Below are 57,551 nucleotides of genomic sequence, written 5' to 3' on the forward strand. Positions count from 1 at the left end.
TCACGCCCACCCGGGGCGTCGGCGTGATCCCGGAGACCGTGCGCACCTGGCCGGGCGCCCTGCGCAGCGCCCACCCGCAGACGTCCTTCGCCGCGCTCGGCCCCGGCGCGGCGGCCGTGACGGACGGGCACGCGCCCGACTGCCGGCTGGGTGAGCGCAGCCCGCTGGCCCGACTGGAGGAACGCGGCGCGCGAGTGCTGCTCCTGGGCGCCGGGTACGACACGTGCACGGCCTTCCACCTGGCCGAGTACCGCATCCCGCACCGCCTGGAGGACGCGGGCCGGCCCGGTCCCGCGGGCTGGGAGCACGTCACGGAGGTGACCATCTCCGCCGACCGCTTCGACGAACTCGGCGCCGCCTTCGAACAGGACACCCCGGTCGTCCGTGGCCGGGTCGGCGCCGCAGAAGCCCGGCTGTTCCCCCTGCCCGGCGCGGTGGCCTACGCCCAGAAGTGGCTGCCGGCCAACCGACGACCGGTCTAGGGACTGTCACCGGCCCCGAAGTCCGCCCAGAGGCCCGCCCCAGAGGTCCCAGATCGGGCCGCTGGGCACCCGGATCGAGTTGAGCAGAACCCACGGCGTCCATCGGCTGCAGCCCGGGCGCCGTCGAGCGGTCGGTGCGGCACATCCGTCGGTACCGCACATCCGTCGGTGACGCGCACCCGTCGGTGTCGCCGAGCCGTCGGTGGGCGCGGTGCCGTCGGTGGACGCGGTGCCATCGGTGGGCGCGGTGCCATCGGTGTGGCCGAGCCGTCGGTGTGGCCGAGCCGTCGGTGGACGCGGTGTCATCGGCGGGCGCGGTGCCGTCGGTGTCGCCGAGCCGTCGGTGGACGCGGTGCCATCGGTGGACGCGGTGCCGTCGGTGACGCCGCGCCGTCGGTGGACGCGGTGCCATCGGTGGACGCGGTGCCGTCGGTGACGCCGCGCCGTCGGTGGACGCGGTGCCATCGGTGTGGCCGAGCCGTCAGTGGGCGCGGTGTCATCCGCGGGCGCGGTGCCGTCGGTGGACGCAGCGCCCGTCTGCCGGGCGGGGCATTCAGTTCGAGCGGGAGGCAGCGTCACGGGGCATCGAGACACCGGGACACCGCAGCACCGAGACACCGCAGCACCGGGACATCCCGCCCGCTGGCCGCAAAGCACCTCGACCCCCGACCGAGGGGGTCCGCCCCGCCCTCCGGCGCGGCCCCGCACGTCCTTAGACTTGCCCACCATGGAAAGCGAGCCCGTCCTCCACCTCACCGGTCTGGTGAAGCGGTACGGAAACAAGACCGCGGTCGACGGTCTCGACCTCACTGCAGCCCCCGGCATCACGGCCGTCCTCGGCCCCAACGGCGCGGGCAAGACCACCACCATCGAGACCTGCGAGGGCTACCGCAGGCCGGACGCCGGCACCGTCCGCGTCCTCGGCCTCGACCCGGTGAAGCAGGCCTCCGCACTGCGCCCCCGCATCGGCGTGATGCTGCAGTCCGGCGGCGTCTACTCCGGCGCCCGCGCCGACGAGATGCTCCGCCACATCTCCAAGCTCCACGCCCACCCGCTCGACGTGAACGCCCTCATCGAGCGCCTGGGCCTCGGCAGTTGCGGCCGCACCACCTACCGGCGGCTGTCCGGCGGCCAGCAGCAGCGCCTCGCCCTCGCGATGGCCGTGGTCGGCCGCCCCGAACTGGTCTTCCTGGACGAGCCGACCGCGGGCCTCGACCCGCAGGCCCGCCGCGCCACCTGGGACCTGGTCCGCGATCTGCGGTCGGACGGCGTCTCGGTCATCCTCACCACGCACCACATGGACGAGGCCGAGCAGCTCTCCGACGACGTGGCGATCGTGGACGCGGGCAAGGTCATCGCGCAGGGCTCCCCCGAGCAGCTGTGCCGCGGCGGCGCCGAGAACACGCTCCGCTTCACGGGCCGCCCCGGCCTCGACGTCGCCTCCCTCCTCAAGGCCCTGCCCGCCGACTCCGCGGCCGCCGAACTCACCCCCGGCTCCTACCGCGTCGCCGGCAAGATCGACCCCCAGCTCCTGGCCACGGTCACCTCCTGGTGCGCCCAGCACGGGGTGATGCCGGACAAGATCTCCGTCGAACGGCACACGCTCGAAGACGTCTTCCTGGAACTGACCGGACGGGAGCTGCGCGGATGAGCGCCGGCACGTACACGCCGAACCCGGGAGCCGCACCGCTCCCCCGCATGATCGCCACGCAGGCGGCGCTCGAGACGAAGATGCTGCTGCGCAACGGCGAACAGCTGCTGCTCACGGTCGTCATCCCCACCCTTCTGCTCGTCCTGTTCTCGTCGGTCGACATCGTCGACACGGGCTCCGGCAAGGCCGTGGACTTCCTGACGCCGGGCATCCTCGCGCTCGCGGTGATGTCCACGGCGTTCACCGGGCAGGCCATCGCGACCGGCTTCGAGCGCCGCTACGGCGTCCTCAAGCGGCTCGGCGCCTCCCCGCTGCCGCGCTGGGGCCTGATGGCGGCCAAGACGCTGTCGGTCCTGGTCACCGAGATCCTCCAGATCGTCCTCCTGACGGTCATCGCGTTCGCACTGGGCTGGTCCCCGCACGGGAACCCCTTCGCCGTCCTCCTTCTCCTGATCCTCGGCACGGCCGCCTTCTCCGGGCTCGGCCTGCTGATGGCCGGCACGCTCAAGGCGGAGGCCACGCTCGCCGCGGCCAACCTGGTCTTCCTGCTGCTGCTCGTCGGCGGCGGGGTCATCGTGCCGCTCGACAAGTTCCCCGACGCCGCCCAGTCGGTGCTCGGTCTGCTGCCCATCTCGGCCCTCTCCGACGGTCTTCGCGACGTGCTCCAGCACGGGGCGTCGATGCCGTGGGGCGACCTCGGGATCCTCGCCGTGTGGGCGGTCGTGGGACTCGGCGCGGCAGGGCGCTTCTTCCGCTGGGAGTGAGGCGAGCGGCGGGCGTGACGCACGTGGTAAGTCCAACGCCCGTCCCGCGAAAGTCCATGGTCGTGACCCGGCGCGTCCCCGTAGAACTGCGCTCCAGGACGGCGGACGGCGGCTCCTCGTGAGCCGCCCGGGACGGCTGGGGAGCGCACATGAAGCGGCGTACGGTTCTGGGCATGGCGGCGACCGCGACCGCGGGGGCCGCCCTGCCCCTGTCCGCGGGCCCGGCGAGCGCCGCGAGCGGTCCGGCGCAGGCGCATTCCGGCGGTGACCTCCGAGCAGCCCGCGAGACGCTCCGCCGACTGCTCCCCCGGCACGCCGACCAGTTCACACTCACCCTCTCCCCGGCTTCCCCTTCCTCCGTCTCCCCCTCCTCCGCTTCCTCCGCTTCTCTCGACGGCACCGCTTCCCCTGACGGCGCCACTTCCCCCGGCGGCGCCGACCGCTTCCGGGTCACCGGGCACCGGGCAGGCGCGATCACCGTCGAGGGCAGCACTCCGGCCACCGTGCTGACCGGCGTCAACTGGTATCTGAAGTACGTCGCCGGAGTCGACGTCTCGCTGCCCGGTGACAGCCTCGCGCGGCTGCCCGGACGCCTGCCGGCACCCGCGAAGCCCTTGGAACAGCGGGCCATGCCGTACCGCTTCGCGCTCAACGACACCCACGAGGGCTACACGGGCCCGTACCGCTCCTGGCAGCGGTGGGAGCGGGAGCTGGACCGGCTCGCCCTGCACGGCGTGAACCAGGTCTTCCTGTCCACCGGCGCCGAGTCGGTCTACTTCCGCGCGCTCCAGGACTTCGGCTACACCGCCGAGGAACTCCTCGCCTGGATCCCCGGCGCCGCCCACCAGCCGTGGTGGCTGCTGCAGAACATGTCCGGCTACGGCGGCCCCCTCTCCCCCCGGCTCCTGGACGAGCGCGCCGAGCTGGCCCGCCGCGTCATCCGCCGCATGCGCGACCTGGGGATGTCGCCGGTACTCCCCGGCTTCTTCGGCACGGTCCCGCAGGGCTTCTCCGCGCGCAACGGCGGTGTGAAGACGGTGCCGCAGGGCGACTGGTGCGGGTTCCAGCGGCCCGACTGGCTCGACCCGCGCACCGAGGTGTTCGCCGGCCTCGCCGCCGCGTTCTACCGGGAGCAGAAGGCGCTGTTCGGAGACGACGCGGCACGGCACTTCAAGATGGACCTGCTGCACGAGGGCGGGAGCGCGGGTGACGTCCCCGTCGGCGACGCCGCCACCGGAGTCATGGACGCGCTCCAGACCTCCCACCCGGGCGCGACCTGGGTCCTGCTCGGCTGGCAGAACAACCCACCGGTCAAGGTCCTCCAGGCCGTCGACCGGACCAAGCTGTTCATCGTCGACGGCATCGCCGACCGGCTCGACGGCCTCGAGCGCGAGACACAGTGGCTCGGCACCTCCTACGCCTTCGGCACCATCTACAACTTCGGCGGCAACACCACCCTCGGCGCCAACACCGGCGTCTGGACCGAGCGCTTCCCCGCCTGGCGCGACAAGCCGGACAGCGCGCTGCGCGGCACCGCCCTGCTCCCAGAGGGCATCGGCTCCGACCCGGCCGCCTTCGAGCTGATGGGGGAACTCGCCTGGCGGGACGGCACCGTCGACCAGTCCGCCTGGTTCGCCTCCTGGGCCGACCGTCGATACGGCGGCCCCGACGCGCACGCCCGCGCCGCCTGGGACATCCTGCGCCGCACCGCCTACTCCGGCCCGACCGGCGGCCGGGCCAGCGCCCACGACGGCCTCTTCTGCGCCCGCCCGTCGCTGACGGCGACGAGCGCCGGGGTATGGGCGCCGACCGCGCCCCGCTACGACCTCGCCGTCTTCGAACCCGCTCTCGGCGAACTCCTCCGGGTCGCCCCGGCGGGCCGCGCCACCGACGCCTACGGCTTCGACCTCGTCGACACCGCCCGCCAGGCCCTCGTCAACCGCGCCCGCGTCCTCCTCCCCCGGATCAAGTCGGCGTACGACACGAAGGACCGCGTCCTCTTCGGCACCCTGACCGGCCAGTGGCTCGACTGGATGCTGCTGCTCGACGACCTCCTCGCCACCGACCGGCGCTTCCTCCTCGGCCCCTGGCTCGCCGAGGCCCGCCGCGCCGCTCCCACGGACGCGGAGGCCGACCGTCTGGAGGGCGAAGCCCGCACCATCCTCACCACGTGGGGACCCCGGGCCGCCGCCGACGCGGGGACCCTGCACGACTACGCCAACCGCGAGTGGAGCGGCCTGGTCCGCGACTTCTACCTGCCGCGCTGGAAGCGGTACTTCGCGGTCCTCGACGACGCGCTGGCCACGGGCACCACGCCCAAGGCGGTCGACTGGTACCCGGACGAGGAGGCGTGGTGCGCGGACCGCACCCCCTACCCGCAGCGCCCCACGGGCGACCCGCACCGCATCGCGACCCGGGTCTGGGAACGCCTGACGGCAGACCACTGATGACGGCGACGGCCACGGCGGCAGCGACGGCGACGGCGACGGCGGCAGCGACGGCGACGGCGACGGCGACGGGCCGAACGTAAGACACCTCACGGCCCGATTCGCACCCCTCGTGAACGGATGCACAAAGCCTCCGCCTACGATGGCCCCGTGCCAAACGTGACCCGTGCCGACGCCGTCCAGGCGGTGCGCAACCCGCTCGCCTTCATCGCCGAACGCTGGACCCCCGCTCAGCGGACCGTCCAGCGCGCGGCCCTGTCCGCCGTCCTCATGACGGTGGTCATTGTCGTCACCGGCGGCGCGGTGCGCCTGACGGGCTCGGGCCTCGGCTGCCCGACCTGGCCCAAGTGCACCGACCAGTCGCTGACCGCCACGAGCGAGATGGGCTTCCACGGCGCCATCGAGTTCGGCAACCGCATGCTCACCTACGTGCTGTGCGCCGCGGTCGGCTGGGCCATCATCGCCGCCCGCTCGCAGAAGCCGTGGCGCCGGTCGCTGACCCGGCTGGGCTGGACCCAGTTCTGGATCGTCATGGGGAACGCGGTCCTCGGCGGCATCGTCGTCCTGGTCGGCCTCAACCCGTACACGGTCGCGGCCCACTTCATCCTGACCACCGCGCTGCTCACGGTCGCCGTGCTGATGTGGCAGCGCACCCGCGAGGGCGACGCGGAGCCGCGGCCCCTGGTCGGCAAGTCGGTCAAGCAGCTGGTCTGGTTCATGGTCGTGGCGTCGGGCCTGCTCATCGCCATCGGCACGGTCGTGACCGGTGCGGGTCCGCACGCAGGTGACTCCAGTGACGTCAAGCGCATGCCGCTCGACTGGGAGACGGTCACGAAGCTGCACTCGGTCCTGGCCTGGATCGTGGTGACGCTGACCTTCGCCCTCTGGTTCGTCCTCAAGGCGGTCGACGCGCCCAAGGGTCCGCTGCACAGCACCCGCGATCTGTTCCTGATCCTGCTCGCTCAGGGCGTCATCGGCTACGTCCAGTACTTCACCGACCTCCCCGAGGTTCTGGTCGGCCTGCACATGCTGGGCTCGGCACTGGTGTGGATCGGCGTCTTGCGGGTCGTGCTCTCGCTGCGGGAGCGCCCCCAGTCCACCGTGGACGTACCGGCCCAGGCGGACCCGGCGCTCTCGTCGGTCTGACGGCCGGGGCGCCGCCCGCCCGTCACCCGATGCCGGCTCCTCCCCCGGAACGGCCTCTTCACCCAGTACGGCCTCTTCGCTCAGCACGGCCTCTTCATCCGTCACCGCCCCTTGGCCCGCCGGCAAGCGCTCATCCGCGGATGAGCGCTCACTCTTCACGGAGCACCTCCTCCAGCCGGGCCGCGTAGGCACGCGGATGCGTCGTGTTCCCGTTGTGCCCGCCGGGGAACTCCTGCGCCTGCACCCCTCGTATCCGCGCAAGTTCGAGAGAGCACTGCCGGTCGAAGACGCCGGTGGCCGTGGCACGGCCGACCGCGGGCACGATCCGGACGGCGGACCGGGCGACGGCGTCGACGTCCAGCTCCGCCTGGATCACCGCCGTGAACTCCCGCTCGATGAAGAACGCGAAGTTCGCCACGCGCTGCGCCGTGAGCGGCATCGGGGTGAGGTCCGGCTCGGTCTGCTGCTTCACCGGGTCGATCCCGAGCACCCGCGCCATCTCCGGGAAAGCCGCCTGGAGGCCCCCGTCCCGGTGGACCTGCTGGAGCGCGAGCAGCTCACGCACGTGGTGGGGCCTGCGATCGGCGGGCAGGAACGCGGGTGACACCGGTTCATGGGCGACGAGGGTCGCCAGCTGCTCCGGGTGCCGCACCGCGAGATGCAGCCCGATCGACGCGCCCATGCTGCACCCGAGCATCAGTGCCGGCTCGTCCGTCAGCTCGGCCAGCAGCCGGTGCACGTCATCGGCGTGCTGCGCCATCCTCACCCCGCGCTCCGGGTCGGCGAGCTCGCTGCGGGACAGTCCGCGCCGGTCGTACGTCACCACCGTGTACCGGGCGACGAGCCGGTCGACCAGGTCGACGCTGCGATCCGCGTCCCCTTCTCCGCTCTGCGCGACGAGCAACAGCGGACCGCTCCCCCGGACCTCGTAGTACAGCTTGGCTCCGTCGACGGTGAGAAACATCGAAACCCCCAGGTCAAGTACTCCGAAAGGCATCCGTCGCCCTTCGAACACCTTCACCGTACTCCATCTATTTCGATGCATCAAGATAGATTCATCTTCTCAGATGCATCTACATCGATGTAATATCGCGCCATGGCCCCCGCACCCCACCCTTCACCCGAACCGTCGCCCGAGCCCTCGTCCGAGCCCTGGTCCGCCCCCCGGCGCGACAACACCGCGCCCTCCCTCACCCCCGTCGAGCTGTTCCTCCTCGGCCGGACGCTGATGAAGATCGGCGAGGAGGCGCTGCCGGAGCCCGTCGTCGGGTCAGGCCCGTTCCGTGGCGGCACCCGCGCCGTGCTGGTCGTCCTCAGCGACGTCTACGCGCACGAGAACACCTCGGTCGGCGCGATCGCCGCCCGCACCGGCCTCCCCCAGAGCCAGGTGTCCGGCGCCGTGGCACGGCTGAAGGAGACCGGCTCCGTCGAGACCGCGCCCGACCCGTCCGACGGCAGGCGGCAGTTGATCCGGCAGGCCGCCGCGGTGTCCGAGCGGGTCGCCGAGGTCCGCGGGGCCGGCATCGAAGAGGCGTTGACCGCGGCGCTCGGCGGCGCCGACGCCGACCGGCTGCGGGAGGTCACGGACGCCCTCGCCGTGCTCGCCCGGCACCTCACGCCCGAGGCGGTCAGCCGCCTTCGCCCGTGACGTCGAGTCCGTACACCCGCCGGGCCGTCCCCGCCGCGATCATCCCCGCCACCCGCTGCGCGTCCGCCAGCGACCACGCACCCTCGGCCACCCAACCGCCGAGCACCCGGCCCAGCGCTTCCCGGAACAGCCGCGCCCCCACCACGTGCAGCTCGGGCAGTCCGCGCGCCCCGCTGGAGAAGAGCAGCTTGCCGAACGGGGCCAGTTCGAGGATCTCCGCGAGGACCGCGGCGGCCCGGGCTCCGGTGCGGGCGAGCGCCGGGCCCAGATCGGCGTAGACGTGCGGGAAGACCCCGGCCAGGTGGGCGGCGTGCCGGTGGTAGGGGTAGCCGTGCAGCAGGACGAGGTCGGTGCCGAGCCCGGCCGTGGCGCGCGCGAAGTCCGCGAGGAGCACGGGGTCGGCGCGGTCGATGCCGCCCCGGGCGGCGCTCGACTCCGTCCGCGCCGAGGGGATCCCGTTCCCCGGTTCGCCGAGTCCCGCGTGCAGTTGCAGCGGCCGGCCCGAGGCGACCGCGATCCACAGCACGTGCCGGAGCAGGACGGGGTCGGTCAGCGGACCGCCCACCGGCCGCCCCGCCAGCCACCGCCCCGCCGCTCCCCGCACCTCGCCGGGCCCCGGCGGCTGCGGTGCGAGCGCGAGGCCGTGGCGTACGCCCGCGACCGAGGTGAAGGCGACCGCGCCGACGGCCGCGGCGTGCACCGACTCCGCGAGGTTCGCGAGGAAGGACTCGACGGTCCCCGACGTGTCGGCGACCTGTTCGGCGAGCAGTTCGAGGCGGACGATCTCGTGCGCCTCCGCCTCCGCCGCCGTGGCCATCTCGGCGGGCGAGGTCAGGTCGTCGGGCAGGCCCGTGTCCACGAGGTACGTGGTGATGCCGCTGCCGCGCAGCAGACGGCGGCCCGCTTCCAGTACGCCGAGTTCGCGGCGACGGGCCAGATAGCGGGCGGGCGGGCAGTGCGGTTCCAGGCCGAGCAGCGGCGGGCACCAGCGGCGTACCGCGAATCCGGTCTGGGTGTCGAAGAAGGTGGTGCCGGGGGCGGGCGGTCCCTCGGCCCGGCCGAGGTGGGCCTCGAACGTGCCGAGGCCCAGTTCCGTACGCAGCACCCCATGGCAGTTCTGATCCACCAGGGACGGCGTTTCGATCATCCGGGGCTCCCCGTATATGGACCGTGCTCCTACAGTCCTAACGGGTGAACGGGCGCCTGGTGTTGCTCGACCGACAGTCGTACACCTGCGCCCATCGCCGTGCGCCGGGCAGCCCCGAACGAGCGTGGATCAGCCGCCGAGCTGGATGCCCGCCATCCGCTTCCACTCGTAGGGTCCGGTCTCGACCTTGGCCGCGAAGTCGCCGTCGAAGTCCTCGTGGACGGTGATCCCGGCCTTGTCGACGGCCTTCTGCGCGACCTCGTAGGTGGTGGCCACCAGGTCGCCCCAGCCGCCGTCCTCGCCGACGAGCACGATGCGGGTGCCGCGCTCGCCGATGTACGCGAGCTGTCCCTCGGCGCCGCCGTGCGCCTTGGCGAACGCGCCGATCTGCTTGGCCAGCTTGGCCGCCCGGCGCTCGTCCTTCGCCGCCCGACCGGGCGCCTCAACCACTTGAGTCTCTGCCATGGACAGGATGCTACCGACGAGTAGCCAAACAAGCGATGGGTGGGGCGCGTGGTCTGGGCCACGCGCCCCACCCATCGGGACGATCAGCGAGCGATCAGCGCAGGAACGGGTCCACGGCGACCGCCACGAACAGCAGCGACACATAGGTGATGGACCAGTGGAACAGTCGCATCTCCTTCAGCTTCCCGCCCGTGACCTCGGCCTTGGCGCGGTTCTGCAGACCGTGCGCCTCCCACAGCCAGAAGCCGCCCGCGAGGATCGCGACCACCGTGTAGAACCAGCCGGTGTAGCCCAGCGGCGTCAGCAGCAGCGAGACCACGACCATGACCCAGCTGTAGACGACGATCTGCTTCGCCACCACCTTGTTGGAGGCGATGACCGGAAGCATCGGCACGCCCACGCGCGCGTAGTCGTCCTTCACCTTCATGGACAGCGGCCAGTAGTGCGGCGGCGTCCAGAAGAACATCACGAGGAAGAGGATGACCGGCGCCCAGGACATCGAGTTCGTGACCGACGACCAGCCGATGAGGACCGGCAGACAGCCGGCGATGCCACCCCACACGATGTTCTGCGACGTGCGGCGCTTCAGGATCATCGTGTAGACGACCACATAGAAGAGCAGTGCGCCCAGGGACAACCATGCGGAGAGCCAGTTGACCGCGAAGCCGAACAGCAGCGTGGAGATCACCGCGAGGGAGATGCCGAAGACCAGGCACTCCTTCGGGCTCACCATGCCGGTGACCAGCGGACGCTGCGACGTGCGCTCCATCAGGGCGTCGATGTCGCGGTCGTACCACATGTTCAGCGCGTTGGCGCCGCCCGCGGAGAGGTAGCCGCCGAGGCAGGTGATCAACACCAGCTTCAGGTCCGGCACACCCTGCTCGGCGAGGAACATCACCGGAACCGTGGTGATGAGCAGCAGCTCGATGATTCGCGGCTTGGTCAGCGCCACGAACGCCTTGACTCGGGCCCCGAACGGCCGCTGGCCGCGGCTGCTGCTCGTGCTGCTCGTCCCGAGCGCTCCCGGAGGACGGGATTCGACGGCCGTCACGCACACCCCTGACAGAGACTCCAGCGAGCCCCCGATGCAGACCACTTGATGTGAAGTCCCGGTAAAGGCTCGCGCGTACCACGCCACTGTAGACGTTGCCTATACCTCGCCCTTCGTGGGGGTGGGGTCGTGTTGGGCGGCATGCCGCGAAGGAGGCAACGGGCGCGTTCGCCGGGTCGGCGCGCGCTCCTCCAGATGAGCTTTTGCGTCCCCGGATGAGCCCCCAGATGAGCGGCTCCGTATTCAGGTGACGAACGGCGTCGATCCCTGTCAGGAGGCGGATTCGGCGGAGTCCCGGCAGTCTGGAATGACTCGAAAAAATGCACGTTCTAGCAAGGGTAGGCTCGACAACGGCCGGTGAGACCGACGTCACCGGTATCAACCATGTGGAGAGGAGCCCTGACTCAGGGTGAGCACCAAGCCGACCACCACAGACCTCGAGTGGACCGATGTGGACCAGCGGGCCGTTGACACCGCTCGCGTCCTGGCCGCCGACGCCGTACAGAAGGTCGGTAACGGCCATCCCGGTACGGCCATGAGCCTGGCCCCTGCCGCGTACACCCTCTTCCAGAAGGTGATGCGGCACGACCCGGCGGACGCCGACTGGGTCGGGCGGGACCGTTTCGTCCTGTCCGCCGGTCACTCGTCCCTGACCCTCTACATCCAGCTCTACCTGGCCGGCTTCGGCCTGGAGCTGGACGACCTGAAGGCGTTCCGGACGTGGGGCTCCAAGACCCCCGGGCACCCGGAGTACGGCCACACCACCGGTGTCGAGACCACCACGGGCCCGCTGGGCCAGGGCGTCGCCAACGCCGTGGGCATGGCGATGGCAGCCCGCTACGAGCGCGGTCTGTTCGACCCGGAGGCCCCGCAGGGCACCTCCCCGTTCGACCACTTCGTGTACGCGATCGCCGGTGACGGCTGCCTCCAGGAGGGCATCTCCGCCGAGGCGTCCTCGATGGCCGGGCACCAGCAGCTCGGCAACCTGGTCCTGCTGTGGGACGACAACCACATCTCGATCGAGGGCGACACCGAGACCGCGGTCTCCGAGGACACCTGCAAGCGCTACGAGGCGTACGGCTGGCACGTCCAGCGCGTCGCCCCGAAGCCGGACGGCGACCTCGACCACGAGGCGATCTACAACGCCATCGAGGCGGCCAAGAAGGTCACGGACAAGCCGTCCTTCATCGCGATGCGCTCGATCATCGCCTGGCCCGCCCCGAACGCGCAGAACACCGAGGCCGCGCACGGCTCGGCGCTCGGCGCCGACGAGGTGGCCGCCACCAAGCGCGTGCTCGGCTTCGACCCGGAGCAGTCCTTCGAGGTCTCCGACGAGGTCATCAACCACACCCGCAAGGCTCTCGACCGCGGCGCCCAGGCCAAGGCCGAGTGGGAGAAGTCGTTCCAGGAGTGGCGCACCGCCAACCCGGAGCGCGCCGCCGAGTTCGACCGGATCAACGCGGGCGAGCTGCCGGCCGGCTGGGAGGAGAAGCTCCCCGCCTTCGAGACCGGCAAGGGTGTCGCGACGCGTGCCGCGTCCGGCAAGGTCCTGCAGGCCCTCGGCGCCGTGATCCCCGAGCTGTGGGGCGGCTCCGCCGACCTCGCGGGCTCGAACAACACGACGATCGACAAGACGTCGTCCTTCCTCCCGAAGGGCAACCCGCTGCCGGAGGCCGACCCGTACGGCCGCACGATCCACTTCGGCATCCGCGAGCACTCCATGGCCGCGGAGATGAACGGCATCGCGCTGCACGGCCACACGCGTATCTACGGAGGCACCTTCCTGGTGTTCTCCGACTACATGCGCAACGCCGTGCGCCTGTCGGCCCTGATGCACCTTCCGGTGACGTACGTGTGGACGCACGACTCCGTGGGACTCGGTGAGGACGGCCCGACGCACCAGCCGGTCGAGCACCTGGCGTCGCTGCGCGCGATCCCCGGCCTGAACGTCGTGCGTCCGGCCGACGCCAACGAGACGGCCATCGCCTGGCGCGAGATCCTCAAGCGCGGCAAGAAGGACTACGGCAAGAGCGCCCCGCACGGTCTGGTGCTGACCCGCCAGGGCGTGCCGACGTACGAGGCGAACGAGGACACCGTCAAGGGCGGTTACGTGCTCGTCGAGGCCTCGAAGGCCACGCCGGACCTGATCCTGATCGCCACCGGTTCCGAGGTGCAGCTCGCCGTCGAGGCGCGCGAGACCCTGGAGGCGGAGGGCGTCGCCACGCGCGTGGTGTCCATGCCGTCGGTCGAGTGGTTCGAGGAGCAGGACCAGGGGTACCGGGACAGCATCCTGCCGCCGTCGGTCAAGGCCCGGGTCGCGGTCGAGGCCGGGATCGGTCTGACGTGGCACAAGTACGTCGGGGACGCCGGTCGCATCGTTTCCCTGGAGCACTTCGGTGCTTCGGCGGACGGCAAGGTCCTCTTCCGCGAGTTCGGCTTCACTGCCGAGAACGTGGTGGCCAAGGCCCGGGAATCCCTCGCCGCGGCTCAGCGCTGACGCCCGTACACGACACGTAGGAGATGCAATTTCCATGACAGACGCACTGAAGCGCCTCTCCGAGGAAGGCGTCGCGATCTGGCTGGACGACCTGTCGCGCAAGCGGATCACGTCCGGCAACCTGGCCGAACTGATCGACCAGCAGCACGTCGTGGGCGTCACCACCAACCCGTCGATCTTCCAGAAGGCGATCTCCAGCGGTGACGGTTACGAGCAGCAGCTCACCGACCTCGCCGCCCGCAAGGTCACCGTCGAAGAGGCCATCCGCATGATCACGACGGCGGACGTCCGCGACGCCGCCGACATCCTGCGCCCGGTCTTCGACGCGACCGGCGGCCAGGACGGCCGGGTGTCGATCGAGGTCGACCCGCGGCTCGCCCACAACACGCAGGCCACGGTCGCCGAGGCCAAGCAGCTGGCGTGGCTGGTGGACCGGCCGAACACGCTCATCAAGATCCCGGCGACCAAGGCGGGCCTGCCCGCGATCACCGAGACCATCGGCAAGGGCATCAGCGTGAACGTGACGCTGATCTTCTCGCTCGCGCGCTACCGCGAGGTCATGGACGCGTACCTGGCCGGTCTGGAGAAGGCGAAGGCCGCCGGCCTGGACCTCTCCAAGATCCACTCGGTCGCGTCCTTCTTCGTGTCCCGCGTGGACACCGAGATCGACAAGCGGATCGACGCCCTCGGCACGGACGAGGCCAAGGCCGCGCGCGGCAAGGCCGGTCTGGCCAACGCGCGCCTCGCGTACGAGGCGTTCGAGGAGGTGTTCAGCGGTGACCGCTGGGCCGCCCTCGACAAGGCGCAGGCCAACAAGCAGCGTCCGCTGTGGGCCTCGACCGGCGTGAAGGACAAGGCGTACAAGGACACCCTGTACGTCGACGACCTGGTCGCCCCTGGCACGGTGAACACCATGCCGGAGGCCACGCTGGAGGCGACGGCCGACCACGGCCAGATCACCGGCAACACGATCGCGGGCACGTACGACCAGTCCCGCGCCGAGCTGGAGGCCGTCGAGAAGCTGGGGATCTCGTACGACGAGGTCGTGCAGCTGCTCGAGGACGAGGGCGTCGAGAAGTTCGAGGCGGCCTGGAACGACCTGCTCAAGTCGACCGAGGCGGAGCTCAAGCGCCTCGCCCCCTCGGAGGGCTGATCCCTTGACCGCACACGGAGCGAACCGCAATCCGCTCCGTGACGCCGCAGACCGACGGCTCCCGCGCATCGCGGGGCCGTCGGGTCTGGTGATCTTCGGTGTCACGGGCGATTTGTCGCGTAAAAAGCTGATGCCTGCCGTGTACGACCTCGCCAACCGGGGCCTGCTGCCCCCGGGCTTCTCGCTGATCGGGTTCGCCCGCCGCGAGTGGCAGGACGAGGACTTCGCGCAGGAAGTGCACGACGCGGTCAAGCAGCACGCGCGGACGCCGTTCCGCGAGGAGGTCTGGCAGCAGCTCATCCAGGGCATGCGCTTCGTCCAGGGCAACTTCGACGACGACGACGCGTTCGAGACCCTGAAGTCGACGATCGAGGACCTCGACAAGTCGCAGGGCACGGGCGGGAACTTCGCGTTCTACCTCTCCGTACCCCCCAAGTTCTTCCCGCAGGTCGTGCAGCAGCTCAAGAAGCACGGCCTGGCGGACGCGCCGCAGGGCTCGTGGCGGCGCGCCGTCATCGAGAAGCCCTTCGGTCACGACCTCGCGTCGGCCAAGGACCTGAACGCGATCGTGCACGAGGTGTTCGACCCGGACCAGGTGTTCCGGATCGACCACTACCTGGGCAAGGAGACGGTCCAGAACATCCTGGCGCTGCGCTTCGCGAACCAGATGTTCGAGCCGATCTGGAACCGGTCGTACGTCGACCACGTGCAGATCACGATGGCCGAGGACATCGGCATCGGCGGCCGCGCCGGCTACTACGACGGCATCGGCGCCGCCCGCGACGTCATCCAGAACCACCTCCTCCAGCTGATGGCGCTCACGGCCATGGAGGAGCCCGCCTCCTTCGACGCGGACGCGCTCGTCGCCGAGAAGGCCAAGGTGCTCGGCGCGATCAAGCTGCCGAAGGACCTCGGCAAGGACACGGTGCGCGGCCAGTACGCGGCCGGGTGGCAGGGCGGCGAGAAGGCCGTCGGCTACCTCCAGGAAGACGGGATCGACCCGCAGTCGAAGACCGACACGTACGCGGCCGTCAAGCTGGAGGTGGACAACCGCCGGTGGGCGGGCGTGCCCTTCTACCTGCGGACCGGCAAGCGCCTGGGCCGTCGCGTCACCGAGATCGCCGTCGTCTTCCAGCGCGCCCCGCACTCCCCCTTCGACCACACGGCGACGGAGGAGCTGGGCCAGAACGCGATCGTGATCCGCGTCCAGCCGGACGAGGGCATCACGGTCCGGTTCGGTTCGAAGGTGCCGGGCACGTCGATGGAGATCCGGGACGTCTCGATGGACTTCGCCTACGGCGAGTCCTTCACCGAGTCCAGCCCGGAGGCCTACGAACGGCTCATCCTGGACGTCCTGTTGGGCGACTCGAACCTCTTCCCGCGCACGGAGGAGGTCGAGCTGTCCTGGAAGATCCTCGACCCGATCGAGAACCACTGGGACACGCACGGGAAGCCGGCGCAGTACCCGTCCGGCACGTGGGGGCCCGCCGAGGCGGACGAAATGCTCGCACGAGACGGACGGAGCTGGCGGCGCCCATGAAGATCGACCTTACGGACACCACCTCCAGCAAGATCAACAAGGCGCTGGTCAAGGCCCGCCGCGCCATCGGCACCCCTGCCGTCGGCATGGTGCTCACCCTCGTCATCGTCACCGACGAGGAGAACGCCTACGACGCCCTGAAGGCGGCCAACGAGGCCTCGCGCGAGCACCCCTCGCGCAAGCTCGTCGTCATCAAGCGCGTCTCCCGCTCCCCGCGCGACCGCACGAAGTCGCGGCTCGACGCCGAGGTGCGGGTCGGCGTGGAGGCCGGCACCGGCGAGACCGTGGTGCTGCGCCTGTACGGCGAGGTCATCAACCACGCCCAGTCGGTCGTCCTGCCGCTCCTGCTGCCGGACGCCCCGACGGTGGTCTGGTGGCCCGTGGACGCCCCTCTCGACCCCGCGCAGGACCCGCTGGGCGCCCTGGCCCAGCGCCGCGTCACGGACACGTACGCGGCCGTTCAGCCGGTCCACGAGCTGGAGGCCCGCGCGGCGTCCTACTCGCCCGGCGACACGGACCTGTCCTGGACCCGGATCACGCCATGGCGCTCAATGCTGGCCGCGGCGCTCGACCAGGTCACCTGTGACGTCACCTCCGTCGAGGTCGAGGGCGAGGAGTTCAACCCGAGCTGCGAGCTGCTCGCCATGTGGCTCGCGGACCGCCTCGACGTCCCGGTGAAGCGCTCGCTGTCGTCGGGCCCCGGCCTGACCGGCGTACGCCTGGAGTCCACCTGCGGCCCGATCGTGCTCGACCGGGCCGACGGCACCCTGGCCACGCTCTCCATCCAGGGCCAGCCGGACCGCGCGGTCGCGCTCAAGCGCCGCGAGACGTCCGAGCTGATCGCGGAGGAGCTGCGCCGGCTCGACCCGGACGACACGTACGCCGCCGCGCTGCGGTTCGGCGTGGACCGGCTGGGTGAGTCGGAGGCACAGATGACGGCGCCCGAGCCGGTGGAGTCGGCCGCTCCGACGGCGGCACCCGCCCGGAAGGCGGCCGCGAAGAAGGCGCCGGCCAAGAAGGCCCCCGCGAAGAAGGCTCCGGCCAAGAAGGCGACCACGAAGTGAGCGCAGAACAGTGAGTGCAGACCAGTGAGCGCAGCACCCCAACTCGTCGTCCACCGCGACAAGGAGCTGATGGCGCAGGCGGCCGCGGCCCGACTGATCACCAAGATCGTCGACGCCCAGGCCGCCCGCGGCTACGCCTCCGTGGTCCTCACCGGCGGCCGCAACGGCAACGGCCTGCTGGCGGCCCTGAACGCGGCCCCCGCGCGGGACGCGATCGACTGGGGCCGCCTCGACCTGTGGTGGGGCGACGAGCGGTTCCTGCCGGACGGCGACCCCGAGCGCAACTACACCCAGGCCAGGGAGGCGCTGCTCGACGCGGTGCCGCTCGACCCCGCGCGCGTGCACCCCATGCCCGCGTCGGACGGCCCGTACGAGGCGGACGCCGCGGCCGAGGCGTACGCCGCCGAACTCGCCGCTGCCGCGGGCCCCGAGGACCACGGCCCGGTGCCGACCTTCGACGTCCTGATGCTCGGCGTCGGCCCGGACACGCACGTCGCGTCGCTCTTCCCCGAGCTCCCGGCGGTCCGTGAGACGGAGCGGACGGTCGTCGGCGTGCGTGGCGCGCCCAAGCCCCCGCCCACCCGCGTCACGCTCACGCTCCCGGCGATCCGTGCCGCGCGTGAGGTGTGGCTCCTCGCGGCCGGCGAGGACAAGGCGAAGGCCGCCGCGATCGCCCTGTCGGGCGCGGGCGAGATCCAGGCCCCGGCCGCGGGCGCCTACGGCCGCTCGCGCACGCTGTGGCTGCTCGACTCCGCGGCGGCGTCGCAGCTGCCGCCGGAGCTGTATCCGCCCGCTGTCGCGTGACGCGCATCGCCACCACGCGCGCGTAGGGCCCCGTTCTCCTCAGGGAGGCGGGGCCCTTCCTCATGGATCGTGTGCCGGGCGGCGGTCCTACGCGGGCTGCGGAAGCCGGTAGTCGGACCCGTCCCGCTCCCGTACGAGGATCCCCTCGCTGACGCAGTAGCGGCGCAGGGCGGCGGTGTCGTCGTGGACGGTGTGCAGGGCCTCGTTGATCTCGCGCTCGCTGTAGGTGCGGTCCGTGTCGAAGAGGGTGTCCGTGAGGTGGACGAGGAGTTCGTGCCGCACGGCGGGGCGCACCGGGATCGCCGTCAGCCGGCCGCCGGCGAAGAATCCGGTGAGATGGCGCGGAACTCCCGTGGTGGGCTCGGGAGTCCGGGCCCGGCGGAACACCTCGGGCCCGGCCCGCAGCGACCCGTCCTCGCGCCGCTCGACGAGCCCCGAGGCGATCAGCTTGCCCAGGTGCTTGCGGGCGACCGGGGAGTCGGCCTCGCGCGGTGGCAGGTCGTCCAGCACGATGCGGGCGTACAGCCTGAGTCGTTCGGGGTCGGCGAGTGCCGACATGAGGTGGTCCACGAGGTGCCTCCCGGCGGGGTGACGGACGGACGGGCAGTCTCACCCGCCGGAAGACCCTCGCGCATCCGATTAACGGGCGCGCAGCTCGCGGTACTTGGCGACGAGTGCCTTGGTCGACTCGTCCAGGCCCGGGACGTCGGCGCCTTCGGTGAGGGCGGGTTCGACGCGCTTGGCGAGGACCTTGCCGAGCTCGACGCCCCACTGGTCGAAGGAGTCGATGTTCCAGACCGCGCCCTGGACGAACACCTTGTGTTCGTAGAGCGCGACGAGCTGGCCGAGGACCGACGGGGTCAGTTCCTTCGCCAGGATCGTCGTGGTCGGGTGGTTGCCCTTGAACGTCTTGTGCGGCACCAGCTCCTCGGCGACGCCCTCGGCGCGCACCTCGTCCGGCGTCTTGCCGAACGCGAGCGCCTGGGTCTGCGCGAAGAAGTTGGCCATCAGCAGGTCGTGCTGGGCGACGAGCCCGGGCTGCAGATCGGCGACCGGCTCGGCGAAGCCGATGAAGTCCGCCGGGATCAACTTCGTTCCCTGGTGGATGAGTTGGTAGTAGGCGTGCTGGCCGTTCGTGCCCGGCGTGCCCCACACCACGGGGCCGGTCTGCCAGCCGACCTCCTCGCCGTTGCGCTGCACGTACTTGCCGTTCGACTCCATGTCGAGCTGCTGCAAGTAGGCGGTGAACTTCGACAAGTAGTGGCTGTACGGCAGCACGGCGTGCGACTGGGCGTCGTGGAAGTTGCCGTACCAGATGCCCAGCAGGCCCATCAGGAGCGGCACGTTGGACTCGGCGGGCGCGGTGCGGAAGTGCTCGTCGACGCGGTGGAAGCCGTCGAGCATCTCGCGGAACGCCGCGGGACCGATGGCGATCATCAGGGAGAGGCCGATCGCGGAGTCATACGAATAACGTCCGCCGACCCAGTCCCAGAACTCGAACATGTTGGCCGTGTCGATGCCGAAGTCCGACACCTTCTCGGAGTTCGTCGACAGGGCCACGAAGTGCTTGGCGACGGCTTCCTGACCGGCCCTCAGCTCGGTGAGGAGCCAGTTGCGCGCGGAAGTCGCGTTCGTGATGGTCTCGATGGTGGTGAAGGTCTTGGAGGCGATGACGAACAGCGTCTCGGCGGGGTCCAGGTCCCGTACGGCCTCGTGGAGGTCGGCCCCGTCGACGTTCGACACGAAGCGGACCGTGAGATCGCGGTCGGTGAAGGAACGCAGCACCTCGTAGGCCATCGCCGGACCGAGGTCGGAGCCGCCGATGCCGATGTTGACGACGTTCTTGATGCGCTTGCCGGTGTGACCGGTCCACTCGCCCGAGCGCACCTTGTCGGCGAAGGCCGCCATCTTGTCGAGCACGGCGTGCACACCCGGCACCACGTTCTCGCCGTCGACCTCGATCACGGCGTCGCGCGGGGCGCGCAGCGCCGTGTGCAGCACGGCCCGGCCCTCGGTGGTGTTGATCTTGTCGCCGCGGAACATGGCGTCGCGCAGACCGAAGACGTCGGTCGCGGCGGCCAGCTCGCGCAGCAGCCGGAGCGTCTCGTCCGTGACCAGGTGCTTGGAGTAGTCGAGGTAAAGATCGCCGACCTGCAGCGCATAGCCGGAGCCGCGCGCCGGATCGGCCGCGAACAGCTCCCGGAGGCCCACGCCACCCAGCTGTTCCCGGTGCTTGACGAGCGCCTGCCACTCGGGCGTCTGGGTCAGTGCTACCTGCTTGTCGGACGCGTTCATCTCGACCTTCAGCCTTCTCTCGCACGCGCGTACGGGCCTTGCCCCACTTCCGCCACCCAACCTAGTTGATCAGGGTGAATCGGGCCTTTCGACGCAGCGAATCCCGGGCACGCGAACGGGCCGGGCACTGTCCCAAGTGCCCGGCCCGGCCGGTATGTCAGATCTCGCCCCGCAGTTTCGCGAGCGCCTCGGCGAGGATGGCCTCGCCGTCCGCGTCGCTGCGCCGCTCCCGCACGTACGCGAGGTGCGTCTTGTACGGCTCGGTACGCGGCGGGTCCGGCGGATTGTCCCGGTCCTGCCCGGCCGGGAATCCGCAGCGCGGACAGTCCCAGGTCTCCGGCACCTGCGCGTCGGAGGCGAAGCTCGGCTGCGTCTCGTGCCCGTTCGAGCACCAGAAGGAGATGCGCAGGCGCGGCGCGGACTCGCCACGCTCGGCCTCGCCCATCGGCCCCGCCCCGACCCGACTTCCTCGGATCGCGTTGCCACTTGCCACGGTCGTAACTCCCTGCGTGATGGTGCCGCGAAGCGTGTCGGCGTCTCGCTTCGCCGCGGAGCGCCTCAGTCTACGTAAGGCCCAACGCGCGTCCAGTGATTGGAGTTACATCCCCTCCCCTAGACGCAAGCCCCATGATAGGCCGCGCTGTTGAGCGCGTACCGTACATGGGGCTTTACGTGAGCTATGTGCAGTTGTAACGGGTCGTACCGAAGGCGCGGCGCCCGAAGGTCAGTTGTTGATCTTCATCAGGATGCCGAGCACGACGATGCACGCGAACCAGAGCAGACCGATCACGATCGTGATCCGGTCGAGGTTCCGCTCGGCGACCGAGGAGCCGCCGACGGAGGACTGCATGCCGCCACCGAACATGTCGGAGAGGCCGCCACCCTTTCCCTTGTGCATGAGCACCAGGAGCATCAGCAGCAGGCTGAAGACGATCAGGGCGATCGAGAACCCCATAACCACGGCTGGACCAACTTCCTCGGACTTGTTCGGACGGGGCCGAAGCTCTGGATGGAGCCTCGGCCCCGCAAGGGTACGACGTATCGCCGCTAGCGCATACTCACTGGCCGCGTCACTGCTCGTGGAAGCGGACGATCTTGACGAACTCGTCGGTGTCCAGCGAGGCACCGCCGATGAGGGCGCCGTCGATGTCGGGCTTGGCCATGATCTCCGCGACGTTGCCCGACTTCACCGAGCCGCCGTACTGGATGCGGATCTTGTCGGCGACGTCCTGCGAGTACAGCTCGGCGAGCTTGCCACGGATCGCCGCGCAGACCTCCTGCGCGTCGTCCGAGCCGCACACCTTGCCGGTGCCGATGGCCCACACCGGCTCGTAGGCGATGACGATGGTCTCGGCCTGCTCGGCGGGCAGGTCCTTGAGGCCGCCCTCGACCTGCTCGAGCGTGTGGGAGACGTGGTTGCCCGCCTCGCGGACGTCCAGCTCCTCGCCGACGCAGAGGATCGGGGTCAGGCCGTGCTTGTAGGCGGCCTTCACCTTGGCGTTGACGATCTCGTCGGTCTCGTTGTGGTACTGCCGGCGCTCGGAGTGGCCGATCGCGACGTACGTGCACTTGAGCTTCGAGAGCATCGGGCCCGAGATCTCACCGGTGTACGCACCGGAGTCGTGCGCCGAGATGTCCTGGGCGCCGTACTTGATCTTGAGCTTGTCGCCGTCGACCAGCGTCTGCACCGAGCGCAGGTCGGTGAACGGCGGCAGGACGGCGACCTCGACGGCCTCGTAGTCCTTGTCCGCGAGGGCGAAGGCGAGCTTCTGGACGTGCGCGATGGCCTCGAGGTGGTTGAGGTTCATCTTCCAGTTGCCCGCCATCAGCGGCGTGCGGCCCTGTACAGGAGCGGTCATGCGGGGTCAGTCCTCCAGTGCGGCGAGACCGGGCAGCGTCTTGCCCTCGAGGTACTCGAGGGAGGCGCCGCCGCCGGTCGAGATGTGGCCGAATGCCTTCTCGTCGAAGCCCAGCGTACGGACCGCCGCGGCGGAGTCTCCGCCACCCACCACGGTGAACGCCGAAGAGTCGATGAGGGCCTGGGCGACCGCCTTGGTGCCCTCGGCGTAGTCGGGGTGCTCGAAGACGCCCATGGGGCCGTTCCAGAAGACGGTGGCGGCGTCGGCGAGCTTCGAGGCGTACAGCTTGCGGGTCTCCGGACCGATGTCCAGACCTTCCTGGTCGGCCGGGATGGCGTCCGCGGCGACGGTGGAGGGATTGGCCGGGGCCTTCGTCTTCAGGTCGGGGAACTCCGTGGAGACCAGGACGTCGACCGGCAGCACGATCTCCACGCCGTTCTTCTCGGCGCGCTCCATGTACTCGGTGACGGCCGGCAGCTGGTCCTCCTGGAGCAGCGAGATGCCGACCTCGTAGCCCTTGGCCTTGAGGAACGTGTACGCCATGCCGCCACCGATGAGGAGGCGGTCGGCCTTGCCGAGCAGCTGGTCGATGACGGCCAGCTTGTCGGAGACCTTGGCGCCGCCGAGCGCGACCACGTAGGGGCGCTTGACGTCCTCCGTGAGCTTCTTCAGGACGCCGACCTCGGTGGCGATGAGGAAGCCGGCGTAGTGCGGCAGCCGGGCCGGAAGGTCGTACACGGAAGCGTGCTTGCGGTGCACCGCGCCGAAACCGTCGCCTACGTAGACGTCGGCCAGGGCGGCGAGCTGGTCGGCGAACTCGCCGCGCTCGGTGTCGTCCTTGCTCGTCTCCCCCGCGTTGAAGCGCAGGTTCTCGATGACGGCGACCTGGCCGGGCTCCAGACCGTCCACGGCGTCGTGGGCGGCGGGGCCGACCGTGTCCTGGGCGAACGCGACCGGCTTGCCGAGGAGCTCGGCGAGGCGCTCGGCGGCGGGCAGGAGCGAGAACGCCGGGTCCGGGGCGCCCTTGGGGCGGCCCAGGTGGGAGGCGACGACCACCTTGGCGCCCGCGTCGGCGAGGGCCTTGACGGTGGGCAGGACGGCGCGGATGCGGCCGTCGTCGGTGATCAGGCCATCGGCCAACGGCACGTTGAGGTCGGCGCGGACGAACACCCGCTTGCCGTCGACCCCTTCGGCGAGAAGTTCCTCGATGGTCTTCATGAACTGGACTCCTTGAGAGGGCTTTGAGGCTGACGCGCGAAGGGCCCGGACGGCGCGCGGCGTCGCGCGGGTCCGGACCCTTCGCTCACATCTAAGTGCCTTGCTGCTCTAAGAACCTTAGAGCTGACCACCGACGAAGACCGTCAGGTCCACGAGGCGGTTGGAGTAGCCCCACTCGTTGTCGTACCAGCCGAGGATCTTCACCGTCTTGCCTTCCTGAACCATCGTCAGGGAGGAGTCGAAGGTGCAGGAGGCCGGGTCGCTCACGATGTCCGAGGACACGATCGGGTCCTCGGTGTAGAAGAGGATGCCCTTCAGGTCGCCGTCGTCGGCGGCCTTCTTGAACGCGGCGTTGACCTCGTCCTTGGTGACCTCGCGCTGCAGGTCGACGACCAGGTCGGTGGCCGAACCGGTCGGGACCGGGACGCGCATCGCGATGCCGTCGAGCTTGCCCTTGAGCTGCGGCAGGACCAGGGCGGTGGCCTTGGCGGCACCCGTCGTGGTCGGGATGATGTTCTCCGCGGCGGCGCGGGCGCGACGCAGGTCCTTGTGCGGGAAGTCCAGGATGCGCTGGTCGTTCGTGTACGCGTGGACCGTCGTCATGAGGCCCTTGACGATGCCGAAGTTCTCGTCGAGAACCTTGGCCATCGGCGCCACACAGTTGGTGGTGCAGGACGCGTTCGAGATGACGTGGTGGTTCGCCGGCTCGTACTTGTCCTGGTTGACGCCCATCACGATGGTGATGTCCTCGTCGGAGGCCGGAGCCGAGATGAGGACCTTCTTGGCGCCGCCCGCGATGTGCTTCTCGGCGTCGGCCTTCTTGGTGAAGATGCCGGTCGACTCGATGACGATGTCGACGCCCAGCTCGCCCCACGGAATGTCGGCGGGGTTGCGCTCGGACAGCACCTTGATGGTGTGGCCGTCGACGGTGATGGTGTCCTCGGTGTGCGACACCTCGGCCTTGAGGCGGCCCAGGATGGTGTCGTACTTCAGGAGGTGTGCGGTGGTCGCGGTGTCACCAAGGTCGTTGACAGCCACGATCTCGATGTCTGCACCCTGCTCCAGCAGCGCGCGGAAGTAGTTACGACCGATGCGGCCAAAGCCGTTGATGCCTACGCGGATCGTCACGAACCGATCTCCTCGTTGGTACGCCGGGTTTCGACGCCGGCGAGATTTATTGGGATGTCCCCGACCGCCTCCGACCCTACCTCCCATAAGGGCTTGGGGTGACATCGAGCGGCTCTATGCAGGGCACAGCGGCCCGTACTCGCCAGTAACGTACGGGCCGCCGCATATTTCTCCGGTATTTCAGACCTGATTAGTCGCTAATTGAGCGCAGGGCCTTTCGGATGAGCGCATTTCGGTCCGCGGTTCCGGTGACGTGTTCCAGACCGAATCCGAGGAGAACGGTGTCCGGAGTGCTGACCGCGCCGTAGGTCGTGAACAGGTCCTGGGCGCGCGCCCAGTCCTTGACGGCGGGCGGGCTCCCCGCTGGCGGTCCGGGGACCGTCCAGACGCCCAGGGACGTCTCGAAGCCCTCGGTCTCGGTCGCCTGTCCCCCGATGACCACGGAGGCGTTGTCGGCGCGCACGCCCTCGCCGCCGGTGCCGGGGTCGGAGACGTAGGCGAGGGACACCTCGACGGACCTGCCCGCGTAGGCGCTCAGGTCGTACGTCACCGTCTTCCAGTCGTCCGAGGAGCCGGTGAGGCTGTTCCAGGCCCCGGAGGTCCCGGTGTTCCCGCAGGCGGCGCCGTCCGGCGTCAGATAGCGGGTGAGCGCCGGGTGGTCCTGGACGAAGAAGCCGGCCTCGCACTCGGTGGGCACCTTGTTCGACGTCAGGCCGTCCCGGTCCGGCAGGGTCGTCCAGTCCTCCGCGCCGGCCGTGTGGGCTTCGAGGATGACGTGGTCGTAGCCCTGCTCGGTGTCCCAGAGGAGCTGCATCCGCAAGGACGGCTGCTGCGCCGCGGTGACGCCGGTGAGGTCGATGGTGCGGGTCAGACGCTTGTAGGCGTCGTCCGTGTGGACGGCGGCGGCCATGCCCGCGCCTTCGTACTGGCCCGCTCCCGCGCTCTTGAACTGCGGCAGGGTGGCCGAGGTGGCCTCGTACAGACCGGCGCCGTTCAGCGGGTTGCCGGGGGCGTCGCCGAGCGCGGCCGCGATGCCGTCGAGGGCGCCGGAGCCGTCGAAGCGGGTCGCCACCGGGGCGGCCGTGCGGGAGTAGGCGCCCAGGTAGTACTGACTGAAGTCGTTCGTCGTGGTGTCGCCGATGGCGACGGAGCCACCCGCCTTCTCACCGGCCTCGACGAGCTTGCCGCCCTCGTTCAGGTTGTCGCGCAGGGCCAGCTGCGTGGCCAGGCCGGGGCGGTCGGCGCTCGTGTAGTGGACGACCGCCTTGAAGTGGTCCAGGACGCCCAGGGCGTCGGGTGCGCCCTGCTGGGCGACGTTCCAGACGGAGGCGCTGCGCCCGGCTGCCTTGAGCGCGTCTACGTAGGCGGCCGTTTGCGTCCCTGCGGCGTCGTTTTCCGCGACGACAAGAGTGTCGCCCTTCGGGCGGGCCGCGACGGTGTACGTGAAGTGCTCACTACTGGTGCGCTTTCCGGATTTCGTGCGTCCGGTGAACCACACGTCCACCTTGTCGCCCACATCGGCGTCCTCGACCTTCGCCCTATAGGCGTCGAAGTGGAGATTGTCGTCGCCTCCGTAGGTCTCGCCGCCCTTCCAGGCCCGCAATTCCTCGTCGTGCGAACGGCCGCCATTGATGCGGTAGTTCAGCTCCTTGTCGCGTACCGACTTACGTACGACGACGGATACTTCCTGGTCACCACCGCGCGCGTACGAAGTGCTGAACTTCGCCGGGGTGAAGTCGGGGGCCTCCAGGCCGACCGAGGACGAGGGCTGGTCGGGGTGGGACGCGGTCTCCGCGACGGAGAGGGCGAAGGGGACGTTCTTCGCGAACTCGGCCTGGATGAGCTTCTCGTCGTCCGGGAACGTGAAGATCGACGCGCAGTCCTGGGGCCGCCACGCATCGTTCGGGTCGACGTTCGAGGCGGTCTGGCAGGTGCTCATCTCGGGGGTGAACATCGAGACGCCGTTCACGTTGCCGGCGTGCCCGTCGGCCTCGCCGTTCGTCGTGTACAGCTCCGAGGAGACCTGCGGGTGGTAGCCGGGGATCGCGGAGTTCTCCGGGGTGCCGGCGAGCGCCTCGTAGAGGACGTCGTCCGGGGTCGGAGTGGCGACCTGCCAGCCCACTCCGTAGAGGAGGAGTTCGGCCGCGGAGTGGTAGTTGATGGCGTAGTCGAAGCCGACGCGCTTCTCGAAGGCGTCGACGGCCCTGGTCTCCGGCTCGGAGTTCGGGCTCGCGCCGCGGTAGGTCTGATTGGCGGGGCTCGGGGACGAGCCCTCGTCGTCGTAGCCCCACTTGTAGGCGAAGTTGCGGTTGAGGTCGACGCCGTCGGCGTTGGTGTACTTGCCGTCGCCGTTGTTGTCGCGCATGTTCTTGCGCCACTGGCGGTTGGCCTCGTCCTTGAACGTCCAGTCGTAGCCGTCGGGGTTGGCGGAGAGGACGAACCACAGCTCCGTGGAGTCGACGAGCTTCTTGATGCGTGCGTCCTTGGCGTAGTTGTCCACGTAGTGGCGCATCAGGCGGCGGGTCATCTCCGGGGTGATCCACTCGCGCGCGTGCTGGTTCGACATGTAGAGCACGGAGGGCTTCGCGCCGTCCTTGACCTTCTTGGCGCCCTTGCTCACCTTGATCGCGAGGATGTCCTGGCCCTGGAGCGTCTTGCCGATGGAGACGACCTTGGTGAGGTCGGGGTGCTCCTGCCCGGTGCGGAGCACCTCCTCCTGGAGGTTGCCCTTTCCGCTGTAGGGGCGGAAGACCCCGTCCCCCGCGGCTTCCACGCGGGCCTCGGCCTTGGCGGTCAGCCGGTGCTCGGTGAGCTTCACGCCCTCCTTGCGCAGTGCGGCGGCCTGTCGGTCGGTGAGGTAGACCTCGACCTCCGCGGTGCCCTTCTCGGGTGCCTGCTCGCTGAGTTCATGGGCGTCCTGGCCCGCCTGGAGGAGCAGGGGCACCTGCTCCTTCGTCACGTCGGCGCGGAACACCTTGACGGCGTCCGCGCCGGGGTCGTCGCTCGCCGAGCTCCTCTTGGTGGACCCTCCGCCGTCCGCCTGGGCGACGGGCGCGATGACCGCCCCTCCCAGCCCCAGGACAAGTGCTCCGACAGCGAGGACCGATCTCGCTCTTCGTCTCATGAGCCCCCCTTGCGGTTGTCTGTCGCGGTTGTGGCGTGATGCCGCAGTAGCGAACTGGCGCCAGACTCGTGACAGTTCATGGTCAAGTCAAGGGGGCCTCAAGTCTCCTTCGCGGATACGGAAAAGCCGGTGGCGGCGCCCCGTACGGGCGCCGCCACCGGCGTGTCGGCCTGTCGGCGGTGTCAGCCCGCCAGGTTGTCCGCCATCTCCTCGGCCAGGTCCTCCGTGAGGTTCGACTCCGTGCCCGGGATGCCGAGGTCCTGCGCCCGCTTGTCCGCCATGGCGAGCAGCCGGCGGATACGGCCCGCGACGGCGTCCTTGGTCAGCGGCGGGTCGGCGAGCGCGCCCAGCTCCTCCAGGGAGGCCTGCTTGTGCTCCATGCGCAGCCGGCCGGCCGCGGCGAGGTGCTCGGGCACCTCGTCGGCGAGGATCTCCAGGGCGCGCTGCACGCGGGCGCCGGCGGCGACGGCCGCGCGGGCCGAACGGCGCAGGTTCGCGTCGTCGAAGTTGGCGAGACGGTTGGCGGTGGCGCGGACCTCGCGGCGCATCCGCCGCTCCTCCCAGGCCAGCACCGATTCGTGTGCGCCCATCCGGGTGAGCAGGGCGCCGATCGCGTCGCCGTCCCGGACGACCACGCGGTCCACACCGCGCACCTCACGGGCCTTCGCGGCGATCGAGAGCCGTCGTGCGGCGCCGACCAGGGCGAGCGCGGCCTCCGGGCCCGGGCAGGTCACCTCCAGGGAGCTGGAGCGGCCCGGCTCGGTGAGCGAGCCGTGCGCCAGGAACGCGCCGCGCCAGGCCGCCTCGGCGTCGCAGGTGGCCCCCGAGACCACCTGCGGCGGAAGACCCCGGATCGGGCGGCCCCGGCCGTCCACCAGGCCCGTCTGCCGGGCCAGCTGGTCGCCGCCCGCGACGACCCGTACGACGAAACGCGAGCCGCGGCGCAGTCCGCCGGGCGCCATCACGATCAGCTCCGAGCTGTGCCCGAAGATCTCGAGGATGTCCCGCTTGAGCCGCCGGGCGGCCATCGCGGTGTCCAGCTCCGCCTCGATCACGATGCGGCCGCTCACCAGGTGAAGGCCGCCCGCAAACCGCAGAATGGCCGAGACCTCGGCCTTTCTGCAGCAGGTCCGGGTGACGGGGAGCCGGGAGATTTCGTCCTTCACCGCTGCCGTCATCGCCATGGGCCGATCCTTCCATGCATCCGAAAAATACGGTCGTACGCGGCGGCCAACAGCTCCGGATCGTGCCTCGGAGTTCCGTCGGGCCTGGCCACCGGCGCCAGCTCGACCGCGGCACCGAAACGCTCCTTGGCAGCGTCGGTGAGCTCTTCGCGGTCGGGCACGGCGGCCTCGTCGGCCAGCACCACGTCCAGGGCGAGTTTAGGGGCGTGTCGTCCCAAAACCTCCAAATGACGCTGCGGTGAGAACCCTTCGGTTTCTCCGGGTTGCGGAGCGAGGTTGAGCGAGAGGACCCGGCGGGCCTTCGTCTCGACGAGCGCGTCGAGCAGTTCGGGGACCAGCAGGTGCGGGATCACGGACGAGAACCAGGAGCCCGGGCCGAGCACCACCCAGTCCGCGTCGAGCACCGCGGCGACCGCCTCGGGGACGGCCGGCGGGTCGTGCGGCACCAGGTGCACGGACTGCACCTCGCCGGGGGTGAGGGCCACGGTGGCCTGGCCCCGCACCGTGTCGATGTCGTTCGGCCGGTCCGGGTCGTGGCCCTTGACCAGGGCCTGCAGCTCCAGCGGGACCGCGGACATGGGCAGCACGCGCCCGTGCGCGCCGAGCAGCTTGCCGACCAGGTCCAGGGCCTGCACGTGATCGCCGAGCTGCTCCCACAGGGCGACGATCAGGAGGTTGCCGACCGCGTGCCCGTTCATCTCGCCCGGGGACTGGAACCGGTGCTGGATGACGCGGGACCAGGTCTGGCCCCAGTCGTCGTCGCCGCACAGCGCCGCGAGGGCCTTGCGGAGGTCGCCGGGCGGCAGCACGCCCAGCTCGTCCCGGAGCCGCCCGCTGGAGCCGCCGTCGTCGGCGACCGTGACGACGGCCGTGAGGTCGCCCGTGATGCGGCGCAGCGCGGCCAGGGACGCCGACAGGCCCATGCCGCCGCCGAGGGCGACGACCTTCGGGGTGGTGCCCTTGCGGAGCCTGGGCGGTGAGCTCCTGCGGCCAATCCTGCTGGTGAGCCGCAGCGTACGTCCCGTCATTCGCGACCCATGTCCCGGTGCACGACCACGGTCTCCACGCCCTGGGCGGCCAGCCGGGCGGCGAGCTTCTCCGACGTGGCCACGGAGCGGTGCTTGCCGCCGGTGCAGCCGACGGCGATGGTCACGTACCGCTTGCCCTCGCGGCGGTAGCCGGCCGCGATGAGCTGGAGCAGCTCGGTGTAGCGGTCGAGGAACTCCTTGGCGCCGGGCTGCGAGAAGACGTAGTTCGACACCTCCTCGTTGAGACCGGTGAAGGGGCGCAGCTCGGGGACCCAGTGCGGGTTCGGCAGGAAACGCATGTCGACGACGAGGTCGGCGTCGACCGGCAGGCCGTACTTGAAGCCGAACGACATGACGGTGGCCCGCAGCTCGGGCTCCTCCTCGCCCGCGAACTGGGCGTCCATCTTGGCGCGCAGCTCGTGCACGTTCAGGCTGGAGGTGTCGATGACCAGGTCCGCGTCGCCGCGCAGCTCACGCAGGAGCTCACGCTCCGCTGCGATGCCGTCGACGATGCGGCCGTCGCCCTGGAGGGGGTGCGGGCGGCGCACCGACTCGAAGCGGCGCACCAGGGCCTCGTCGGAGGACTCCAGGAAGACGATGCGCCGGGTGACGTGCTTGGACTCCAGGTCCGCGAGGGACTCCCGGAGGTTGTCGAAGAAGCGGCGGCCTCGGACGTCGACGACGACCGCGATCCGCGCCACGTTGCCCTGTGAGCGGGCGCCGAGCTCCACCATGGTGGGGATCAGGGCGGGCGGCAGGTTGTCGACGACGAACCAGCCGAGGTCCTCCAGACACTTCGCTGCCGTGGACCGGCCGGCGCCCGACATCCCGGAGATGATCACCAACTCGGGGATGGCGGCGTCCGGGACGACCGCGGTCTCGACGTTCGCCCCTGGGGCTGCGCCCGTGCTCACCTGTTCTCCGTGCTCTGGTTGCGGCTGTTCCTGCGGTGCGGGGTCCTGTGCCGTGCCGCTGGTGGGTTCGTCGTGCTCGCTCATGGCTCCTGCCCCCGTCGTTCTTCCGAGGCGCCCGCGGTGACGGACTCCTCGCCGGACGGCGCGTCCGTCGCGCCGTCCGCAGTGTCCTCTTCGTCTTCCATGATCTCTCCGGTGGCCGTGTTCACGGCGGGCGCCACCGGTGCCGCCTGCGCGAAGGCCGCCAGGATCGTCTCTGCCGTCTTGCGTCCTATGCCGGGAACCTCGCAGATCTGGTCGATTGTGGCGGACCGTAGCCGCTTCACCGAACCGAAGTGCTTGATCAGGGCCTGCTTGCGCGCGTCGCCCAGCCCTTGTACGTCGTCCAGAGGGCCCGCCCTGAAGCGCTTGGCCCGCTTGGCCCGCTGGTAGGTGATGGCGAAGCGGTGAGCCTCGTCACGGACGCGCTGGAGGAGGTAGAGCCCCTCGCTGGTGCGCGGCAGGATCACCGGGTCGTCCTCGTCCGGCACCCAGACCTCTTCGAGGCGCTTGGCCAGTCCGCAGACCGCGATGTCCTCGATGCCCAGCTCATCGAGGGCCCGCTTGGCTGCCGCGACCTGCGGCTGCCCGCCGTCCACCACGACGAGCTGCGGCGGGTACGCGAACCTCTTGGGGCGCCCGTCGTCCTCGGTGAGGCGGGACTCCACGGGGTTCTCGTCGTCGTCCAGCTCCGCGTCGGACCACTCGCCGGACTTCTCCTGCGCCGCCAGGTACCGCTTGAAGCGGCGGGTGATCACCTCGTGCATGGACCGGACGTCGTCCTGGCCCTCGAAGCCCTTGATCTGGAAGCGGCGGTACTCGCTCTTGCGGGCGAGCCCGTCCTCGAAGACCACCATGGAGGCCACGACGTCGTCGCCCTGGAGGTGCGAGATGTCGTAGCACTCGATGCGCAGCGGTGCGCTGTCCAGGTCGAGGGCCTCGGCGATCTCCTCCAGCGCGCGGGAGCGGGTGGTGAGGTCGGAGGCGCGCTTCGTCTTGTGGAGGGCCAGTGCCTGCAGTGCGTTCCGGTGGACGGTCTCCATGAGGGCCTTCTTGTCGCCCCGCTGCGGGATGCGCAACGACACGTTCGCACCGCGGCGCTCGGTCAGCCAGGCCTGGATCGGCTCCACCGGATCGGGCAGCGCGGGGACGAGGACCTCCTTGGGGACGGCGTCGCCCCGCTCCTCGCCGTAGAGCTGCTGGAGGGCGTGCTCGACGAGGTCACCGCTGGTGACGGCCTCGACCTTGTCGGTGACCCAGCCGCGCTGGCCCCTGACGCGTCCGCCGCGCACGTGGAAGATCTGGACCGCGGCCTCCAGCTCGTCCTCGGCGAGGGCGATGAGGTCGGCGTCCGTGGCGTCCGCGAGGACGACGGCGCTCTTCTCCATCGCCTTCCTCAAGGCCTCGATGTCGTCCCGCAGGCGGGCGGCGCGCTCGTACTCCATCTCCTCCGCGGCCGCCGTCATGTCCTTCTCCAGGCGGCGGAGGTACGTGCCCGTGCGGCCGGCCATGAAGTCGCAGAACTCCTCGGCCAGTTCGTGGTGCTCCTCCGGGGTGACCCGGCCCACGCAGGGGGCCGAGCACTTGCCGATGTAGCCGAGCAGGCACGGGCGTCCGGTGCGCGCCGCGTTCTTGAAGACCCCCGCCGAGCAGGTGCGTACGGGGAACACCCGCAGGAGCAGGTCCACCGTGTCGCGGATCGCCCACGCGTGCCCGTAGGGACCGAAGTAGCGGACGCCCTTCTTCTTCTGGCCGCGCATCACCTGGACGCGGGGAAACTCCTCGTTCATGGTCACCGCGAGGTACGGGTAGCTCTTGTCGTCGCGGTATTTGACGTTGAACCGGGGGTCGTACTCCTTGATCCAGGAGTACTCCAGCTGCAGCGCCTCGACCTCCGTGGACACCACCGTCCACTCCACGGACGCGGCCGTGGTCACCATCGTGCGGGTGCGGGGGTGCAGGTTCGCCAGGTCCTGGAAGTAGTTCGCCAGGCGCTGGCGCAGGCTTTTCGCCTTCCCGACGTAGATCACCCGGCGGTGCTCGTCGCGGAACCTGTACACCCCCGGGGTGTCGGGAATCTGTCCCGGCTTGGGGCGGTAGCTGGAGGGGTCGGCCATGTCAGACACCCTACTTGCGGGGTGTGACAGTTCGGGGTGCCCGGCGGGGGCGGGCCCGGCACCCCGAACGGCCGGGCCGCTCAGTCCGTGCGGCGCGACCGGGCGCGGCGCACGGCGATCCCGCTCAGGCCAAGGGCCACCAGCGCGCCGGCTCCCGCCACGGCGGACGCGACCGTCATCGGCGTCCGCGCCTCGTCGGGAACCGTTCCGTACCCGCCGGCCTCGCCCTTCTGTGCGTAGGTGGAGCCCGGCAGCTTGTCCCCGTAGGCGCGGGCGACGCGGGCCCGGTACGCCGACAGCGGGACCCCTCCCTCGCCCACGGCCTTGACCGCGTCCGCGTCGAGCGGCACCACGCGCGCGTGCCCGGCCACGTACCAGGCGTTGATCTGCGGCTCCTGGAAGACGGTGCCGCCGGGCATCCTGGCCTGCCCCAGGCGGGCGTACCTGATCTCGTCGTCCCCGGAGGCGATGTTGACCACCTTCCAGGAACCCTGCCGCTCGACGGTCCACAGGGACGCCTGCTGCCCGTCGGACGCCACCGCCTTGGAGGCGAGGAATTCCAAGTCGGCTATGTCCGCGCCCTTCTTGCCTGCCACGAAGTCGCGCGACAGGTAGTAGACGGGTACGGCTTGTGTGCCCTCCACGCGGGGTGCCGCGGCCGATGCGGCGAGCGCGCCGTCCCGGGCGAAGAAGCGGGCGAGGGTGTCCAGCGTCCGCGGCGACTCCGCCGCGTCGTGCGCCGCCACGCGCGCGTGGTCCGGTACGGGGGTGGGCGCCGCGCTCGCGTGCGGGGCCGCGAGTCCGAGCAGGAGGGCCGCGCCGGTTCCGGCGAGCAGCGGGGCAGCGATCCGTCGTCGCATCGTGTTCACGCCCCGATCCGGTAGAGCGAGTGGGTCCAGGAGAACGAGTTGTTGCTGATGTACCAGTCGTGGGAGGCCCAGTTGTACCGGCTGTCGGACGGCCAGGGGTCGCCCCAGTAGACCCAGCTGTTCGCGTCGTCGTAGCCGTACAGGACGTGCATGTGGCCGCCGCCGCTCGACCACTGGATGCGGGTCTCGACGGGACGGTTCGCGTCGATCTCGGTCTGCACGGTGGAGTAGCGCAGCCAGCCGGTCACGTACGAGCCGGGGGCGATACCCGCCCAGTACAGCCCGTCCTGCACATTGCCCAGTGTGGCTTGGTAGTTGGGGCAGTCGGAGCCCTGGGCGCGGCCGAAGGCGGCGTTGCAGAACTGGTTCTGGGAGTAGTTCCGGCCGAACCAGGTCGCGATGGTGTTGCCGCTCGCGGCCCAGCACCAGTTCGTCTTCTGCTGCGCCTGCATGGTGATGTTCAGGCGTTTGGCGGCGAGAGCCGAGGAGTCCGCCGTGGCTGGGGCGGCCGTGGCGGCGGTGGCTGTGGGCAGGGCGAGGGACGCGGCCACCGCGGCCGTGAGGGCGGTCAGACGCAGGCGTCTGCGGCGCGTGGCGCCTGTTCGGGATCGGATGGTCGATGTGCGCATCGCGGTCCTCCCTGATCGGGTGTGGGGTGGAGGAGCGCGTCCGGACGCTTTGGCGAGCATCGAGTCTTGTCGAGTGCAGGTCAACACGCTTCAATGCCGGGTGACTTGGTGCGGTGAATGACGTCGTACGGATGTGAACAACTCACGTCCACCAACCAGCCGCACCACTCCGACCGGCGCGAACGGCCCGGCACGGCACTGTGAATGTTCACAGCGGCGGCCCGTCGGCCCGGCGCGCAGAAGCGGGAGACCCGGATGCGGCTCGGCGAACGGCAGATGGAAGCGGAACGGACACCGACCCTGGAGACGGCCCTGCGAACCGGCCCCTTCCACGTCGCGCTGCGGGCCGCGATCGCCGCACGGAGACTTCCGCTGCACCGGGTGCAGCACCATCTGTCGCGCCAGGGCATCAAAGTCGGCGTGACGAGCCTGAGTTACTGGCAGCAGGGCGCACGACGGCCACAGCGCAACGAGTCGATGCGGGCCGTGCGCGCCCTGGAGGACATCCTCGAACTGCCCGAGGAATCACTGATCCGACTGCTCGGTCACCACGAGGCCCCGAGCTCCTCCCAGCGACCGGCAGCGCGCTCGTACCGCTCCCTCGTCGAGGCGTCCGGCGTACTGGAACAGCTGCTCACGGAGCTGAAGTCACCGCTGGACGGCGGACTCCACACCGTCGGGCACGTCGAACGGGTACGGATCGGGATGCACAGAGAACTGCTCGGCAGAGATTCGCAGCACATAGTGCGAGCCCATCGCGATGGTGTGGACCGCTATGTGGCCATCTACCACGGTGACCCGGGATGCTCGCCGAAAGACGTGGCGGTTCATGCCATGGAGAACTGCCGTACAGGAAGGATCCGTTGGGACGTCGGCACGGGCGTCCTGGTGGCGGAGCTGCTCTTCGACGCACGGTTGCGGGCCGGCGACACCCATCTGTTCCGCTACGGCTTCGAGGACGGCACGGCCGGGGCCTCGACCGAGTACGTCCGCGGGTTCAGCTTCGCGGGCGGCCAGTACACGCTCCAGGTCCGGTTCGCGGACGACGCGCTGCCCGTACGCTGCCACCGCTTCACCCAGCAGTCGACGGCGGCCCCGCGCCGCGGACGCCAGGAGCTGACGCTGAGCGGTCACCACCGGTCGGTGCACGTGGTGGAGCCGCAGGTGCGGGCGGGGCTGCTGGGGATCGGGTGGGACTGGGACTAGGCCGGCGCCGCCGTTGGCGGGTAACAATCGCTGGCCGCCGCCAGGCCATCGGTCACTAGGCCACCTGTCACCAGGGGACGGCCACCGGAGCGTCAGGGCGGGGCGCCGGGGCTAACCCTTCGGGCCTGCGACGATCTTGCCGCCCTCGACCTTCACGGACAGTTCCTCCAGCGGCACGGTCGCCGGCTCGTGCAGCACCTTGCCGGTCGTGGCGTCGAACTTGCTGCCGTGGCAGTTGCAGGTCAGTTCGGTGCCCTTGAGCATGCCGATCGGGCAGCCCGCGTGCGTGCAGATGGTGCTGAAGGCCCGGTAGTCGCCGCCCTTCGTGCGGCTGACCACGACGTGCTCGTCCTTGTAGAGCTTCGCGCCGCCTTCAGGCACCTCGTCGGCCTTGCCCAGATCGACCGGTGCCGTGGGTGCCGCGGCCGCCCCGCCGTCGGAGCCGGTGGAGCAGGCGGTCAGGCCGATACCGGCCGTCCCCGCGACGGCGACGCCGCGCAGGGCGGTGCGGCGGGAGATGCGGGAAGGGGGCGTGCCGGACATCTGGACTCCACAGGTGCGCTGAGCGGCGGAAACTTGGAACAGCGGAACAGGGTTCGACCGGGCCGAGCCGGTTGAACCCGTCGACCCCGTCGAACCGGTTGAACCAGTTGAACCCGGTTGGACTGGGTGACAGATCAGACGATACCGGCGGGGAATCGGGCACTTCGTGGGGCCCCTGGGGATCGGCGGGGCGCGGCAGGGCCAGCACCCTGGCAACCGGTGGGGCGTCGCGGGGCCACGATTCCAGGAACCGGTGGGGCTCGCGGCAGAAGTGGGACCCTGGGGACGCCTACCCGCATCCCGACCCGAGGAGAGCCGCGTGAACCGCCCCACCGCCCGTGACGTGGCCGAACTCGCCGGGGTGTCGCGCGCCGCCGTGTCGTTCGTCTTCAGCGGCCGGGCCCAGGGAAACCTCTCCGCCGCGACGAAGGAGAAGATCCGCTCCGCCGCCGACCGGCTCGGCTACCGGCCCGACGAGGTCGCCCGTTCCCTGCGCAGGCAGCGCAGCGCTGTCGTCGGGATGCTCAGCGACGAGATCGCCACGAGCCCGTTCGCCGGCCGCATGGTCCTCGGCGCGATGGAGGCGGCACGCGCGCGTGGCCATCAGGTGCTTCTCATCGAGTCCCGCAAGGATCCAGCCGTGGAGGCCGAGGCCGTCGCCGAACTGCGCGCCCGCCGGGTCGACGGCATCGTCTACGCCGCCATGTCGATGCGCCGCACCGCCGTGCCCGCGACGATCGCACCGGAGCGCTGCGTGCTCGCCAACTGCCTGCCACGGGAACCGGGTTCGTACGCGTCCGTGGTCGCCGCCGAACGGGCGGGTGGCCGTGCCGCGGTGGACGTCCTGATCAGCGCGGGCCACCGCGACATCGCGCTGCTCGGCGGCGAGGTGGACGACGTCGCCGCGACGGACCGTGCCCATGGCTTCGGCGAGGGTCTGCGCGCGGCCGGTCTGACCGCACGGCCCGAGTGGACGTTGCGGGTGGGCTGGCAGATCGACGAAGGTTTCGCCGCGGCCCTGGAGTTGCTCAAGGGGCCGGACCGGCCGACCGGCATCGTGTGCGCCAACGACCGAGTGGCGACCGGGGTGCTGCTGGCCGTGGCCCGCCTCGGCATCGTGGTTCCCGAGCAGCTCTCGATCGTCGGCTACGACGACCAGGACCAGATGGCCGACCGCCTCGTCCCGGCCCTCACCACGGTCGCGCTGCCGCACCACGCGATGGGTGCGGCAGCGGTGAACCTGTTGCTGGACGCGGTGGACGCCGGTGCTGACGTGGACCGTACGGCGTGCGAGGAACTGCCGTGCCCGGTGGTCCTGCGGAAGTCGGTGACGGGGCCGGACGGCGACCGGGGGCGCTGACCCTGCGGGTGGAGACGGTGACCTGCGGTCGGAGGCGGTGACCCACGAGGGGGGTAGTGACCCGTGTCGTGACCCGTGGCCGGGCCGGACTGGGCCGGACTGGGTCGGACTTGGCTGGACTTGGCTGGGCCGGACTGGGTCGGACTGGACTGGGCTGGACTGGACTGGGCCGGACTGGGTCGGCTTGGGCCGCCATACCCTTCCGGACCCTGCCGAGAATGTCGAACTTCCGTCAGAAGATCGGGAACCCGAACGGCTCGACCGGTGTATCAACAGTGTCAGCTTCACCGCAGGTCGCCCGAGCTCCCGGGGCCCCGGCCCCTGGCCCGTCCGAACACATCGGCCGGCCAGCCGGGCGACCGGCGCGGACGTCGCCGACAGAGCCGACAGACCCGTGCGGACCGGCGTGAGAGATCACCGGTCCCGCACCGGACCGTGCATCGCCGACCGTTCCGCCCCACGGCGTCGACGCACGGACCGGTGCGGACCGTCAGCTCTCCCCCGCTTCCCATACGGACACCGATACGTCCCCGACCCCTTGCACGACCTCGACCGAAAGGACACCGACCGGTGCGGGATACACCTTCTCCGTCACGACCACCCGCTCGTCCCAGAACGCCTCGATCAAGGGCCCGTCGACACATACCCGGAGCCGTCCGCCCGGCCCGCCGGACGTAGCTGCCGTCACCGTGGGTGTACGTCGGTAGGGATGCACGGCCGACGCCGGCGCGGCCGTGCGGTCCAGCGTCAGCAGTCCCCGCGTGGGATTGACCCGCAGCTCGACCGTGGGCCCGAGACGCACGGCGACCTCGGTGTCCGGCTGAGCCACGGAGACATCGACCTGGACCTCGTACGCCGGGGGAAGCTCGTCCCCGGCCGGGACGGCGCGCCCCCGCAGCGCGTACAGCTCCCGCGCGGGCGCCACCCGCAGGGAACCGTCCGCATGCACCCCGACCTCCCGGGGGTACGTGAGGCATCCCGCCCAGCCGGCCGTCGCGGACTCCGCCTCGGTGCGTGACTCCCAACTCCAGCCCCAGACGAGGTTCCTGTCGTCCTCGACGAGCGCGGTCGCCGCATAGCAGTCGCGACCGTGGTCGAAGACGCCTCCCGCCGTCGGGACGAAGCGAAGCGACCCACCGTCCGCCGCCCGCAGTTCGCCGGTCAGGTAAGCCGTCGTGTACGTCACGCCGTCGATCCACAGGGACAGCAGCAGCATCTGTCTGCCGTCCCCCGTGGGCAGCAGCGCCGGGCACTCCCAGGCAGTCGCAGGCATCGCGTGCCGTGCGGCGACGGGGTCGGTGCCGTCGAGGAGGGAGCCGACGTAGGTCCATTGCGTCAGGGCGTCGACACGGTAGAGGAGCACGTCCGGGCGGCCGTCGCGGTGACCGGCGCCGATGACGGCCCAGCGGCGTCCGTCGTGGGTGAAGAGGTACGGGTCCCGGAAGGCGATCAGGTCTAGGCCGGGCGGTGGGCCGGGCACGGCTGGGTGCGGTTCGGCCTTGAAGGTGCGGATGTCCGGGTCGACGGAGCGGGCCAGCATGACCGAGCCGATTCCGTCGTCGCGGTCCATACCGGTGTACACGGCGGTCGGGACTCCGTCCTCGACGACCGCGCACCCGGACCAGGCGCCGAGCGCATCGGGGCTGCCCGGAGTGGGCGCGAGGGCGACACCGTGGTCGGTCCAGCGCACGAGGTCGGGGCTGGAGGCATGGGCCCAGTGGATGTCGCCCCAGACCGCCGCGTGCGGGTTGTGCTGGAGGAAGAGGTGGTAGCGGCCGTTGTGGAAGAGCGGGCCGTTCGGGTCGTTGCACCACTGGCCGGCGGCGGGCCGTACATGGAGGCGCGGGACGTCCCGGTCGACGGGTGGGTGCGGGTGTGCGGTCCGGTCGGCCATGGCGGCAGCTCCTCGAACTTCTCCGGGCGGAAACCTTGATTCGGCGAACCTAACACGTGATAGTTGCACCGTCCTAGCACGTGACAGGAATAGCGCTCGGGGCATCGGGTTCGGGCTCGTTCATCGGCCGTGACAGGCCGGAATCGCAGCGCGCGCGTCGGCTGCGGCGGTCACCGCGGCACGGCGGTGCAGCGGTGCAGCGGCACGGCGGTGCAGCGGGCCGCCGAACCTCATCGATCGATGTGCGAGCTCCGAGTGGGGCTCGGACGTCCGGCATCATGGCCGGGCGCCAGAGGCGCAAGGGAGCGCAGCAGATGACCGACCAGTTCACGGGTCCCGGACCTGGGCCCGCCCGCACGACGGGCACCGCCGTCCCCGGGGCGGGCCGACGACGGCTGAACTTCAGCCTCGTCAGCGCGGCGCTCTTCATGTTCTTCGTGACCTGGTCGCTGTCCTGGTCCCTCTTCTCCATCTGGCTGACGCAGGACATCGGTCTCTCGGCTGGCCGCAGTTCCCTGGTGATCAGCGCCAACGCCATCGGCTGCCTGATCACGATGCCGCTCTACGGCTACGTCCAGGACCGGCTCGGTCTGCGTAAGAACCTTCTGTACTGGATAGCGGGGCTCATGCTGGTCGTGGGCCCGATGTACATCTATGTGTACGGGCCGCTGCTCCGGGCGCAGTTCGCGCTGGGGCTTGTCGTGGGCGCGGCCTATCTCGCGATGGCGTTCGCGGTCGCCGTGGCCACGCTGGAGAGTTATGCGGAGCGGCTCGGCCGGTTCCACGGCTTCGAGTTCGGGCGGGCCCGGATGTTCGGTTCGCTGGGCTGGGCAGCGGCGACGTTCTTCGCAGGGCGTCTGTTCAACGTCGACCCGCGTCTCAACTTCTGGGCCGCCTCCGTCTCCGCGGCCGTCTTCCTCGCGCTGATCGTCTCGATCCGGGTGACGGGCGGGAGCCGCTCCGCCGCCGTGGACGAGGCAGCCGCCACGGTCTCCCTCACCGACGTGAAGGCGCTGCTGCGCCTCCCGGCCTTCTGGGGGCTGCTGCTCTTCGTGGTCGCGGTGACGGCGACGTACAACACCTACGACCAGATGTTCCCCTCCTACTTCGCCTCGCTCTTCGCGACGGCGGGCGAGGGAAACCGGATGTACAGCGACCTGAACTCCGTCCAGGTCTTCCTCGAAGCGGGCGGCATGGCCCTCGCCCCGTTCCTGGTGAACCGGCTCGGTCCGAAGCGGTCGTTGCTCCTGTCCGGCTGCATCATGGCCGCGCGCATCGGCCTGTCCGGTCTGGTCACGGACCCGGTCGCGATCTCCGCGGTGAAGCTGATGCATGCCGCCGAGCTGCCGATCATGCTGATCGCCATCTTCAAGTACATCAACCTGCACTTCGAGTCGCGGCTGTCCTCCTCGATCTATCTGGTGGGTTTCCAGCTCGCGGCGCAGCTCGGTGCGGCGATCATCTCGCCGCTGGCGGGCATCGGCTACGACTCGGTCGGCTTCGCTCCCACGTATCTGCTGATGGCGGGGACGGTGGCCGTGTTCACGGCGATATCGGTGCTGACTCTGCGGCCTGACGCAAAGGCATTGCCGTCCGCTGCGTTGCCCGATACCGCTCCCGACATGCCCGTTTCGGTGCCGGACGTGCCCGCGTCGGGGAGGCGTGGTGCCGCGCAGCCCGTGAAGCTCTAGCCTGCCCGCGGGTGACCGGCCCGCGCGTCGTCGCCGCCCGCTCCTGAACGTCCCGCATCGCCCGTTCGCCGTCCGAGAGGAACCACCGTGATAGTCGTCGCCGGAGAGGCCCTGATCGACCTCGTCCCGCAGGGCGCGAGCCCCGACGGCGGTCCGGCCCCCGAGGCCCCCGCGGCCCCCGAGCTGCCCGCCCTTGCGCCTCGGCGTGGCGGTGGCCCGTACAACACCGCTGTCGCGCTCGGCCGGCTCGGCTCCCGCGTGGGGTTCTGCTCGCGCGTGTCACGGGACGCCTTCGGCGCGGCGCTGCTCGACGGACTGCGTTCGGCCGGGGTCGACGTGTCCTCGGTGCAGCGCGGCGACGAGCCGACCACGCTGGCCGTCGCGTCCATCGGTTCCGACGGCTCGGCGGGCTACTCCTTCTACGTGGAGGGGACCGCCGACCGGCTGTTCGCCGTACCGGACGGGCTTCCGGCGGGCACTCGGGCGGTGTCGTTCGGCACCTGCTCGCTGGTCCTGGAGCCGGGAGCGACCGCGTACGAGGAGGTGATGCGGTCGGCCGCCGCCCAAGGGGTGTTCACTGCGCTCGACCCGAACATCCGGGCCGGCCTGATCCCGGACCCGGACGCCTATCGGGCCCGCTTCAAGAACTGGCTGCCGTCCACCGCGCTGCTGAAGCTCTCCGAGGAGGACGCGCAGTGGCTCGGCGGGACTCCGCAGGAGTGGCTGGCGGCCGGGCCGGCCGCGGTGGTGATGACGCGCGGCGGGGACGGTCTCGCCGTCTTCACCCGGGACGGCGGCGAGTACTCCGTGCCCGGCGAGCGAGTCGACGTCGTGGACACGATCGGCGCCGGTGACACCGTCAACGCGGCGCTCCTGCACGGCCTTTCGCTGCAGGACGCCCTCTCCCCCGCGGCTGTCGCCGCGCTGGACGGTGACGGCTGGGCGCGGCTGCTGCGGTTCGCGGCCCGTGCCGCGGCGATCACCTGCTCGCGTGCGGGTGCCGAGCCGCCGTACGCGTCCGAGGTCGGCTCCCTGTGAGCCCACCCACGCCCGGGCGCCGGGGTGCGGGTGGGCCGTCGGCCCCGCTCACCCGCTGACCGCGCGAAGGGCTCCTGGCGTACGGCCGTTGAGCCGGTCCAGGGCCGTCGTCGTGGCGTCGTCGGCCGGCAGGTGGACCAGGATCGTCTGGGCATCGACGTCCGGCAGGGACAGCGTCTCGTGCAGCAGGCGCAACGTGCCGACCTCGGGGTGGGTCACCAGGTCGTGTCCGGTGCGCCGGGGTGGCGCGGGCGGCGCGGCCATCCGGTCGACGAAGGGTGCGCCCGCGGTCACGGTCAACTCGTCGATGAGCGCGGCGACATGGGTGTCCTGGAGCGGTGCTCCCTGCCTGAACCGGGCCACCTGGTCGTCGGCCACGCGGTCCCAGTCGGGATAGGCGGTGCGGGCCCGCGCGTCGGTGAAGACGTAGCGCACCATGTTCGGCCGGTCGCCGTCCAGGATGCCGAGGGGCCCGGCGAAGCGGGTGTAGCCCTCCGTGTGGGCGAGGATGTCGCCGACCCAGTTGATCAGGACGGCGGGGGTCGGTTCGAGACGGTCGAGCAGTGCACGGACGGCGGGCCGCACCGCGTGCGACGGCGCCGAGGCGCCCGAGCAGAACACGGCGTCGTCCCCGCTCGCCTTGGCCAGGCGGCGGAGCAGCATCCGCTCGTCCATGGGGAGGTGCAGGGCGTCGGCGAGGGCGCCGAGGACCGAGGGCGAGGGATGGCGGTCACGGCCCTGCTCGAGGCGGGTCAGGTACTCGACGCTGATGCCGGCCAGGGTGGCCAGTTCGGAGCGGCGCAGACCGGGGGTGCGCCGCCGCGGGCCCGCGGGCAGCCCCACGTCGGCGGGCGTGACCGCTTCCCGGCAGGTGCGCAGATACGTCCCCAACTCGTTGTCCGTCACGTCTCGAACGTACCAAGGCGGCGTCGGCGGATCGTGGCCCTGCCACTACCAGTCTCGGCTCGGCCTTCCTCGCCCGTCACCGGCGGCACAGGCTGGAGTCATGGCTGACAACAACTCCTCCCTCACCGACTCCCCCACCGCAACGGCGACGTCGACCGCCGCGCTGCCGATCGCCCCCGGCGACTGGGCGCTCGACCCGCTGCACTCCGCGGTGAACTTCACGATCAGGCACCTCGGTATCGCGAAGGTGCGTGGCCGCTTCTCGGAGGTGGACGCCGCGCTGTACGTCGGTGAGACGCCGGCCGACGTGCGGGTGACGGCCACGATCTCGCTCGCGTCGATCGACACGGGCAACGCGGACCGGGACGCGCACACCCGCTCCGCCGATCTCCTGGACGTGGAGCGGCGTCCGACCATGGTGTTCCGCTCGACGGGGGTGAGCGGTTCGGACGAGGACTGGTCCCTGGTGGGCGAGTTGACGATCGGTGACGTGACGCGTCCGGTGACGCTCGACGTGGAGTTCGGCGGCGTCGTCGACGTGCCGATGGACGGCAGTCGGCATGCCGGTTTCGAGGCGACGGGTGAGATCCGGCGCAGCGACTTCGGGCTCGACTTCGGCGGCGGGATGCTCGGTGACGTCGTGAAGATCCAGCTGGACATGGAGTTCGTGGAGCCGCGTGAACCGCAGGGCCAGGCCGGCTGACCGTTGAACGCGCGGCGCCCCGCGGGAAGTTCCCGCGGGGCGCCGCTTCCGTGTCTGACAGGTCAGGCCTTGCGGGCCCGGCTCGTCGTCTTCTTGGCCGCCGTGGTCGACTTGGCCGTCTTGGCCGCCGACTTGGCGGGCGCCTTGGCCTGCGTCGTCTTCGCCGCCGAAGTGGCCTTCTTCGCGGCCGGCTTGACCGCGGGCTTGGCCTTCGCCGTGGCGGTCTTCTTGGCCGGGGCCTTGGTCGCCGCCACCGTCTTCTTCGCCGCCGACTTCCGCGTCCGCGCCGCGGGCACCGCCGCGTCGCTGACCCGGTCGGCGCCGAGGACGTCCCGGAGGAACTTGCCGGTGTGGCTGGCCGGAACGGCCGCGACCTCTTCCGGGGTGCCTTCGGCGACGACGATGCCACCGCCGCTGCCGCCCTCGGGGCCCATGTCGACGATCCAGTCGGCGGTCTTGATGACGTCGAGGTTGTGCTCGATGACGATCACCGAGTTGCCCTTGTCGACGAGGCCCGACAGCACGGTGATGAGCTTGCTGATGTCCTCGAAGTGCAGGCCCGTGGTCGGCTCGTCGAGCACGTAGACCGTGCGGCCCGTGGAGCGCTTCTGCAGCTCGCTGGCGAGCTTCACGCGCTGCGCCTCGCCGCCGGACAGGGTCGGTGCGGACTGTCCGAGACGGACGTAGCCGAGACCCACGTCGTTCAGCGTCCTGAGGTGACGGGCGATCGCGGGGACGGCCTCGAAGAAGTCGAGGGCCTCCTCGATGGGCATGTCCAGGACCTCGGCGATGGACTTGCCCTTGTAGTGGACCTCCAGGGTCTCCCGGTTGTAGCGCGCGCCGTGGCAGACCTCGCACGGGACGTACACGTCCGGCAGGAAGTTCATCTCGATCTTGATCGTGCCGTCACCGGAGCAGTTCTCGCAGCGGCCGCCCTTGACGTTGAAGGAGAAGCGCCCCGGCAGATAGCCGCGGACCTTCGCCTCGGTCGTCTCGGCGAACAGCTTGCGGACGTGATCGAAGACACCGGTGTACGTCGCCGGGTTCGACCGGGGCGTCCGGCCGATGGGCGACTGGTCGACGTGCACGACCTTGTCGACGAGGTCGTCGCCGTCCACGCGCGTGTGCCGGCCGGGGACGGAACGCGCCCCGTTCAGCTCGCGGGCCAGGTGCGTGTAGAGGATGTCGTTGACCAGCGTGGACTTGCCGGAGCCGGAGACGCCGGTGACGGCCGTGAGGACGCCCAGCGGGAACGAGACGTCGATGTCCCGGAGGTTGTTCTCCTTCGCGCCGTGCACGGTGAGGCGGCGCGAGGGGTCGACGGGGCGCCGGATGTCCGGGAGCGGGATCGACTTCTTGCCCGACAGGTACTGGCCGGTCATCGACTCGGCGTTCTTCAGCAGCTCCTTCAAGGGACCGCTGTGCACGACCTTGCCGCCGTGCTCGCCCGCGCCGGGGCCGATGTCCACGACCCAGTCGGCGACCTTGATGGTGTCCTCGTCGTGCTCGACCACGATGAGCGTGTTGCCCATGTCGCGCAGGCGCACGAGGGTCTCGATCAGGCGGTGGTTGTCGCGCTGGTGGAGACCGATCGACGGCTCGTCCAGGACGTACAGGACGCCGACGAGGCCGGAGCCGATCTGGGTGGCGAGCCGGATGCGCTGGGCCTCGCCGCCGGACAGGGTGCCGGCCGCGCGGTTCAGCGACAGGTAGTCGAGGCCCACGTCGACCAGGAAGCGCAGTCGCTCGTTGACCTCCTTCAGGACGCGCTCGGCGATCTTCTTGTCGCGCGCGTTCAGCGTGAGCTCGCTCAGGAAGTCGGCGCAGTCGCTGATGGACATGGCCGAGACCTCGGCGATGGACTTCCCCATGACCGTGACGGCCAGGACGATCGGCTTGAGGCGCGTGCCCTCACAGGTGGGGCAGGGCACCTCGCGCATGTAGCCCTCGAAGCGCTCGCGGCTCGCGTCGGACTCGGCCTCGCTGTGGCGGCGCTTGACGAACGGGACGGCGCCCTCGAAGGGCGTCGTGTAGACCCGCTCGCGTCCGTACCGGTTGCGGTAGCGGACCTCGATCTGGGTCTTGTGGCCGTAGATGAGCGCCTTCTTGGCGCGCTGCGGCAGGCCCGCGAACGGAATGTCCGTCCGGAAGCCGAGGGCGTCCGCCAGGGCTCCGATGAGGCGCCCGAAGTAGTCCTTGGTGTGGCCGTGCGACCACGGGTGGATGGCGCCCTCGTCCAGCGACTTGTCCTCGTCGGGAACGATCAGCTCCGGGTCGACCTCCATGCGCGTGCCGATGCCCGTGCAGTCGGGGCAGGCGCCGAAGGGCGAGTTGAAGGAGAAGGAGCGGGGCTCCAGCTCTTCGAAGGACAGGTCGTCGTGCGGGCAGTACAGGTGCTCCGAGTACATGCGCTCGCGCTCCGGGTCGTCCTCGGGGAGGTCGACGAAGTCGAGCACGACCATGCCGCCGGAGAGGCCGAGTGCGGTCTCCACGGAGTCGGTGAGGCGGCGCTTGGCGGAGTCCTTCACCGTGAGGCGGTCGACGACCACCTCGATGGTGTGCTTCTCCTGCTTCTTCAGCGTGGGCGGCTCGGAGAGCTGGATCGTCGTGCCGTCCACACGCGCGCGGGAGTAGCCCTTGGTCTGCAGATCGCTGAAGAGGTCGACGAACTCGCCCTTGCGCTCGCGCACCAGCGGCGACAGGACCTGGAAGCGGCTGCCCTCGGGCAGCTCGAGGACCTTGTCGACGATGGCCTGCGGCGACTGGCGCGCGATGGGGCGGCCGCACTCCGGGCAGTGCGGCTTGCCGATGCGCGCGAAGAGCAGGCGGAGGTAGTCGTAGACCTCGGTGATGGTGCCGACCGTGGAGCGCGGGTTGCGCGAGGTCGACTTCTGGTCGATCGAGACGGCCGGGGAGAGGCCCTCGATGAAGTCGACGTCCGGCTTGTCCATCTGGCCGAGGAACTGGCGGGCGTACGACGACAGCGACTCGACGTACCGGCGCTGGCCCTCCGCGAAGATCGTGTCGAACGCGAGCGAGGACTTTCCGGAGCCGGACAGACCGGTGAAGACGATGAGGGAGTCGCGCGGGAGGTCGAGCGAGACATTCCGAAGATTGTGCTCGCGCGCGCCACGGACGATGAGACGGTCGGCCACGCCGGTCCGCACCTTTCTTGAGAGATGTGACAGGGGCGGGGCCCCCGTCTCCCGAGGTCTGACTTTCGAGGACGAGCCGGGCGGGATCTCGGGAGGAGCCGCTGGAGAAGTCCTGAGAAGGCTGTCTTTCGAAGACTAGAGGGAGCCACTGACAGCGCCGGTTGGTTTCCCTGGTTGGTAACAAACCCGGACCACCAAGAATGCCCGATGCCGCGCACGAGCTTATAGCACGTACATTCGATTTTGGCGCGGGGTCGGCCACCTTCACCCGAACGTGTGGCCCCGCTATCGTCGGCGCCATGATTGATCATGTACGCGACCTGCTGTCTGTACGCGAAGCGACCGACCGGCTGCTCGCCGCGGTCAGCACCCTGGACAACGCCGCTGTGACCGAGCCGTCACGGCTTCCGGGCTGGAGCCGTGGTCACGTGCTCGCCCATCTGGCCCGCAACGCGGACGCTCTGGTCAATGTCCTCGAGGGCCGGCCCATGTACGTGAGCGCGGACGCCCGCGACGCCGACATCGCCCGGGACGCCCCGCGCGGCCTGCGCGAGCAGGTCGAGGACGTGCACGACACCGCGGAGGGGTTCCAGCGCCTGGGGGCCGTCGACGCGGACTGGTCGCGCACGGTGGAGCTGCGCAACGGCGTGACCGACTCGGCCTCCCGCGTCCCCTTCCGCCGGCTCGCCGAGGTCGAGCTGCACCACGTGGACCTGGGCATCGGGTACGAGCTGGAGGACCTCCCCGAGGAGTTCACCTTCCGGGAGATCGACTTCCTGGCCGAGCGGTTCGGGGGCCACAAGGACGTGCCCTCGATCGCGCTGGTCACGGACTCCGGGCGCGTGTGGAGCAGGGCGGACGGCTTCGGTACCGGCAACTGGACCACCGGCGGCGGCGCCGACGGCGGTCCCCTCGCGGTCCGGGGCCGCCCGGCGGACCTCCTCGGCTGGCTCTGCGGCCGCCGCGAGGGCACCGCCCTGACCGTGGACGGGGGCCTGCTGCCCGCTCTGCCCCCGCTATAGGCTGAGCCCATGACGTACAGCGGAGCGGTGAAGGTCGGCGGGCCGGCGGACGTGCACGAACTGCGGGACCTGATGATCTCCAAGGTCGCGGTCGGACCGATGGACAACAACGCCTACCTGCTGCGGTGCCGCGCGACCGACCAGCAGCTGCTGATCGACGCGGCGAACGAGCCGGAGACGCTGCTGCGCCTCATCGGTGACGACGGCATCGGGTCCGTCGTCACCACCCACCGCCACGGCGACCACTGGCAGGCGCTGGCCGAGGTGGTGGGCGCGACCGGCGCGCGCACGTACGCGGGACGCGACGACGTCGAGGGCATCCCGGTGACGACGGACGTCGCCGTCGCCGACGGGGACACGATCGAGTTCGGCCGGATCTCGCTCACGGCCCGCCACCTCGTGGGGCACACGCCGGGCTCCATCGCGCTCGTCTACGACGACCCGCACGGCCACCCGCACGTCTTCACCGGCGACTGCCTCTTCCCGGGCGGCGTGGGCAACACGTGGAAGGACCCGCAGGCCTTCGCGAGCCTCATCGACGACGTCGAGTCGAAGATCTTCGCCCCGCTCCCGGACGAGACGTGGGTCTATCCGGGGCACGGGAACGACACGACGCTGGGTGCCGAGCGGCCCCACCTCCAGGAGTGGCGCGCGCGGGGCTGGTGACCAACAGCCGCCCGTGAGGCGGCTGTTCATCAGGTGGGCACCCACACGGTTCAGGCCTGGGCGGTGCCCGGTGCGGCGAGGAACGCGACGCGCTCGACCGCGAACGCGTAGCCCTGGACGCCGCATCCCGCGATCACTCCGTCGGCGCGGTGCGACACGTAGGAGTGGTGCCGGAACTCCTCGCGCTGGTGGATGTTGGAGATGTGGACCTCCAGCACGGGCAGGCCGTCACAGGTGTTGAGCGCGTCGAGGATCGCCACGGACGTGTGCGAGTAGGCGGCGGGGTTGATGACGATGCCGACGTGGTTCTCGCGCGCCTCGTGGATCCAGTCGACCAGTTCACCCTCGTGGTTGGACTGCCGGAAGTCCACGGTGGCGCCGTGTGCCGCGGCGGCCTTGACGCACAGCGCCTCGACGTCGGCGAGGGTGTCGGTGCCGTAGATCTCCGGCTGACGCTTGCCCAGGAGGTTCAGGTTCGGGCCGTTCAGAACCATGATCGGGGCGGTGGCGAGGGTGTGCGGCACAGAGGGCCTCCGTAGGTCGGGCAGTTGCTCCCTGAGGGTCTATCACGGGCCCTTTCGGGGCGGGCGCCCGCCTCTCGGCCTCCCGCGCCCCACGACACGCCCTCGTACGCCCCCGTAACCAGCGGCGATCACGGGTAGTTGCCGCGACATGCGCACCACTCACCCTCCGTCACTGACGCGGCTCGCGGCGGCCTCACTGGCCGGCACCGCCATCGAGTTCTTCGACTTCTTCGTCTACGGCACCGCGGCCGCGCTCGTCCTCGGTCCGCTGTTCTTCCCGACCTTCTCGCCGCTCGCGGGAACTCTGGCCGCCTTCGCGACATTCGGAGTGGGCTTCGTGGCGAGGCCCCTCGGTTCCGTCCTGTTCGGGCACATCGGGGACCGCCGCGGCCGACGCCCCGTGCTGGTGGGATCGCTGTTGCTGACGGGCGCGGCGACCGTGGCGGTCGGCTGCGTGCCTCCGTACGCGTCGATCGGTGTGGCCGCTCCCCTGCTGCTGCTTCTGCTGCGCTTCCTTCAGGGGCTCGGGCTCGGCGGCGAGTGGGGCGGTGCGGTGCTGCTGACCGCCGAGCACGCGCCCGCATCGCGGCGCGGTCTGTGGGCGAGCCTGCCGCAGATCGGCCCTTCGGCGGGGTTCCTGCTGGCCAACGGGATCATGCTGGCGCTGTCGGCGACGCTCACGGACGCGCAGTTCGCGGCCTGGGGGTGGCGGGTGCCGTTCTGGGCGGCCGGAGTCCTGGCGCTGATCGGGCTCTGGCTGCGCAGCTCGTTGGTGGAGAGTCCGGCGTTCCTCTCGGTGCGCGAGCCCGCGCGCCTGCCGCTCGCCGAAGTGGTGCGCGGGCACTGGAGGTTGGTGCTCCTCACCGCGGGCGCGCTGTCCGTCGGATACGCGATCTTCTACTCGGTCACGACCTGGTCGCTCGCCTACGGAGTGGAGCGGCTCGGCGTGAGCCGCTCCACGATGCTCGTCTGCATCATGGCGGCCGTCGTCATCAAGGGGGCGCTGACTCCGGTCGCCGCCCTGCTCGGCGACCGGTACGGACGCCGGCCGATGTGCCTGGCGGGGTCCGCGGGGGCGGTGGTGTGGATGGTGCCGATGGTCGCCCTACTGGCCACAGGAGAACCGCTGTTGATGTTCCTGGGGTTCCTGGTGGCGCTGCTCGCGTTCATCACGATGTTCGCGGTGATCGCCGCGTATCTGCCGGAACTGTACGAGCCGCGGGTCCGTTGTACGGGTGCGGCAGTGGGTTACAACTTGGGTGGTGTGCTGGGTGGGGCGCTGACGCCGATCGTGGCGACGGCGCTGGCCGGTGGTGGAGCGGGGGTTCCATGGGGTGTGGGGGTGTATCTGGCGGGGATCGCGGCGCTCAGCCTGGTGTGTTTCGCGCTGCTGCCGGAGACGGCGCCCGCGCGGGTGGCGCAGGAGCCCGTCACGGCGTGACGGCGAGCTCGATGTACGCGGCGAGGATCACCAGATGGACGCCGCCCTGGAGCGGTGTAGCGCGGCCGGGGACGATCGTGAGGGTGCTGACCACCATGGTCAGCGCGAGCAGCACCATGTGGGTGGCGCCGAGACCGAGGACGAGCGGCCCCGACAGCCAGAACGAGGCGATGGCGACGGCCGGCACGGTCAGGCCGATGCTGGCCATCGCGGAGCCGAGCGCGAGGTTGAGGCTGGTCTGCACCCGGTCGCGGCGGGCCGCGCGCAGGGCCGCGATGGTCTCCGGCAGCAGCACGAGCAGCGCGATGATCACGCCGACGACGGCGTGCGGCATGCCGGCCGCCGCCACGCCCTGCTCGATCGTCTTCGAGACCCCCTTGGCCAGCCCGACGACGGAGATCAGGGCGAGCCCGAGCATGCCGAGGCTGATCAGGGCGGTGCGTGTGGTCGGCACGTCGGCGTGGTCGTCGGCGTCGATGACTTCGCCGTGCTTGGTGATCGGCAGGAAGTAGTCGCGGTGCCGGACGGTCTGCGTCGCGACGAAGAGCCCGTACAGGACGACCGCGGAGACGGCCGAGAAGACCAGTTGGGAGGTGGAGAACTCGGGGCCCAGTTTGCTGGTGGTGAAGGTCGGCAGGACCAGGCAGAGGGTCGCGAGGGTGGCCACGGTCGCGAGGGCGCCGCCGGTTCCCTCGGACTGGAAGATCGCGACGCGGTGGCGCAGCGCGGCGGCGAGCAGACTGATGCCGACGATGCCGTTGCAGGTGATCATCACTGCGGCGAACACCGTGTCCCGGGCGAGCGTGGCGCTCTTGTCGCCCCCGTCGGCCATCAGGGTGACGATGAGGGCGACTTCGATGATCGTGACGGCGACGGCGAGCACCAGGGAGCCGAAGGGTTCGCCGACCCGGTGGGCGACGACCTCGGCGTGGTGGACGGCGGCGAGCACGGACAGAGCGAGGACGACGGAGACGAGAACGACCACGGCGGCCGGCAGGTCGCGCCCCCAGGTGAACCCGAGCAGCACGATCGCCAGGACCGGGACGGTGGTGGTCCACCGGGTGGCCACGGCCCGGAGTCTGGTGATCATGCATCGATGGTGCCCGGGGTGGGGTGGGGGCGCGACTTCGCAGCCGTACCGGCACCGGCCGGACCGGTCTCACTTCAGTTCACGCGTGTCCTTCAGGTCGCAGTTGGTGAAGGCCGGCGGGCGCGTACAGAGGGCGGAGAGCTGCTCGTTGAGCCTGGCGACCTCGGGGCGTTCGTTGCTGCGCATCGCGTCGTCGTAGGACTCGAACTCGATGATGGCGAGGTAGCGGCCCGCCGTGTCCCGGTCCTGGAGGAGGATGCGGTGCGTGGGGCCGCCGGGGGTGCCGGACATCTGCTGCTCGAACCGGTCGAGGAGCTCCTGCATCTCGTCCATCCGCTGGGACTCGAAGTCGATGATCTGGACGAACTTCTGGCTCATGGGGTGTGCTCCCGTCGTGCTGTCGCGCCCCGGGGCCGGGGCACGCTCACAGCACAAGCAAGCACCGGGAGACGCACGCGGCAATCGGCCGCGCGCTCCTCCCGGTGCTGGTAATTCCTACGCCGTGTGGCGTCAGGCCTCGATGCTGTCCTTCTGAGCCTTTTCGGCCGCGTCCCGCTCGGCCTGCTTCTTGGAGGCGATCAGGCTGGTGATCGTCGTGATGACCAGCACGCCACAGATGACGGCGAGCGAGACCGGGATCGAGATCTCCGGTACGTGCACCCCGGACTCGTGCAGGGCGTGCAGGACCAGCTTCACGCCGATGAATCCGAGGATCACCGACAGGCCGTAGCTGAGGTGGACCAGCTTCCTGAGCAGACCGCCGATGAGGAAGTACAGCTGGCGCAGACCCATCAGAGCGAACGCGTTGGCCGTGAAGACGATGTACGGGTCCTGGGTCAGGCCGAAGATCGCCGGGATCGAGTCCATCGCGAACAGCACGTCGGTCATGCCGATGGCCAGCATGACGACCAGGAGCGGCGTCATGACCTTCTTGCCGTGCTGCACGATGAAGAGCTTCGTGCCGTGGTACCGGTCGGCGACGCCGAACTTCTTCTCGATGGACTTCAAGAGGCGGTTCTCCTCGAAGTCCTCTTCCTCCTCGTCCGCCATGGCCTCCTTGATGAGCTTCCATGCGGTGTAGATGAGGAAGGCACCGAAGAGGTAGAAGACCCACGAGAAGCTCGCGATGATCGCGGCGCCCGCCGCGATGAAGATCGCCCGCAGGACGAGGGCGATGAGCACACCGAACAGCAGCACACGCTGCTGCAGGTGGGTCGGCACGGAGAACTTCGCCATGATCAGGATGAAGACGAAGAGGTTGTCGACGCTGAGCGACTTCTCCGTGATGAAGCCGGCGAAGAACTCGCCGCCCGCCTGGCCGCTGCCCCAGATCATGATGCCGATGCCGAAGAGCACGGCGAGCACGATCCAGACGATCGTCCAGATACCGGCTTCCTTGATCGACACGTCATGGGGCTTGCGCCCGATGAAGAAGTCGACCGCGATCAGGGCGCCCAGACCAAGAATGGTCAGCACCCACAGGGTCATTGAAACGTCCACTGCGCCTCCGGCGTCGTACGGCTACTGATCAGCGTCGTCGCTGCCGGAGGTCTCTTCCACCCGGGCGCCGAACCGCGCCTCGGGCCGACGCCCCGGGATCGACGGCCATCGGGCCGGTCGTCCGTATTGACGGGAACGCCGCATGCAAGGGAGTACTCCCCTCCGCGTCAAGAAGAGTACCCGAAAGGCCCATGAAAGGTAAAGGTTTCAGTAAAGAAGTCCCCAAGTCCGCAGGTCAAAGGCCCCTTGCGCGACGGGCGTCCGCTACCTCCGCAAGCACCTGCCGGAGGATCGCGCTGCCGTCCGGGACGGTCGGCGGCTCGTACGTCCAGGCGTGCCCCACCCAGGGGTCCGCGAGGTGGTCGTCGGGCACCGGCGTCAGCCGCAGCAGCGAGCGCCACAGCGGGTCGAGGAGCGGCCCGTACTCGGCGGCGTCCTCCCGGTCGGCGACCAGCATCAGGTGCACGCCGACCTGCGGGCCCTCGTCCGCGAGGTAACGCAGTCGGGTGACGGCCCGGTCGTCGAAGCCGTGCGGGAAGTCGTGCACGATCAGGAGCTGCTCGGCGACGTCCAGATCGGGCGGCAGCGCGTCGGCGGCGCCGGCCCTGACCGCCATCTGGACGAGGTCGACGCGCTCGGTGAGCCGCGTCAGCGTCTCGCTGACGCCCGCCGCTCCCCCGGCCACCGGGCTCGCCAGGACTCCGGCCTCGACCAGCGGGGCGAGCGCGCCCGCGGCCGTGCCCGCCGGATCGACGACGTGCACGCTGAACTCGCCCGCCGGATAGGCCGCGAGCAGCCTGGCCGCATGGACGACCGCGGTCTGCGCGGCGCGGGCCCGCAGTTCGTCGGCGTCCGTCAGGGCGTCGGCGGCGGAGGCTCCCGCGTCGATCCACAGGCCGCGCTCCAGCGGCAGCCGTACGAGCATCGGGATGCGCAGGCCCGCCGCCTCGCTCTCGGGCAGCCGCAGATCGCCCAGGCGGACGGCCATGGGGATCTCCATGGGGCTGCGGTAGGCGTGCCAGCACGGGTTGTCCCAGCGCGCGTACGCGGCGGGGAGCGCGGGCTCGACGACGTCGGACTCGGAGACGAGCTGGGCGACGTCCCGGTCGAGGGCCTCCCTGGCCCGGTCGACGAGGGCGCCGTGCTTGGCCCGGGCGGCCTCGCGCGCCGCGTCGCCCTGCCCGCCGATGCGGCTGCGCGGGTCGGAGAGGACGTGGTCGAGCTCCTGCTCCATGCGGGAGTCCGCGAAGTCGACGGCGCTGCGGTAGGCCGCGGCCGTGCGGGCGAGGTCCTCGAACATGCCCCACACCTGGTTGTACAGCCGCTCCTCCATGGACCAGCCCGTGGCGTCACCCGCGACGGGGACGGCCGGCCGGCCCGGCTCCGCGGGCTGTGCCGTGGGCGGTGGCGGGGGTGCCTGACGGCCGGGGTGCGTGTAGTCGATGGGGCCTTCGCCGCCCGAGCGGCCGGGCGGGGCGGGAGCGGGCGACGGCAGGGCGCCCGATGCCTGGCCTGCCGTGGCCGCCGCGCGGACCTGGGCCTCGTCCGTGGCGCGCGGCGGGGGCGCCACCGCGCGGGCCAGTCCCTGGGCGACGGCGTCGTGGATGGTGCCGGCCAGCGCCTGCGCGTCCGTGAGGCCCTGGTCGGCGAGGAGCGCGGCGAGCCCGTCCGCGTAGCCCTGGCCGATCGCCCGCACCTTCCAGGCGTTCTGCCTGCGGTACAGCTCCAGGGCGACGACGGCCGACTCGGTGTCGAGGTCGGTGATGGTGTAGCTGGCCACCTCGGCGCCGTCGAGGCCGGTGACCGCGACGAACGGGGCCGCCACCGCGCCGAAGCGGGTCGGTCCCCCGGTCCCGACGGGCAGCGCGAGGAGCACCGTGATCCGGTGCACGTCCTGCGGCATCGCGTCCAGGTCGACGGCGAGGCGGTGGTCGGACGCGGCCTGGCGCGGGACTTCGAGCCCGGGCAGCGCGGGTGCGCCGGGGTGGGCGACGCGCTGGGTGCCGTGCACGGTGCCCCGGTCGTCGGCGAGCGTGGCGCCCGCGACGACCGGGCGGCCGGCCGACACCCGGATCTCCAGACGGGTCTGGGTGAGGGGGTGGTTCTGCCCCCTCACCAGCTCGGCCGCCATCGCGGACCCCGCTACAGGCCGGGCAGGATCGCGGGCATGAGGTCCTGGAACGTGCGGCCGTTCGCCGCGGTGCCCAGGGCCGTCATCTTCCAGCCCGGGCCGTCCCGGTGGACCTTGGCCATGATCTGCGCCGTGTACTGCCCGCCGCCGTCCAGCGTGTAGCGCGCGAGCTCCTGGCCGTTCGTCTCGTCCACCAGTCGGCAGAACGCGTTCTGCACTTCCTGGAAGGTCTGGCCCGTGAACGAGTTGACCGTGAAGACGATCTGGTCGATGTGGACCGGGACGCGCGCGAGGTCGACGAGGATCGCCTCGTCGTCGCCGCCCTGGCCCGCGCCGCCGACCAGGTTGTCACCGGTGTGCCGGACGGAGCCGTCGTCGCTGACGAGGTGGCGGAAGAAGACCACGTCCACGGGCTGCTTGTCGGCGAAGAGGACCGCGGACGCATCGAGGTCGATCTCGCGCGTGCGGGTGCCGAACAGTCCGCGCCGGGGGGCCGCCTGCCAGCCGAGCCCCATGCGCACGGCGGTGAGGGTGCCTCCGCCCTGCTTCTCCAAGCTGATGGCCTGACCCTTGGTCAAGTCGATGCCCACGCGCTGTCCCCTCTCGGACCGTCCCCTGTTGCCGCGAGTGTCCGCGGTTGGTCAAACCCTAGAGGGCGGCACTGACAGCGCCGCCACCGCGGGCGGGGTTTTGTGGCGGTCTTGCAACACACCCTCGCCACCCCGCCCGTCGTGGCAGGTCAGGCGATGCCTGCCTCCTTCATCTGCCGCAGCTCCTTCTTCATCTCCGACACCTCGTCACGCAGGCGTGCCGCGACCTCGAACTGCAGGTCGGCGGCGGCCGCCCGCATCCGCTCGGTCAACTCCTCGATCTGCTCGGAGAGTTCGGCCGCGGGACGGTCCGTGGGAACGGTCTCCGCCGCCTTGCCGCGCTTCTTCTTGCCCGTGTCCGCCTTGCCGAGCGACGGGACCGGGGCCTTGGCGCCCTTTCCGTCCTTGCCGCCCTTGCGGTAGCCCGTGCCGAGCAGTTCCTCGGTGTCGACGTCCTCGCGGGCGATGGACGCCACGATGTCGTTGATCTTCTTGCGCAGGGGCTGCGGGTCGATGCCGTTCGCCTCGTTGTACGCGATCTGCTTCTCGCGGCGGCGGTTCGTCTCGTCGATGGCCTTCTCCATCGCCGGGGTGATCTTGTCCGCGTACATGTGGACCTGCCCCGACACGTTACGAGCGGCGCGGCCGATCGTCTGGATCAGGGACGTGCCGGAGCGCAGGAAGCCCTCCTTGTCGGCGTCGAGGATCGCCACCAGGGAGACCTCGGGGAGGTCGAGGCCCTCGCGCAGCAGGTTGATGCCGACCAGGACGTCGTACTCGCCCGCGCGCAGTTCGCGCAGCAGCTCCACGCGGCGCAGGGTGTCGACGTCGCTGTGCAGGTAGCGCACCTGGATGCCGAGCTCCAGGAAGTAGTCCGTGAGGTCCTCGGCCATCTTCTTGGTCAGCGTGGTGACCAGGACGCGCTCGTCCTTCTCGGTGCGCGTGCGGATCTCGTGCACCAGGTCGTCGATCTGCCCCTCGGTGGGCTTGACGACGACCTCCGGGTCGACGAGGCCGGTGGGGCGGATGATCTGCTCGACGTAGCCGTCGCCGCGCGCGAGCTCGTAGTTTCCGGGCGTCGCCGACAGATAGACGGTCTGGCCGATGCGCTCCTGGAACTCCTCCCACTTCAGTGGGCGGTTGTCGAGCGCGGACGGCAGCCGGAAGCCGTGGTCGACGAGGGTGCGCTTGCGGGAGGCGTCGCCCTCGTACATGGCGCCGATCTGCGGCACGGTGACGTGCGACTCGTCGATGACCAGCAGGAAGTCGTCCGGGAAGTAGTCGAGCAGCGTGTTCGGCGGGGAACCGGGCTCGCGGCCGTCGAAGTGCATCGAGTAGTTCTCGACGCCGGAGCAGGAGCCGATCTGGCGGAGCATCTCGAGGTCGTACGTCGTGCGCATGCGCAGGCGCTGGGCCTCGAGCAGCTTGCCCTGCTTCTCGAGCTCGGTGAGGCGCTCCCCCAGTTCCTTCTCGATGTCGTTGGCCGCGCGCTCCAGGCGCTCGGGGCCCGCCACGTAGTGGGTCGCCGGGAAGATGTACAGCGAGTCGTCGTCGCTGATGACCTCGCCGGTGAGCGGGTGCAGCGTGGAGAGCGACTCGATCTCGTCACCGAACATCTCGATGCGGACCGCGAGCTCCTCGTAGACCGGGAAGATCTCGATGGTGTCGCCGCGGACCCGGAAGGTGCCGCGCTGGAACGCCAGGTCGTTGCGCGTGTACTGGATGTCGACGAAGCGGCGCAGGAGGTCGTCGCGGTCGATCTCGTCGCCGACCTTCAGGGGGACCATGCGGTCCACGTACTCCTGCGGCGTGCCGAGGCCGTAGATGC

Annotated in this window: 48 protein-coding genes (2 of these 48 only partly in view); 19 read left to right on the top strand and 29 right to left on the bottom strand. The window is 70.5% G+C overall.

Annotated features, from left to right (window positions below; genetic code table 11):
* The 5 genes from RBJ77_RS24695 to RBJ77_RS24715 form a co-directional block, all read left to right on the top strand.
* Positions 1-482: the 3' portion of an aminoglycoside N(3)-acetyltransferase gene (locus tag RBJ77_RS24695; protein WP_372347036.1), read on the top strand. The gene continues 307 nt to the left of window position 1, outside the view; 482 of the gene's 789 nt are visible here — the last part of the coding sequence; its start codon lies beyond the left edge, outside the window; the stop codon is at positions 480-482.
* 727 nt (positions 483-1,209) lie between these two features.
* Positions 1,210-2,133, top strand: coding sequence for an ABC transporter ATP-binding protein (locus tag RBJ77_RS24700; protein ID WP_372347037.1), 924 nt, complete (start codon positions 1,210-1,212; stop codon positions 2,131-2,133).
* Positions 2,130-2,897 carry an ABC transporter permease gene (locus RBJ77_RS24705; RefSeq protein WP_372347038.1) on the top strand — a complete coding sequence of 256 codons (768 nt, stop codon included), beginning with the start codon at positions 2,130-2,132 and terminating at the stop codon, positions 2,895-2,897. Before RBJ77_RS24700 ends, RBJ77_RS24705 begins: the two co-directional genes overlap by 4 nt.
* A gap of 173 nt (positions 2,898-3,070) precedes the next feature.
* Positions 3,071-5,344: an alpha-N-acetylglucosaminidase gene (locus RBJ77_RS24710; protein ID WP_372347039.1), complete on the top strand. Its 2,274-nt coding sequence runs from the start codon at positions 3,071-3,073 to the stop codon at positions 5,342-5,344.
* A 120-nt stretch (positions 5,345-5,464) separates the two neighbouring features.
* Entirely contained in the window at positions 5,465-6,490 is a 1,026-nt protein-coding gene (locus RBJ77_RS24715) for a heme A synthase (RefSeq protein WP_372347040.1), read from the top strand.
* 148 nt (positions 6,491-6,638) lie between these two features.
* Here the strand turns inward: RBJ77_RS24715 and RBJ77_RS24720 are convergent, their stop codons facing one another.
* Positions 6,639-7,454, bottom strand: coding sequence for an alpha/beta fold hydrolase (locus RBJ77_RS24720; RefSeq protein WP_372347041.1), 816 nt, complete (start codon positions 7,452-7,454; stop codon positions 6,639-6,641).
* A 264-nt stretch (positions 7,455-7,718) separates the two neighbouring features.
* On the opposite strand from RBJ77_RS24720, the gene RBJ77_RS24725 reads away from it, so the two are divergent.
* Complete coding sequence (locus RBJ77_RS24725) at positions 7,719-8,138, top strand: MarR family winged helix-turn-helix transcriptional regulator (RefSeq protein ID WP_372347105.1); 420 nt, start codon at positions 7,719-7,721, stop codon at positions 8,136-8,138.
* Here the strand turns inward: RBJ77_RS24725 and RBJ77_RS24730 are convergent.
* The 3 genes from RBJ77_RS24730 to RBJ77_RS24740 form a co-directional block, all read right to left on the bottom strand.
* A complete protein-coding gene (locus RBJ77_RS24730; protein ID WP_372347042.1) occupies positions 8,119-9,285 on the bottom strand; it encodes an amidohydrolase in 1,167 nt (388 codons plus the stop codon). The genes RBJ77_RS24725 and RBJ77_RS24730 overlap by 20 nt on opposite strands.
* 129 nt (positions 9,286-9,414) lie before the next feature.
* Positions 9,415-9,750 carry a hypothetical protein gene (locus tag RBJ77_RS24735; RefSeq protein WP_255969588.1) on the bottom strand — a complete coding sequence of 112 codons (336 nt, stop codon included), beginning with the start codon at positions 9,748-9,750 and terminating at the stop codon, positions 9,415-9,417.
* Between the two features lie 94 nt (positions 9,751-9,844).
* Positions 9,845-10,807: a heme o synthase gene (locus RBJ77_RS24740; protein ID WP_372347043.1), complete on the bottom strand. Its 963-nt coding sequence runs from the start codon at positions 10,805-10,807 to the stop codon at positions 9,845-9,847.
* 403 nt (positions 10,808-11,210) lie between these two features.
* Between RBJ77_RS24740 and tkt the strand changes: the two genes are divergently transcribed.
* Genes tkt through pgl form a run of 5 tightly spaced genes read left to right on the top strand, consistent with a single transcriptional unit; the run spans position 11,211 to position 17,859 of the window.
* Positions 11,211-13,298: a transketolase gene (tkt, locus tag RBJ77_RS24745; protein WP_372347044.1), complete on the top strand. Its 2,088-nt coding sequence runs from the start codon at positions 11,211-11,213 to the stop codon at positions 13,296-13,298.
* Between the two features lie 34 nt (positions 13,299-13,332).
* Positions 13,333-14,451: a transaldolase gene (gene tal / locus RBJ77_RS24750; RefSeq protein ID WP_255969597.1), complete on the top strand. Its 1,119-nt coding sequence runs from the start codon at positions 13,333-13,335 to the stop codon at positions 14,449-14,451.
* 4 nt (positions 14,452-14,455) lie between these two features.
* On the top strand, positions 14,456-15,991 hold the full coding sequence (zwf, locus tag RBJ77_RS24755; RefSeq protein ID WP_255969600.1) for a glucose-6-phosphate dehydrogenase: 1,536 nt from the start codon (positions 14,456-14,458) through the stop codon (positions 15,989-15,991).
* Positions 15,988-17,055, top strand: a complete 1,068-nt coding sequence (opcA, locus tag RBJ77_RS24760; protein WP_372347045.1) for a glucose-6-phosphate dehydrogenase assembly protein OpcA — start codon at positions 15,988-15,990, stop codon at positions 17,053-17,055. The genes zwf and opcA overlap by 4 nt, the downstream gene beginning before the upstream one ends.
* A gap of 24 nt (positions 17,056-17,079) precedes the next feature.
* Positions 17,080-17,859 carry a 6-phosphogluconolactonase gene (gene pgl, locus RBJ77_RS24765; RefSeq protein WP_372347046.1) on the top strand — a complete coding sequence of 260 codons (780 nt, stop codon included), beginning with the start codon at positions 17,080-17,082 and terminating at the stop codon, positions 17,857-17,859.
* 87 nt (positions 17,860-17,946) lie between these two features.
* On the opposite strand, the gene RBJ77_RS24770 is transcribed toward pgl, so the two are convergent.
* From RBJ77_RS24770 to RBJ77_RS24835, 14 genes are all read right to left on the bottom strand, one after another.
* Entirely contained in the window at positions 17,947-18,429 is a 483-nt protein-coding gene (locus tag RBJ77_RS24770) for a DUF2087 domain-containing protein (RefSeq protein ID WP_372347047.1), read from the bottom strand.
* Positions 18,430-18,498: 69 nt separating this feature from the next.
* Complete coding sequence (pgi, locus tag RBJ77_RS24775; RefSeq protein WP_372347048.1) at positions 18,499-20,154, bottom strand: glucose-6-phosphate isomerase; 1,656 nt, start codon at positions 20,152-20,154, stop codon at positions 18,499-18,501.
* 157 nt (positions 20,155-20,311) lie between these two features.
* The gene (locus RBJ77_RS24780) at positions 20,312-20,647 is read right to left on the bottom strand and encodes an RNA polymerase-binding protein RbpA (protein ID WP_003976875.1); all 336 of its coding nucleotides are present in this window, start codon (positions 20,645-20,647) and stop codon (positions 20,312-20,314) included.
* 231 nt (positions 20,648-20,878) lie between these two features.
* Positions 20,879-21,109, bottom strand: a complete 231-nt coding sequence (secG, locus tag RBJ77_RS24785; protein WP_018533286.1) for a preprotein translocase subunit SecG — start codon at positions 21,107-21,109, stop codon at positions 20,879-20,881.
* Positions 21,110-21,224: 115 nt separating this feature from the next.
* A complete protein-coding gene (gene tpiA / locus RBJ77_RS24790; RefSeq protein WP_372347106.1) occupies positions 21,225-21,980 on the bottom strand; it encodes a triose-phosphate isomerase in 756 nt (251 codons plus the stop codon).
* A gap of 39 nt (positions 21,981-22,019) precedes the next feature.
* Positions 22,020-23,231 (bottom strand): phosphoglycerate kinase, encoded by a 1,212-nt coding sequence (gene pgk / locus RBJ77_RS24795; protein ID WP_372347049.1) that lies wholly within the window; start codon positions 23,229-23,231, stop codon positions 22,020-22,022.
* A gap of 117 nt (positions 23,232-23,348) precedes the next feature.
* Positions 23,349-24,359, bottom strand: coding sequence for a type I glyceraldehyde-3-phosphate dehydrogenase (gene gap, locus RBJ77_RS24800; RefSeq protein ID WP_255969618.1), 1,011 nt, complete (start codon positions 24,357-24,359; stop codon positions 23,349-23,351).
* Between the two features lie 190 nt (positions 24,360-24,549).
* Entirely contained in the window at positions 24,550-27,483 is a 2,934-nt protein-coding gene (locus RBJ77_RS24805) for a M14 family zinc carboxypeptidase (protein ID WP_372347050.1), read from the bottom strand.
* 182 nt (positions 27,484-27,665) lie between these two features.
* On the bottom strand, positions 27,666-28,667 hold the full coding sequence (gene whiA / locus RBJ77_RS24810) for a DNA-binding protein WhiA (protein WP_255969624.1): 1,002 nt from the start codon (positions 28,665-28,667) through the stop codon (positions 27,666-27,668).
* Positions 28,658-29,695 (bottom strand): uridine diphosphate-N-acetylglucosamine-binding protein YvcK, encoded by a 1,038-nt coding sequence (gene yvcK, locus RBJ77_RS24815; RefSeq protein WP_372347051.1) that lies wholly within the window; start codon positions 29,693-29,695, stop codon positions 28,658-28,660. The genes whiA and yvcK overlap by 10 nt, the downstream gene beginning before the upstream one ends.
* On the bottom strand, positions 29,692-30,693 hold the full coding sequence (rapZ, locus tag RBJ77_RS24820; protein WP_372347052.1) for an RNase adapter RapZ: 1,002 nt from the start codon (positions 30,691-30,693) through the stop codon (positions 29,692-29,694). The genes yvcK and rapZ overlap by 4 nt, the downstream gene beginning before the upstream one ends.
* The gene (uvrC, locus tag RBJ77_RS24825) at positions 30,690-32,765 is read right to left on the bottom strand and encodes an excinuclease ABC subunit UvrC (protein WP_372347053.1); all 2,076 of its coding nucleotides are present in this window, start codon (positions 32,763-32,765) and stop codon (positions 30,690-30,692) included. Before uvrC ends, rapZ begins: the two co-directional genes overlap by 4 nt.
* An 80-nt stretch (positions 32,766-32,845) precedes the next feature.
* A complete protein-coding gene (locus tag RBJ77_RS24830; RefSeq protein WP_372347107.1) occupies positions 32,846-33,625 on the bottom strand; it encodes a hypothetical protein in 780 nt (259 codons plus the stop codon).
* 5 nt (positions 33,626-33,630) lie between these two features.
* Entirely contained in the window at positions 33,631-34,263 is a 633-nt protein-coding gene (locus tag RBJ77_RS24835; protein ID WP_372347054.1) for a papain-like cysteine protease family protein, read from the bottom strand.
* Positions 34,264-34,518: 255 nt separating this feature from the next.
* Here RBJ77_RS24835 and RBJ77_RS24840 point away from each other — a divergent pair, with 255 nt between their 5' ends.
* Positions 34,519-35,469 (top strand): hypothetical protein, encoded by a 951-nt coding sequence (locus RBJ77_RS24840; protein WP_372347108.1) that lies wholly within the window; start codon positions 34,519-34,521, stop codon positions 35,467-35,469.
* Positions 35,470-35,580: 111 nt separating this feature from the next.
* On the opposite strand, the gene RBJ77_RS24845 is transcribed toward RBJ77_RS24840, so the two are convergent.
* Positions 35,581-36,012: a Rieske (2Fe-2S) protein gene (locus tag RBJ77_RS24845; RefSeq protein WP_372347055.1), complete on the bottom strand. Its 432-nt coding sequence runs from the start codon at positions 36,010-36,012 to the stop codon at positions 35,581-35,583.
* Positions 36,013-36,331: 319 nt separating this feature from the next.
* Here RBJ77_RS24845 and RBJ77_RS24850 point away from each other — a divergent pair, with 319 nt between their 5' ends.
* Positions 36,332-37,372 (top strand): LacI family DNA-binding transcriptional regulator, encoded by a 1,041-nt coding sequence (locus RBJ77_RS24850; RefSeq protein ID WP_372347056.1) that lies wholly within the window; start codon positions 36,332-36,334, stop codon positions 37,370-37,372.
* Between the two features lie 490 nt (positions 37,373-37,862).
* Here RBJ77_RS24850 and RBJ77_RS24855 read toward each other — a convergent pair whose 3' ends face one another.
* Entirely contained in the window at positions 37,863-39,266 is a 1,404-nt protein-coding gene (locus tag RBJ77_RS24855; protein ID WP_372347057.1) for a glycoside hydrolase family 32 protein, read from the bottom strand.
* A gap of 314 nt (positions 39,267-39,580) precedes the next feature.
* On the opposite strand from RBJ77_RS24855, the gene RBJ77_RS24860 reads away from it, so the two are divergent.
* Positions 39,581-40,957, top strand: a complete 1,377-nt coding sequence (locus RBJ77_RS24860) for an oligosaccharide MFS transporter (protein ID WP_372347058.1) — start codon at positions 39,581-39,583, stop codon at positions 40,955-40,957.
* 87 nt (positions 40,958-41,044) lie between these two features.
* The gene (locus RBJ77_RS24865) at positions 41,045-41,995 is read left to right on the top strand and encodes a carbohydrate kinase (RefSeq protein WP_372347059.1); all 951 of its coding nucleotides are present in this window, start codon (positions 41,045-41,047) and stop codon (positions 41,993-41,995) included.
* 48 nt (positions 41,996-42,043) lie between these two features.
* Here the strand turns inward: RBJ77_RS24865 and RBJ77_RS24870 are convergent, their stop codons facing one another.
* Positions 42,044-42,901, bottom strand: coding sequence for a helix-turn-helix domain-containing protein (locus RBJ77_RS24870; protein ID WP_372347060.1), 858 nt, complete (start codon positions 42,899-42,901; stop codon positions 42,044-42,046).
* Between the two features lie 100 nt (positions 42,902-43,001).
* On the opposite strand from RBJ77_RS24870, the gene RBJ77_RS24875 reads away from it, so the two are divergent.
* A complete protein-coding gene (locus RBJ77_RS24875; RefSeq protein WP_372347061.1) occupies positions 43,002-43,604 on the top strand; it encodes a YceI family protein in 603 nt (200 codons plus the stop codon).
* Positions 43,605-43,666: 62 nt separating this feature from the next.
* On the opposite strand, the gene uvrA is transcribed toward RBJ77_RS24875, so the two are convergent.
* Positions 43,667-46,759: an excinuclease ABC subunit UvrA gene (gene uvrA / locus RBJ77_RS24880; RefSeq protein WP_372347062.1), complete on the bottom strand. Its 3,093-nt coding sequence runs from the start codon at positions 46,757-46,759 to the stop codon at positions 43,667-43,669.
* 299 nt (positions 46,760-47,058) lie between these two features.
* On the opposite strand from uvrA, the gene RBJ77_RS24885 reads away from it, so the two are divergent.
* Positions 47,059-47,781: a maleylpyruvate isomerase family mycothiol-dependent enzyme gene (locus RBJ77_RS24885; RefSeq protein ID WP_372347063.1), complete on the top strand. Its 723-nt coding sequence runs from the start codon at positions 47,059-47,061 to the stop codon at positions 47,779-47,781.
* 9 nt (positions 47,782-47,790) lie between these two features.
* The gene (locus tag RBJ77_RS24890) at positions 47,791-48,447 is read left to right on the top strand and encodes an MBL fold metallo-hydrolase (protein WP_372347064.1); all 657 of its coding nucleotides are present in this window, start codon (positions 47,791-47,793) and stop codon (positions 48,445-48,447) included.
* Positions 48,448-48,497: 50 nt separating this feature from the next.
* Here RBJ77_RS24890 and aroQ read toward each other — a convergent pair whose 3' ends face one another.
* Entirely contained in the window at positions 48,498-48,971 is a 474-nt protein-coding gene (aroQ, locus tag RBJ77_RS24895; RefSeq protein ID WP_372347065.1) for a type II 3-dehydroquinate dehydratase, read from the bottom strand.
* A 148-nt stretch (positions 48,972-49,119) separates the two neighbouring features.
* On the opposite strand from aroQ, the gene RBJ77_RS24900 reads away from it, so the two are divergent.
* A complete protein-coding gene (locus RBJ77_RS24900) occupies positions 49,120-50,412 on the top strand; it encodes an MFS transporter (protein WP_372347066.1) in 1,293 nt (430 codons plus the stop codon).
* Here the strand turns inward: RBJ77_RS24900 and RBJ77_RS24905 are convergent.
* From RBJ77_RS24905 to uvrB, 6 genes are all read right to left on the bottom strand, one after another.
* A complete protein-coding gene (locus RBJ77_RS24905; RefSeq protein WP_372347067.1) occupies positions 50,402-51,502 on the bottom strand; it encodes a calcium:proton antiporter in 1,101 nt (366 codons plus the stop codon). The genes RBJ77_RS24900 and RBJ77_RS24905 overlap by 11 nt on opposite strands.
* Before the next feature lie 69 nt (positions 51,503-51,571).
* Complete coding sequence (locus RBJ77_RS24910) at positions 51,572-51,880, bottom strand: hypothetical protein (protein WP_372347068.1); 309 nt, start codon at positions 51,878-51,880, stop codon at positions 51,572-51,574.
* 132 nt (positions 51,881-52,012) lie between these two features.
* Positions 52,013-52,990 (bottom strand): TerC/Alx family metal homeostasis membrane protein, encoded by a 978-nt coding sequence (locus tag RBJ77_RS24915; protein ID WP_305128679.1) that lies wholly within the window; start codon positions 52,988-52,990, stop codon positions 52,013-52,015.
* Positions 52,991-53,237: 247 nt separating this feature from the next.
* Complete coding sequence (locus tag RBJ77_RS24920; RefSeq protein WP_372347069.1) at positions 53,238-55,133, bottom strand: TerD family protein; 1,896 nt, start codon at positions 55,131-55,133, stop codon at positions 53,238-53,240.
* Positions 55,134-55,144: 11 nt separating this feature from the next.
* Positions 55,145-55,711: a TerD family protein gene (locus tag RBJ77_RS24925; RefSeq protein ID WP_305128678.1), complete on the bottom strand. Its 567-nt coding sequence runs from the start codon at positions 55,709-55,711 to the stop codon at positions 55,145-55,147.
* A gap of 161 nt (positions 55,712-55,872) precedes the next feature.
* Positions 55,873-57,551, bottom strand: partial view of an excinuclease ABC subunit UvrB gene (uvrB, locus tag RBJ77_RS24930; protein WP_372347070.1) — the 3' portion only. It continues 457 nt past the right edge of the window; 1,679 of the gene's 2,136 nt are visible here — the last part of the coding sequence; the start codon falls outside the window, past its right edge; it ends in the stop codon at positions 55,873-55,875.

The organism is Streptomyces sp. KL116D (assembly GCF_030766975.1).
In the GTDB taxonomy this organism is placed as follows: domain Bacteria; phylum Actinomycetota; class Actinomycetes; order Streptomycetales; family Streptomycetaceae; genus Streptomyces; species Streptomyces longispororuber_A.

Coding starts and splice junctions, on each gene's coding strand:
- secG (WP_018533286.1), bottom strand. CDS start 21,109: ATGGGGTTCTCGATCGCCCTGATCGTCTTCAGCCTGCTGCTGATGCTC.
- RBJ77_RS24860 (WP_372347058.1), top strand. CDS start 39,581: ATGACCGACCAGTTCACGGGTCCCGGACCTGGGCCCGCCCGCACGACG.
- opcA (WP_372347045.1), top strand. CDS start 15,988: ATGAAGATCGACCTTACGGACACCACCTCCAGCAAGATCAACAAGGCG.
- RBJ77_RS24700 (WP_372347037.1), top strand. CDS start 1,210: ATGGAAAGCGAGCCCGTCCTCCACCTCACCGGTCTGGTGAAGCGGTAC.
- whiA (WP_255969624.1), bottom strand. CDS start 28,667: ATGGCGATGACGGCAGCGGTGAAGGACGAAATCTCCCGGCTCCCCGTC.
- RBJ77_RS24890 (WP_372347064.1), top strand. CDS start 47,791: ATGACGTACAGCGGAGCGGTGAAGGTCGGCGGGCCGGCGGACGTGCAC.
- RBJ77_RS24885 (WP_372347063.1), top strand. CDS start 47,059: ATGATTGATCATGTACGCGACCTGCTGTCTGTACGCGAAGCGACCGAC.
- tpiA (WP_372347106.1), bottom strand. CDS start 21,980: ATGGCGGGCAACTGGAAGATGAACCTCAACCACCTCGAGGCCATCGCG.
- RBJ77_RS24915 (WP_305128679.1), bottom strand. CDS start 52,990: ATGACCCTGTGGGTGCTGACCATTCTTGGTCTGGGCGCCCTGATCGCG.
- pgk (WP_372347049.1), bottom strand. CDS start 23,231: ATGAAGACCATCGAGGAACTTCTCGCCGAAGGGGTCGACGGCAAGCGG.
- RBJ77_RS24920 (WP_372347069.1), bottom strand. CDS start 55,133: ATGGCGGCCGAGCTGGTGAGGGGGCAGAACCACCCCCTCACCCAGACC.
- uvrC (WP_372347053.1), bottom strand. CDS start 32,765: ATGGCCGACCCCTCCAGCTACCGCCCCAAGCCGGGACAGATTCCCGAC.
- yvcK (WP_372347051.1), bottom strand. CDS start 29,695: ATGACGGGACGTACGCTGCGGCTCACCAGCAGGATTGGCCGCAGGAGC.
- RBJ77_RS24730 (WP_372347042.1), bottom strand. CDS start 9,285: ATGATCGAAACGCCGTCCCTGGTGGATCAGAACTGCCATGGGGTGCTG.
- RBJ77_RS24900 (WP_372347066.1), top strand. CDS start 49,120: ATGCGCACCACTCACCCTCCGTCACTGACGCGGCTCGCGGCGGCCTCA.
- RBJ77_RS24855 (WP_372347057.1), bottom strand. CDS start 39,266: ATGGCCGACCGGACCGCACACCCGCACCCACCCGTCGACCGGGACGTC.
- rapZ (WP_372347052.1), bottom strand. CDS start 30,693: ATGAGCGAGCACGACGAACCCACCAGCGGCACGGCACAGGACCCCGCA.
- RBJ77_RS24840 (WP_372347108.1), top strand. CDS start 34,519: ATGCGGCTCGGCGAACGGCAGATGGAAGCGGAACGGACACCGACCCTG.
- RBJ77_RS24830 (WP_372347107.1), bottom strand. CDS start 33,625: ATGCGACGACGGATCGCTGCCCCGCTGCTCGCCGGAACCGGCGCGGCC.
- RBJ77_RS24735 (WP_255969588.1), bottom strand. CDS start 9,750: ATGGCAGAGACTCAAGTGGTTGAGGCGCCCGGTCGGGCGGCGAAGGAC.
- RBJ77_RS24845 (WP_372347055.1), bottom strand. CDS start 36,012: ATGTCCGGCACGCCCCCTTCCCGCATCTCCCGCCGCACCGCCCTGCGC.
- RBJ77_RS24715 (WP_372347040.1), top strand. CDS start 5,465: ATGCACAAAGCCTCCGCCTACGATGGCCCCGTGCCAAACGTGACCCGT.
- tal (WP_255969597.1), top strand. CDS start 13,333: ATGACAGACGCACTGAAGCGCCTCTCCGAGGAAGGCGTCGCGATCTGG.
- RBJ77_RS24720 (WP_372347041.1), bottom strand. CDS start 7,454: ATGTTTCTCACCGTCGACGGAGCCAAGCTGTACTACGAGGTCCGGGGG.
- RBJ77_RS24725 (WP_372347105.1), top strand. CDS start 7,719: ATGAAGATCGGCGAGGAGGCGCTGCCGGAGCCCGTCGTCGGGTCAGGC.
- RBJ77_RS24805 (WP_372347050.1), bottom strand. CDS start 27,483: ATGAGACGAAGAGCGAGATCGGTCCTCGCTGTCGGAGCACTTGTCCTG.
- RBJ77_RS24710 (WP_372347039.1), top strand. CDS start 3,071: ATGGCGGCGACCGCGACCGCGGGGGCCGCCCTGCCCCTGTCCGCGGGC.
- RBJ77_RS24905 (WP_372347067.1), bottom strand. CDS start 51,502: ATGATCACCAGACTCCGGGCCGTGGCCACCCGGTGGACCACCACCGTC.
- RBJ77_RS24835 (WP_372347054.1), bottom strand. CDS start 34,263: ATGCGCACATCGACCATCCGATCCCGAACAGGCGCCACGCGCCGCAGA.
- pgi (WP_372347048.1), bottom strand. CDS start 20,154: ATGAACGCGTCCGACAAGCAGGTAGCACTGACCCAGACGCCCGAGTGG.
- RBJ77_RS24910 (WP_372347068.1), bottom strand. CDS start 51,880: ATGAGCCAGAAGTTCGTCCAGATCATCGACTTCGAGTCCCAGCGGATG.
- RBJ77_RS24705 (WP_372347038.1), top strand. CDS start 2,130: ATGAGCGCCGGCACGTACACGCCGAACCCGGGAGCCGCACCGCTCCCC.
- RBJ77_RS24875 (WP_372347061.1), top strand. CDS start 43,002: ATGGCTGACAACAACTCCTCCCTCACCGACTCCCCCACCGCAACGGCG.